Annotated in this window: 51 protein-coding genes and 1 pseudogene (2 of these 52 only partly in view); 20 read left to right on the forward strand and 32 right to left on the reverse strand. The window is 74.2% G+C overall.

The window, feature by feature from the left end:
• Window positions 1–130, reverse strand: the beginning of a protein-coding gene (locus BOQ63_RS08560) for a hypothetical protein (protein WP_141763754.1). It extends 320 nt beyond the left edge of the window; 130 of the gene's 450 nt are visible here — the first part of the coding sequence; its start codon is at window positions 128–130; its stop codon lies beyond the left edge, outside the window.
• Window positions 131–502: 372 nt separating this feature from the next.
• Between BOQ63_RS08560 and BOQ63_RS08565 the strand changes: the two genes are divergently transcribed.
• On the forward strand, window positions 503–2,956 hold the full coding sequence (locus BOQ63_RS08565; RefSeq protein WP_150475754.1) for a cytochrome P450: 2,454 nt from the start codon (window positions 503–505) through the stop codon (window positions 2,954–2,956).
• 27 nt (window positions 2,957–2,983) lie between these two features.
• On the opposite strand, the gene BOQ63_RS08570 is transcribed toward BOQ63_RS08565, so the two are convergent.
• Entirely contained in the window at window positions 2,984–3,142 is a 159-nt protein-coding gene (locus tag BOQ63_RS08570; protein WP_167344927.1) for a DUF6126 family protein, read from the reverse strand.
• 45 nt (window positions 3,143–3,187) lie between these two features.
• Window positions 3,188–3,532 carry an ArsR/SmtB family transcription factor gene (locus BOQ63_RS08575; RefSeq protein ID WP_030284482.1) on the reverse strand — a complete coding sequence of 115 codons (345 nt, stop codon included), beginning with the start codon at window positions 3,530–3,532 and terminating at the stop codon, window positions 3,188–3,190.
• A 337-nt stretch (window positions 3,533–3,869) separates the two neighbouring features.
• Here BOQ63_RS08575 and BOQ63_RS08580 point away from each other — a divergent pair, with 337 nt between their 5' ends.
• Window positions 3,870–4,619 carry a polysaccharide deacetylase family protein gene (locus tag BOQ63_RS08580; protein ID WP_030553084.1) on the forward strand — a complete coding sequence of 250 codons (750 nt, stop codon included), beginning with the start codon at window positions 3,870–3,872 and terminating at the stop codon, window positions 4,617–4,619.
• A gap of 87 nt (window positions 4,620–4,706) precedes the next feature.
• Here BOQ63_RS08580 and BOQ63_RS08585 read toward each other — a convergent pair whose 3' ends face one another.
• Together BOQ63_RS08585 and pdxR (BOQ63_RS08590) are read right to left on the reverse strand one after the other, a co-directional pair.
• Window positions 4,707–5,852, reverse strand: a complete 1,146-nt coding sequence (locus tag BOQ63_RS08585) for a glycoside hydrolase family 3 N-terminal domain-containing protein (RefSeq protein WP_030284478.1) — start codon at window positions 5,850–5,852, stop codon at window positions 4,707–4,709.
• A 366-nt stretch (window positions 5,853–6,218) separates the two neighbouring features.
• Complete coding sequence (pdxR, locus tag BOQ63_RS08590) at window positions 6,219–7,769, reverse strand: MocR-like pyridoxine biosynthesis transcription factor PdxR (RefSeq protein WP_030284476.1); 1,551 nt, start codon at window positions 7,767–7,769, stop codon at window positions 6,219–6,221.
• Between the two features lie 28 nt (window positions 7,770–7,797).
• On the opposite strand from pdxR (BOQ63_RS08590), the gene BOQ63_RS08595 reads away from it, so the two are divergent.
• Window positions 7,798–8,673, forward strand: a complete 876-nt coding sequence (locus tag BOQ63_RS08595; RefSeq protein ID WP_051746888.1) for a methyltransferase domain-containing protein — start codon at window positions 7,798–7,800, stop codon at window positions 8,671–8,673.
• Window positions 8,674–9,067: 394 nt separating this feature from the next.
• On the opposite strand, the gene BOQ63_RS08600 is transcribed toward BOQ63_RS08595, so the two are convergent.
• Window positions 9,068–9,565, reverse strand: a complete 498-nt coding sequence (locus tag BOQ63_RS08600) for a MarR family winged helix-turn-helix transcriptional regulator (protein WP_030284472.1) — start codon at window positions 9,563–9,565, stop codon at window positions 9,068–9,070.
• A 111-nt stretch (window positions 9,566–9,676) separates the two neighbouring features.
• Here BOQ63_RS08600 and BOQ63_RS08605 point away from each other — a divergent pair, with 111 nt between their 5' ends.
• The 3 genes from BOQ63_RS08605 (at window position 9,677) to BOQ63_RS08615 (ending at window position 13,127) form a co-directional block, all read left to right on the forward strand.
• Window positions 9,677–10,657, forward strand: coding sequence for an EamA family transporter (locus tag BOQ63_RS08605; RefSeq protein WP_079183525.1), 981 nt, complete (start codon window positions 9,677–9,679; stop codon window positions 10,655–10,657).
• A gap of 102 nt (window positions 10,658–10,759) precedes the next feature.
• Window positions 10,760–11,398 carry an NAD(P)-dependent oxidoreductase gene (locus tag BOQ63_RS08610; protein WP_072653986.1) on the forward strand — a complete coding sequence of 213 codons (639 nt, stop codon included), beginning with the start codon at window positions 10,760–10,762 and terminating at the stop codon, window positions 11,396–11,398.
• Window positions 11,399–11,588: 190 nt separating this feature from the next.
• Window positions 11,589–13,127, forward strand: coding sequence for an alpha/beta hydrolase (locus BOQ63_RS08615; protein ID WP_223885874.1), 1,539 nt, complete (start codon window positions 11,589–11,591; stop codon window positions 13,125–13,127).
• Between the two features lie 12 nt (window positions 13,128–13,139).
• On the opposite strand, the gene BOQ63_RS08620 is transcribed toward BOQ63_RS08615, so the two are convergent.
• Both BOQ63_RS08620 and BOQ63_RS08625 read right to left on the reverse strand, forming a co-directional pair.
• Window positions 13,140–13,475, reverse strand: a complete 336-nt coding sequence (locus tag BOQ63_RS08620; protein ID WP_030284465.1) for a hypothetical protein — start codon at window positions 13,473–13,475, stop codon at window positions 13,140–13,142.
• Window positions 13,476–13,493: 18 nt separating this feature from the next.
• Window positions 13,494–13,907, reverse strand: a complete 414-nt coding sequence (locus BOQ63_RS08625; RefSeq protein WP_143174680.1) for a hypothetical protein — start codon at window positions 13,905–13,907, stop codon at window positions 13,494–13,496.
• 523 nt (window positions 13,908–14,430) lie between these two features.
• Here BOQ63_RS08625 and BOQ63_RS08630 point away from each other — a divergent pair.
• The gene (locus tag BOQ63_RS08630) at window positions 14,431–15,822 is read left to right on the forward strand and encodes a lytic transglycosylase domain-containing protein (protein ID WP_150475756.1); all 1,392 of its coding nucleotides are present in this window, start codon (window positions 14,431–14,433) and stop codon (window positions 15,820–15,822) included.
• Between the two features lie 84 nt (window positions 15,823–15,906).
• On the opposite strand, the gene BOQ63_RS08635 is transcribed toward BOQ63_RS08630, so the two are convergent.
• Window positions 15,907–16,419 (reverse strand): GbsR/MarR family transcriptional regulator, encoded by a 513-nt coding sequence (locus BOQ63_RS08635; RefSeq protein ID WP_359794070.1) that lies wholly within the window; start codon window positions 16,417–16,419, stop codon window positions 15,907–15,909.
• Between the two features lie 134 nt (window positions 16,420–16,553).
• On the opposite strand from BOQ63_RS08635, the gene BOQ63_RS08640 reads away from it, so the two are divergent.
• The gene (locus BOQ63_RS08640; RefSeq protein ID WP_072653989.1) at window positions 16,554–17,480 is read left to right on the forward strand and encodes an ABC transporter ATP-binding protein; all 927 of its coding nucleotides are present in this window, start codon (window positions 16,554–16,556) and stop codon (window positions 17,478–17,480) included.
• Window positions 17,477–19,132 carry an ABC transporter permease gene (locus tag BOQ63_RS08645; RefSeq protein ID WP_030553101.1) on the forward strand — a complete coding sequence of 552 codons (1,656 nt, stop codon included), beginning with the start codon at window positions 17,477–17,479 and terminating at the stop codon, window positions 19,130–19,132. The genes BOQ63_RS08640 and BOQ63_RS08645 overlap by 4 nt, the downstream gene beginning before the upstream one ends.
• A gap of 53 nt (window positions 19,133–19,185) precedes the next feature.
• On the opposite strand, the gene BOQ63_RS08650 is transcribed toward BOQ63_RS08645, so the two are convergent.
• The 6 genes from BOQ63_RS08650 to BOQ63_RS08675 all read right to left on the reverse strand — a co-directional run bounded on the left by BOQ63_RS08650 (window position 19,186) and on the right by BOQ63_RS08675 (window position 25,274).
• Window positions 19,186–19,773, reverse strand: coding sequence for a TerD family protein (locus BOQ63_RS08650; RefSeq protein WP_030284454.1), 588 nt, complete (start codon window positions 19,771–19,773; stop codon window positions 19,186–19,188).
• Between the two features lie 423 nt (window positions 19,774–20,196).
• A complete protein-coding gene (locus BOQ63_RS08655) occupies window positions 20,197–20,856 on the reverse strand; it encodes a hypothetical protein (RefSeq protein WP_050366349.1) in 660 nt (219 codons plus the stop codon).
• The gene (locus BOQ63_RS08660; protein WP_030553103.1) at window positions 20,853–21,485 is read right to left on the reverse strand and encodes a class I SAM-dependent methyltransferase; all 633 of its coding nucleotides are present in this window, start codon (window positions 21,483–21,485) and stop codon (window positions 20,853–20,855) included. The genes BOQ63_RS08655 and BOQ63_RS08660 overlap by 4 nt, the downstream gene beginning before the upstream one ends.
• 409 nt (window positions 21,486–21,894) lie before the next feature.
• Window positions 21,895–22,665, reverse strand: coding sequence for a bestrophin-like domain (locus BOQ63_RS08665; protein ID WP_030284449.1), 771 nt, complete (start codon window positions 22,663–22,665; stop codon window positions 21,895–21,897).
• A gap of 122 nt (window positions 22,666–22,787) precedes the next feature.
• Entirely contained in the window at window positions 22,788–23,573 is a 786-nt protein-coding gene (locus BOQ63_RS08670) for a hypothetical protein (protein ID WP_191093533.1), read from the reverse strand.
• A gap of 294 nt (window positions 23,574–23,867) precedes the next feature.
• Window positions 23,868–25,274 carry a family 2B encapsulin nanocompartment shell protein gene (locus tag BOQ63_RS08675; protein ID WP_030280453.1) on the reverse strand — a complete coding sequence of 469 codons (1,407 nt, stop codon included), beginning with the start codon at window positions 25,272–25,274 and terminating at the stop codon, window positions 23,868–23,870.
• Between the two features lie 724 nt (window positions 25,275–25,998).
• Between BOQ63_RS08675 and BOQ63_RS08680 the strand changes: the two genes are divergently transcribed.
• Window positions 25,999–27,210 carry a PP2C family protein-serine/threonine phosphatase gene (locus BOQ63_RS08680; protein ID WP_223885875.1) on the forward strand — a complete coding sequence of 404 codons (1,212 nt, stop codon included), beginning with the start codon at window positions 25,999–26,001 and terminating at the stop codon, window positions 27,208–27,210.
• A 39-nt stretch (window positions 27,211–27,249) separates the two neighbouring features.
• On the opposite strand, the gene BOQ63_RS08685 is transcribed toward BOQ63_RS08680, so the two are convergent.
• The 4 genes from BOQ63_RS08685 to BOQ63_RS08700 all read right to left on the reverse strand — a co-directional run bounded on the left by BOQ63_RS08685 (window position 27,250) and on the right by BOQ63_RS08700 (window position 33,956).
• On the reverse strand, window positions 27,250–28,401 hold the full coding sequence (locus BOQ63_RS08685) for a substrate-binding domain-containing protein (protein ID WP_030280458.1): 1,152 nt from the start codon (window positions 28,399–28,401) through the stop codon (window positions 27,250–27,252).
• On the reverse strand, window positions 28,398–29,474 hold the full coding sequence (locus tag BOQ63_RS08690; protein WP_223885876.1) for an ABC transporter permease: 1,077 nt from the start codon (window positions 29,472–29,474) through the stop codon (window positions 28,398–28,400). The genes BOQ63_RS08685 and BOQ63_RS08690 overlap by 4 nt, the downstream gene beginning before the upstream one ends.
• Entirely contained in the window at window positions 29,458–31,020 is a 1,563-nt protein-coding gene (locus tag BOQ63_RS08695) for a sugar ABC transporter ATP-binding protein (protein WP_030280463.1), read from the reverse strand. Before BOQ63_RS08695 ends, BOQ63_RS08690 begins: the two co-directional genes overlap by 17 nt.
• Window positions 31,021–31,100: 80 nt before the next feature.
• Window positions 31,101–33,956 carry a SpoIIE family protein phosphatase gene (locus BOQ63_RS08700; protein ID WP_150475761.1) on the reverse strand — a complete coding sequence of 952 codons (2,856 nt, stop codon included), beginning with the start codon at window positions 33,954–33,956 and terminating at the stop codon, window positions 31,101–31,103.
• A gap of 170 nt (window positions 33,957–34,126) precedes the next feature.
• On the opposite strand from BOQ63_RS08700, the gene BOQ63_RS08705 reads away from it, so the two are divergent.
• Complete coding sequence (locus tag BOQ63_RS08705; RefSeq protein ID WP_030557559.1) at window positions 34,127–35,035, forward strand: cyclase family protein; 909 nt, start codon at window positions 34,127–34,129, stop codon at window positions 35,033–35,035.
• Window positions 35,036–35,089: 54 nt separating this feature from the next.
• On the opposite strand, the gene BOQ63_RS08710 is transcribed toward BOQ63_RS08705, so the two are convergent.
• Window positions 35,090–35,758 carry a hypothetical protein gene (locus BOQ63_RS08710; protein WP_150475762.1) on the reverse strand — a complete coding sequence of 223 codons (669 nt, stop codon included), beginning with the start codon at window positions 35,756–35,758 and terminating at the stop codon, window positions 35,090–35,092.
• Window positions 35,759–36,056: 298 nt separating this feature from the next.
• Here BOQ63_RS08710 and BOQ63_RS08715 point away from each other — a divergent pair, with 298 nt between their 5' ends.
• Window positions 36,057–37,220, forward strand: a complete 1,164-nt coding sequence (locus BOQ63_RS08715) for a PP2C family protein-serine/threonine phosphatase (protein ID WP_046385691.1) — start codon at window positions 36,057–36,059, stop codon at window positions 37,218–37,220.
• A 341-nt stretch (window positions 37,221–37,561) separates the two neighbouring features.
• Here the strand turns inward: BOQ63_RS08715 and pdxR (BOQ63_RS08720) are convergent, their stop codons facing one another.
• The 3 genes from pdxR (BOQ63_RS08720) to BOQ63_RS08730 all read right to left on the reverse strand — a co-directional run bounded on the left by pdxR (BOQ63_RS08720) (window position 37,562) and on the right by BOQ63_RS08730 (window position 40,576).
• Window positions 37,562–39,016: a MocR-like pyridoxine biosynthesis transcription factor PdxR gene (gene pdxR, locus BOQ63_RS08720; RefSeq protein ID WP_150475763.1), complete on the reverse strand. Its 1,455-nt coding sequence runs from the start codon at window positions 39,014–39,016 to the stop codon at window positions 37,562–37,564.
• A gap of 151 nt (window positions 39,017–39,167) precedes the next feature.
• Entirely contained in the window at window positions 39,168–39,731 is a 564-nt protein-coding gene (locus BOQ63_RS08725) for a universal stress protein (protein ID WP_078867137.1), read from the reverse strand.
• A gap of 260 nt (window positions 39,732–39,991) precedes the next feature.
• Complete coding sequence (locus BOQ63_RS08730; protein ID WP_030280479.1) at window positions 39,992–40,576, reverse strand: pyridoxamine 5'-phosphate oxidase family protein; 585 nt, start codon at window positions 40,574–40,576, stop codon at window positions 39,992–39,994.
• 132 nt (window positions 40,577–40,708) lie between these two features.
• Between BOQ63_RS08730 and BOQ63_RS08735 the strand changes: the two genes are divergently transcribed.
• From BOQ63_RS08735 to BOQ63_RS08745, 3 genes are all read left to right on the forward strand, one after another.
• The gene (locus BOQ63_RS08735; RefSeq protein WP_079183529.1) at window positions 40,709–41,629 is read left to right on the forward strand and encodes an AraC family transcriptional regulator; all 921 of its coding nucleotides are present in this window, start codon (window positions 40,709–40,711) and stop codon (window positions 41,627–41,629) included.
• 195 nt (window positions 41,630–41,824) lie between these two features.
• Window positions 41,825–43,771, forward strand: a complete 1,947-nt coding sequence (locus BOQ63_RS08740) for a PLL family lectin (protein WP_030557566.1) — start codon at window positions 41,825–41,827, stop codon at window positions 43,769–43,771.
• 353 nt (window positions 43,772–44,124) lie between these two features.
• Window positions 44,125–45,291: an alanine--tRNA ligase-related protein gene (locus BOQ63_RS08745; protein ID WP_030557568.1), complete on the forward strand. Its 1,167-nt coding sequence runs from the start codon at window positions 44,125–44,127 to the stop codon at window positions 45,289–45,291.
• A gap of 182 nt (window positions 45,292–45,473) precedes the next feature.
• Here BOQ63_RS08745 and BOQ63_RS08750 read toward each other — a convergent pair whose 3' ends face one another.
• Window positions 45,474–45,908: a CBS domain-containing protein gene (locus tag BOQ63_RS08750; RefSeq protein WP_030280487.1), complete on the reverse strand. Its 435-nt coding sequence runs from the start codon at window positions 45,906–45,908 to the stop codon at window positions 45,474–45,476.
• Between the two features lie 135 nt (window positions 45,909–46,043).
• Between BOQ63_RS08750 and BOQ63_RS08755 the strand changes: the two genes are divergently transcribed.
• The 3 genes and pseudogenes from BOQ63_RS08755 to BOQ63_RS08765 all read left to right on the forward strand — a co-directional run bounded on the left by BOQ63_RS08755 (window position 46,044) and on the right by BOQ63_RS08765 (window position 48,461).
• Entirely contained in the window at window positions 46,044–46,544 is a 501-nt protein-coding gene (locus BOQ63_RS08755; protein ID WP_223885877.1) for a helix-turn-helix domain-containing protein, read from the forward strand.
• Window positions 46,545–46,631: 87 nt separating this feature from the next.
• Window positions 46,632–47,510, forward strand: a pseudogene (gene ligD / locus BOQ63_RS08760) (non-homologous end-joining DNA ligase); the annotation flags it as partial.
• 96 nt (window positions 47,511–47,606) lie between these two features.
• Window positions 47,607–48,461 (forward strand): ATP-dependent DNA ligase, encoded by an 855-nt coding sequence (locus tag BOQ63_RS08765; protein WP_167344902.1) that lies wholly within the window; start codon window positions 47,607–47,609, stop codon window positions 48,459–48,461.
• A gap of 71 nt (window positions 48,462–48,532) precedes the next feature.
• Here the strand turns inward: BOQ63_RS08765 and BOQ63_RS08770 are convergent, their stop codons facing one another.
• The 4 genes from BOQ63_RS08770 to BOQ63_RS08785 form a co-directional block, all read right to left on the reverse strand.
• A complete protein-coding gene (locus BOQ63_RS08770) occupies window positions 48,533–49,117 on the reverse strand; it encodes a type 1 glutamine amidotransferase domain-containing protein (protein ID WP_051746671.1) in 585 nt (194 codons plus the stop codon).
• A 3-nt stretch (window positions 49,118–49,120) separates the two neighbouring features.
• Window positions 49,121–49,417 (reverse strand): hypothetical protein, encoded by a 297-nt coding sequence (locus BOQ63_RS08775; RefSeq protein ID WP_046385690.1) that lies wholly within the window; start codon window positions 49,415–49,417, stop codon window positions 49,121–49,123.
• Between the two features lie 51 nt (window positions 49,418–49,468).
• Window positions 49,469–49,879, reverse strand: a complete 411-nt coding sequence (locus BOQ63_RS08780; RefSeq protein WP_191093535.1) for a DUF3040 domain-containing protein — start codon at window positions 49,877–49,879, stop codon at window positions 49,469–49,471.
• 65 nt (window positions 49,880–49,944) lie between these two features.
• Complete coding sequence (locus BOQ63_RS08785) at window positions 49,945–50,388, reverse strand: HAD family hydrolase (protein ID WP_150475765.1); 444 nt, start codon at window positions 50,386–50,388, stop codon at window positions 49,945–49,947.
• A gap of 195 nt (window positions 50,389–50,583) precedes the next feature.
• On the opposite strand from BOQ63_RS08785, the gene BOQ63_RS08790 reads away from it, so the two are divergent.
• Window positions 50,584–51,627 (forward strand): hypothetical protein, encoded by a 1,044-nt coding sequence (locus BOQ63_RS08790; protein WP_030280503.1) that lies wholly within the window; start codon window positions 50,584–50,586, stop codon window positions 51,625–51,627.
• Window positions 51,624–52,013: a VOC family protein gene (locus tag BOQ63_RS08795; protein WP_030280505.1), complete on the forward strand. Its 390-nt coding sequence runs from the start codon at window positions 51,624–51,626 to the stop codon at window positions 52,011–52,013. The genes BOQ63_RS08790 and BOQ63_RS08795 overlap by 4 nt, the downstream gene beginning before the upstream one ends.
• A 156-nt stretch (window positions 52,014–52,169) precedes the next feature.
• Here BOQ63_RS08795 and BOQ63_RS08800 read toward each other — a convergent pair whose 3' ends face one another.
• The 4 genes from BOQ63_RS08800 to BOQ63_RS08815 form a co-directional block, all read right to left on the reverse strand.
• Entirely contained in the window at window positions 52,170–53,618 is a 1,449-nt protein-coding gene (locus tag BOQ63_RS08800; RefSeq protein WP_072653996.1) for an MFS transporter, read from the reverse strand.
• Window positions 53,615–54,250 (reverse strand): TetR/AcrR family transcriptional regulator, encoded by a 636-nt coding sequence (locus tag BOQ63_RS08805; RefSeq protein WP_030280510.1) that lies wholly within the window; start codon window positions 54,248–54,250, stop codon window positions 53,615–53,617. Before BOQ63_RS08805 ends, BOQ63_RS08800 begins: the two co-directional genes overlap by 4 nt.
• 94 nt (window positions 54,251–54,344) lie before the next feature.
• Window positions 54,345–54,941 carry a GNAT family N-acetyltransferase gene (locus BOQ63_RS08810; RefSeq protein WP_046386855.1) on the reverse strand — a complete coding sequence of 199 codons (597 nt, stop codon included), beginning with the start codon at window positions 54,939–54,941 and terminating at the stop codon, window positions 54,345–54,347.
• Window positions 54,942–55,005: 64 nt separating this feature from the next.
• Window positions 55,006–55,965, reverse strand: the 3' portion of a protein-coding gene (locus tag BOQ63_RS08815) for a sialidase family protein (RefSeq protein ID WP_072653998.1). The gene runs 429 nt beyond the window's last position; 960 of the gene's 1,389 nt are visible here — the last part of the coding sequence; its start codon lies off the right edge, out of view; it ends in the stop codon at window positions 55,006–55,008.

The raw sequence follows: 55,965 nt of genomic DNA on the forward strand, positions 1-55,965 counted from the left end.
CGTCGCCGCCCTGGCCGCGTGCGAGGTCCCGCAGCAGCGCCCGTTCGGCGGCGGCGATCCGGACGGTCAGCATGACCTCGTCGTCGCAGTCCATGGTCCCGGTGTGGCCGTAGTGGCACATACGGGTCATCAGGCCCCTCCTTCTCCACCGGCCATGCTGGCGCTCGCACGGCCGTACGGGCGAGGGCCGAAAGACCCTGCCGCCCGGACCGTGCACGAACCACCGCGATGGACGCATCCCCACAGGTCGGGCCGATACGACGGGACGTACCGTCGGACGGGACGATGATCCGCGCGGACCGGACCCGGACGGATCGGCCGTTTGAGTGATCCACACGCGTTCGGCGCAACGCTCACCGGACCGGCGCGTTTCCCATGACGTGCGCCCTCCGCCCCCTGGCGCACGCGGGGCCCACGCTCGCCGGTCCCCGCCTCCCGGCCGGCCGGCCGGTGCCCTCCCCAGGTACCGCCCGCACCGGTCCTCCCACTGAGAGGAAGTGTCATGGTCCTGCCGACCACCGCCCTGCTGGCAGAGACACGGAAACGGATCGTCCCGCCGAGAAGCACGCCGCCCCCCGTCCCCACCGTCCACGCGGCCGTCCCGCCGCTCGCCCCCGGCGCACTGCCGGGCCTCGGCCACGCCGCCGCGCTGTTGCGCGACCCGCTCGGCTTCCTCGGCTCGCTGGCGCGCCTCGGCGGCGTGGTCCGCATCCGGCTCGGCCCGCGCACCGTCTGCGTGGTGACCGACGCGCGGCTCGTCCACACCCTGCTCGTCGCGCTCGCCCACGACTGTCCGCGCGGCGCCGTCCAGGACACCCTGAAGACGGCCTTCGGCGACGGCCTGCTGATGTCCGAGGGCCAGGCGCACCGCGACCGCCGCCGGATCATCCAACCCGCCTTCGGCCCGGACCGGATGGCCGGGTACCTGGCCGTGATGCACCAGGTCACCGAGGAGCGGACCGGACGCTGGCAGCCCGGCCAAGTCCTCGACGTGGCCAAGGAGATGAACCACCTGGCGCTGGAGATCGTCACCCGCTCGCTGTTCGGCGCCCGGCTAAGCGAGGATGCCACCCTGGCCTTCCACCGCGCCCTGCCCGACCTGGTGAAGGGCCAGATCGTCCAGTCCCTCTACCCCCACCCGGCGTTCGCCCGGCTGCCGCTGCCCGTCAACCGGCGCTTCGACGCCGCCGTACGGGTGCTCAACCGGGTGGTCGACCAGGCCGTCAACGGCCGCGCCGCGAAGGCCCGTCCGGAGTGTCACGGAGGCACCCTGCCGGCCCTGCTGCGGGCCGCCCGCGACCAGGGCACCGGCCGTCCGCTCACCGAGGCCGACGTCCGCTCCGAGGCGATCACCATGTTCGGCGCCGGCACCGAGACCGTCTCCACCACCCTCACCTGGCTGCTGGACGAACTCCTGCGCCACCCCGAGGTGGAGGCCCGCCTCCTCGCCGAGCTGGACGAACACCTGCCCGCCGGCACCACCCCCACCCCGGAGGCGCTCAGCCGGCTCACCTACACCCGCAGCGTCACCCAGGAGGTGGTGCGGCTGCACGCGCCCAACGCCTTCCTGATGCGCACCGCCCAGGTGCCGGTGGACCTCGGCCCGTACCGGATCCCGGCCGGCACCGAGCTCCTGTACAGCCTCACCGCGCTGCACCGCGATCCGGTGCGCTACGACGAACCGCTGAGTTTCCGGCCCGAGCGCTGGCAGGACGGCGGCGGCCTCGGCCGACCCTCCTTCCTGCCGTTCGGGGCGGGCAAGCACAAGTGCATCGGGGAGGCCTTCGCCTGGGCCGAGCTGACCGTCGCGGCGGCCGCGATCCTGCGCCGCTGGCGGCCGGTGGCGGTGCCGGGGGCGCGGGCCCGGGAAGTGGTGTGGACGACCGTCCAGGCCCAGGGGCTGCGGGTCCGGCTGGCGCCCCGCACGGAGGCAGCGGGCGCGACGACCGCCGTCCCCACCGGGGAGGGGCCGGTGGACCGGCCCCTCCCCGCAGGCTGCCCGTTCACGGGCAGCGCGGCCACCACCGCCGCGCCGACCCCGCGGCCGCCCGCCGAACTGCGCGCCGCCGCCGACCGGCACGCCGACTGGACGGTCCACCACGGCCTGCTCGCCCCGGCCGAACTGCCCGGCTACCGGGCCTACGCGCTGCACGAGCTGATCGGCCACGCCTTCCCGCGCGCCCGGGGCACCGAACTGGACCTGCTGGTCGACATGCTCGGCTGGTTCACCGTCCTGGACGACCGCTTCGACGGCCCGCCCGGACGCCGCCCCAGCGAGGCCCACGCGCTGGTCGACCCGCTGATCTCCGCCCTCGACGGCGACACCCGCCAGTCCACCCCGGACGATCGGCTGCTCACCGCCTGGCGGGAACTCTGGCACCGCCAGAGCGAGTCGGCCTCCCCCGCCTGGCGCGCCAGGGCGGCCCGCGAATGGCGCGCCTGTCTGGCCACCTTCCCCGCCGAGGCCGAACACCGCGCCCGCGGCACCGTCCCCGCCCTCGGCCTCGGCCTGGCGGACACCATGCGGCTACGCCGCCACGGCAGCTGCCTCTACCCGTTCATGAACATACTGGAACGGGTCCACGGCGCCGACGCCCCCGCCGCCCTGCACGCGGAGCCCGCACTGCACCGCCTGCGCGCCAACACCGCCGACGCCGCGACGCTGATCAACGACCTCTACTCGCTGGAGCGGGAGGAACGGCAGAGCGCGGCCGCCTTCAACACCGTCCTCACCCTCCAACGGATCCGCGGCTGCACCCGCAGCCGGGCCGTCCGCGCGGTCCGCGCCCGGGTCACCCGGCTGCGCCAGGAGAGCGAGGAACTGCGACGCGACCTCGGCCGCCGGCACCCGACGGGGCGCTGGTACCTGGACGGCACCCGCGAACTGGTCGCCGGCGTCCAGGCCTGGACCAGCACCAGCGACCGCTACCTGGTGCCGGGCGACCGGGGGCACTGAGGCCCCGCCCCGGTACCCGCGGTCGTGCTACTTGCGGCCGCCGAGCGCGAAGAGCAGCAGGACGAAGCCCGCGAACAGGTGCGTCGCGAAGACGTAGATCCCCGCGCGGAGCAGCATCGCCTTGCGGCGGCGCCCCTCCTCGCTCGTACCGTCACCCTTCGCCGGGCTGTCGGCGCCGTCGCTCATGGTGCGGCTCTCCTCTGGGTCGGATGCGGGCTTCGGGCCGCGAGCTCAGCGGTGTGATCGGCCGCCGGAAGCGCGCAGCTCGGTGAGCAGCGCGCCCTGGTCGGTGATCAACTCGGTCAGGATCCGGCGCGCAGCGCGCAGCAGCTCGGCGACGTCCGGAGTGCTGAGCGCGTACACCACCGTGTTGCCCTCGCGGGTGGCCGTGACCAGCTGGGTGCGGCGCAGCACCGCGAGCTGCTGGGAGAGGTTGGACGGCTCGACCTCGATCTCCGCCAGCAGCTCGCGCACCGGCCGGGGACCGTCCTGGAGCAGCTCCAGGACGCGGATCCGGACCGGGTGGCCGAGGGTGCGGAAGAACTCCGCCTTGGCCTGGTACAGCGGGACCGGCACAGTCCGTTCCCTCCCTCGAATCCGGCTCGGTGGTCGTCCGGCCGGGCGGGGTCCGTGCCGCGGCCGACAGGCATCATCGCCACGGATGAAGATTTCTTCAAGTCGTCACAGCGGAAGGTGACCACCCCCACACCACCCACCACACCGCCGGCCACTCCGGGACGACGCGGGGTCCGGGCCCGGGACGCTGCCGACTCCCGGGATCGACAGTTCGAGTGACGAGTAGTCAGCCGGGCACCGGCGGTTCCGCCGAGGCCGGGGCCGGACCGGGCAAGCTTTTCCCTGCCCGTTCCGGCCGTGCGGCTCCCCGCCGCCCTCCCAGCAAGGCGTTCCACCCATGCCGTTCCGTTCCGCCCCCGAAGGAGGGCGCCTGCGCGCCACCGCCGCGGCGCTGCTCGCCCTCCTCGCCCTCACCGCCCTCGTGGGCGTCGCGCCGGCGCCCGAACCCCTGCTCGGCTCCGAGATCCGCCGGATCCCGACCGAGGAACACGTCCTCGCCCTCACCTTCAACGCCGCCTGGAACGAGACCGGACTCGACACCGTCCTCGGCGTCCTGCGCGACCGCGCCGCACCGGCCGTCTTCTTCCCCACCGGCGACTTCGCCGACCACCACCCCCGCGCCCTGCGGGCCATCGCCGCAGCGGGCCACGGCCTCGGCAACCACTCGTACAGCCACCCCGACTTCACCGCCCTCTCCCCCGACCGGGCCCGGAGCGAGGTGCGCCGCGCCGACACCGCGATCCGCGCCGCCTCCGACGCCGAACCGCTGCCGTTCTTCCGCTTCCCCTACAGCGCGACCAGCCCGCAGGCCGTCGCCACCGTCAACGGCCTCGGCTACGCCGACCTCGAGTACACCGCCGACACCAAGGGCTACCTCGGCCCCGTCCACGGCATGACCGCCGACCGCGCCGTCGAACGGGCCCTCGCCGCCCTCACCCCGGGCGCCGTCCTCCAGCTCCACGTCGGCGCCAGCGAGGAGAGCGGCCCCGACACCTGCCTCGACGCCGAGGCACTCCCGCGCATCATCGACGGCGCCCGCGCCCGCGGCTACCGGATCATCGACCTGCGCACCCTGCTGAACCGCTGACCGGATCGCGGTCGAGCGTGACAGCCGGGGCAGCGGGCGACACCCGAAAAACCGCACCCGCGATGGGCCGCCCGGACCCGGTCCCGCTCAGCCCAGACCGGCCCGCAGGGCGTCCACCCGGGCCACGGCCTGGGTGAAGGCCTCGCGGTCGAGGGCGCCGGAGTCGAGGGCGGCGGCCAGGGCGGTCGCGGCGTCCTCGCCCTGCTGGGGGTCGCGGGCGGAGCAGAGGATGAGGTCCATGCCGGCCGCCGCGGCGGCGACGGCGCGGGGGCCGGTGGGGCCGTACGGGGTGAGGGCGTCGGCTTCCAGGGCGTCGGTGATGGTGACGCCCCGGAAGCCGAGGCGGTCGCGGAGTTCGCCCTGGATCACGGTGGGCGAGAACCCGGCCGGGCGGTCGGGGTCCAGCGCCGGGTAGACGGCCCAGGAGGCCATCACCAGGCGCACGCCGGCGGCGATGGCGGCCCGGTACGGGGCTTCGCCGCGGGTGCGCAGCTGGTCGAGCGGGACGGGGAGGGTGACGGGACGGGCGTCGGTGTTCTCGTCGCGGGCGGCGGCGCCGAGGCCGGGGAAGTGCTTGGCGGTGGCCGCCACGCCCTGGCTCTGCTGGGCGGCGAGGAAGGCGCTGCCCAGTTCACCCACCCGGGTGGGGTCCTGGCCGTAGGAGCGCTCGAAGTGGTCGATGAAGTTGTCCGGGGTGTCGTAGACGTCGAGCACCGGGGCGAGGTTGACGTTCAGCCCCGCACCGGCGAGGGTCCCGGCGGCGCCGGTGCCGGACTGCACGGCGGCGGTGACCGGGTCCGGGGCCGTGCCGGTGCGGCGGGCGGAGAGTTCGGGCGCGCCGGGCAGTCGGCGGACCTTGCCGCCCTCCTGGTCGGTCATCAGCAGCAGCGGTCGCGGGTGCGGGGCCTCGGCGGCCGCCCGCTTCAACCGGGATATCGCCTCGGCGAGTTGCTCCGGACTGGTGACGTTCTCGCCGAACAGGATCACCCCGGCGGCCCGGCCCTCCCGGATCGCGTCCAGCGTCTCGGGCGGCGGGGTCGGGCCCGGGTAGGAGAGCACGATCCGACGCCCCGCGAGCTCGCGGGAGTCCTGGGGCCGGGCGGTCATCGGTGCGGTCCTCTCGGCGTCGGCGCCGCTGCCGCGGGTCGCCGACCCGGCCGGGACCGGCCCCAGCGCGGCCCCCACCACCAGCAGCACCGAGGCCAGCTGGGCAACATGCCGGAACGGGGCCATCACGCCTCCAGGATCAGCAACGGCATACGGTCGGTCAGCGTACCCAGGAACCGACCGTCCGGCAGCCCGGCGGAAAGCCGTGGGGTTTCTCCGGCCTGCGGCGCCGGGGTGGCCGGGCGGGGTGAACCTGGGCGAGCCCGGGTGCACCGGCGGCTGCTGCGGCTACCTGTCCGCCGTCGTGCAGCGGATCGAGGACACCGTCCCCCGGTCGGACCGGCAGCTGCCCGTCGACGCCGCCCGACCGCCGGAGTACACCTTGGAGGCCGACCGGTTACGACGCCGAACTGGCCCGGATGGAGGCCGACCCGTGGTGGCGACCGGAGGCCCGAGCGCCGAACCCCTCACCGCCGCGCAGGCGGCCCGCACTTACCGCGCGGCCGGACGACGCCCCGCGCGCCGCACCAACTCCCCCAGGACGGCGACCCCTTCGGCGATCTCGCCCGGCGAGCGGGCCGCGTAGCCGAGCACCAGACCGGGCGGGTAGGGGAGGCGGGCGTGCCAGGAGAGTGGCTGGGTCTTGACCCCGCGGGCGAGCGCGGCAGTGGCCAACTCGGTGTCGCTACAGCCGAGTTCCTCGGGGAGGGTGAGCATCAGGTGCAGTCCGGCGGCCGCGCCGTGCACCGTGGCGGTGGGCAGGTGGGTGCGGACGGCGGCGATCACGGCGTCCCGGCGGCGGCGGTGGCGGCGGCGCAACAGCCTCAGGTGGCGCTCCAGTTCACCGGATTCCATCAGCCGGGCCAGCACCAGTTGGGGCAGTACCGGGTTGCCGAGGTCGGCGAAGCGCTTGGCGTCCAGCACGGCGTCGTGCAGTCGCGGGGGCACCAGCAGCCATCCGGTGCGCAGGGCGGGGGCCAGCAGCTTGGAAATGCTGCCCGCGTAACAGACCCGGTCGGGCAGTTCGGCCCGCAGGGCGGGCAGGGGCGGGCGGTCGTAGCGGTGTTCGGCGTCGTAGTCGTCCTCGATGACCAGCCCTCCTTCGGCCGCCCAGCCCAGCAGTTCGCGCCGCCGTTCACCACTGAGGACGACGCCGGTCGGGTACTGGTGGGCGGGGGTGAGCAGGACTGCGGGGGCGCCGGTGGCACGCAGGGCGTCGACCCGGATGCCCTCGGCGTCGACCGGGACGGGCGGGGTGGCGGCGAGCCAGTGGGCGAGGTGCTGGCGGGCGCCGAGCGATCCCGGGTCCTCGACGGCGACCTCGGTGATGCCCGCCCGTTCCAGGGCGCGGCCGAGCAGCGCGAGTGCCTGGGCCGTTCCGGCGACGACGAGCACCTCGTCGGGGTCGGCGCGGACGCCCCGGTTGCGAGCGAGCCAGTGGGCGACGGCCTGCCGCAGGGCGGGGGCGCCGCGGACGTCCCCGTAGCCGAGGTCGTGGGCGGCGAGGCCGTCGAGGACGGCTCGTTCGGCGCGCAGCCAGGCGGCGCGGGGGAAGGCGGCGAGGTCGGGCAGGCCGGGGGTGAGGTCGATCCGGGCGGGTGTGCCGCGCAGGTGGTCGAACACTTCGGGGCCCGGGTCGGCACGGAACAGGACGGGCGCCGGACGGGGCGACGGGACGTCCTGCGGGGCGGCGAGCGGGCCGTCCTGCGGCGCGGCAGGCGGCTGGGCGGGTGTCAGGGCGACGACGGTGCCACCCCTGCCCCGCCCGGCGAGCTGGCCCGACTCGGCGAGGCGCCGGTAGGCGTCGGTCACCACGCCTCGGGAGACGCCGAGTTCGGCCGCCAGCACCCGACTGGCGGGCAGCCGGCTGCCCGCCGGGAGGCGCCCGTCGGCGACGGCCTCGCGCAACCGGCGGGCCAGCCAGTCGGTGAGGCCGCCGGGCGGGGCGTCGGCGGCATCGAGCTGGAGGAAGTCGGCGCCGGTCTCCCCGGACCCGCCGACGTGTTTGGACCTGTCGACACCACTCTCTTTGGACCTGTTCACCGGTCCATAGTGGCGCGAGGGTTGGGCCATGACCACCGAAACCCTGACCACCGGAACCGTTGCTGCCGAAGCCACCGCTGCCGAAGCCGACTCCCACCCCGCCCCCTACGTCCACGGCTACTCGGACACCGAGGCGCAGCGTCTCGGCGACCAGGCCGACACCCTCGCCGAACTGCTGCACGCGGGCACGGTCTACCCGGCGGGCAGCCGGGTGCTGGAGGCGGGCTGCGGGGTGGGCGCTCAGACCGCGCACCTCCTGGCCGCCAGCCCCGGCGTGCTGCTGACGGCCGCGGACGTCTCGGCGGAGTCGCTGGCCCAGGCGCGGGCCAGGATCGCCGGTGTCGCGCCGAGCGCCCGGGTCGTCTGGCACCACGGAGACCTGCACCGACTGCCCTTCCCGGACGGCACGTTCGACCACGTCTTCCTGTGCTTCGTGCTGGAGCACCTGCCCGACCCGGCGGCCGGGCTGGCCGCGCTGCGGCGGGTGCTGCGGCCGGGCGGGACGATCACCGTGATCGAGGGCGACCACGGCTCGGCCTTCTTCCACCCGGAGACTCCGGCGGCCCGCCGCACCATCGACCACCTGGTACGGCTCCAGGCCGGGGCGGGCGGCGACGCCCTGCTGGGCCGTCGGCTGTACCCGCTGCTGACGGCGGCCGGCTTCGCGGACGTGACGGTCCGCCCCCGTACGGTCTACGCGGACGGCGGCCGCCCGGCCCTGGTGGACGGCTTCACCCTGCGCACGTTCGTCGCGATGGTCGAGGCCGTCCGGGCGGAAGCCCTGGCCGCCGGCCTCACCACCCCTGAGGCCTTCGATCGCGGCATCGCCGAACTGCGCGGGGCGGCCGGGCCGGGCGGGACGTTCCACTACACCTTCTTCAAGGCGGTGGCGGTCAACCCGTAGGGCGTCCGAGGCTTCCCGCTACCACCAGCCGCCGCAGCCGCTGGAGTCGCAGGCCCGCAGGTGGACGTCGTGGGCACCGTTTGTGGTGGTACAGCTTCCCGAACGTCATGTTCTTCTGCTCCAGGCCTCCGGACTCCCGGGTGATCCGCATCTGCACCCGGACGCCGTCGACCTTCTTCCCCTCGCATGGACGTGGCGCCCCGCGGCGAGGTTCTCGTCCACCGTACGGCGGGCCCGGGCGGGGAGTGCGTACCAGATCGGGTCGTCCACGGCCGCCATCCAAGGGGACGGCGGCCGGCCCGGCAAACGGTTGACCGGCCGGCCCGAGGGGTGGCTGACCAGGCGGCCCGGCGCGTGGTTGACCAGGCCGAGCCCGCGAGTGGTTGACCAGGCGTCAGCCGGAGCCCTCGCCGAGGTCCTCGAGCAGGGCGCGCATCGCCTCGATGAGCGCGGCCTTCTGCGCCTCGTCGAGGCCGGCCAGCAGGCGGTGCTCGTTGGCGACGTGGGCCGGCAGGGCGCGGTCGATCAGGGCGTGGCCCTCGGGGGTGAGTTCGACGTCGCGGCTGCGGCGGTCCTGGTCGCTGCGGGTGCGGGTGACCAGGCCGCGGGCCTCCAGGCGGTCCAGGCGCTGGGTGATCGCGCCTGAGGTGACCATCGCGGACTCCATCAGGCCGGTGGGGGTGAGGCGGTACGGCGGCCCGCTGCGCTTGAGCGTGGCCAGGACGTCGAAGGAGGGGGCGTCCAGGCCGTGCTCGGCGAAGGTGCGGTTGAGCTCGGCGTCCACCAGGCGGAAGAGGCGCTTGAGCCGACCGAACACCTCCATCGGGGAGACGTCCAGGTCGGGGCGCTCGGCGCCCCATTGCGCGACGACGCGGTCGAGATGATCTGCCACGGGTTCAGGGTAGGCGATGACGGCGAGTTTCCTTAGCGATGAGGTAACTGTGAGCCACGTCACCGACGAAATCCCCTCGAGGATGCCTTAGCGCTGAGATACATTGGCTTAGTGCTAAGTAATCGCCTCGCCGTCGTGCTGGTGACGGCCCTCGCCCCCGCCGTCTGGGGGACGACCTACCTCGTCACCACCGAGATGCTCCCGCCCGACCGTCCGCTCCTCGCCGCCGTCATCCGCTGCCTGCCCGCCGGGCTGCTGCTGATCGCCCTCACCCGCACCCTGCCCAGGGGCGGCTGGTGGTGGCGAGCGCCCGTCCTCGGCGCGCTCAACATCGGTGGCTTCCAGGCCCTGCTGTTCATCGCCGCCTACCGCCTGCCCGGCGGGATCGCGGCCACCGTCGGTGCCGTCCAGCCGCTGGTCACCGCCGGCCTCTCCGCCGCCCTGCTCGGCGACCGGCTCACCCTGCGCACCGTGCTGTCCGGCATCGCGGGCGTGGCGGGCGTCAGCCTGCTGGTGCTGCGCGCCAACGCCCAGCTGGACGCGATCGGGGTGGTCGCCGCGCTCGGCGGCGCCGTGGTGATGGCCTTCGGCGTGGTGCTCTCCAAGCGCTGGGTCTCCCCCGCGCCGCTGCTCGCCACCACCGGGTGGCAGCTCACCGCCGGCGGCCTGCTGCTGGTGCCGGTCACCCTGCTGAGCGAGGGCGCCCCGCCCACCCACTACACCGTCGACAACGTGCTCGGCTACGCCTACCTCTGCCTGATCGGCGCGGCGCTCACCTACGCGATCTGGTTCCGTGGCCTGCGCGCCCTGCCGCCGACCTCGCTGTCCTTCCTCTCCCTGCTCAGCCCGGTGGTCGCCACCCTGGTCGGCTGGCTGGCGCTCGGACAGGACCTCAGCCCGCTGCAGGCGCTCGGCGCGGCGGTCGTGCTCGCTTCGCTCGTCGTCGCCCAGACCCAGCGGCCCCGGCCCCGGCCCCGCACCACCGACACCGGCGCCGCCCCCGCCACTGGCCCCGCCCCCTCAGCGGTCCGGGCGGACCGGACGGCGCCGGTCCCGGGCGTCGGGCCGAGCCCGCTGCGCGAGAACGCCTGACACCGCGCCACCGGCCGCACCCAACCGCTCTCACCGCTCCACCGCGCCGGTGCTCCACCGCGCCACCGCAGGTCCGTTCGAAAGATCCAAGGAGAAACCTTCATGCGTATCACCGCGTTCGGCGCCACCGGCAACGTCGGCCGTCGGGTCGTGACCGAGGCGCTCGCCCGTGGCCACCAGGTCACCGCCGTCGTCCGCAACCCGGCCAAGCCGCACGGCCTGCCGTCCACCGTCACCGTCGAGATCGGCGACGCGAGCAACCCCGAGGACGTCGCGCGGATCTCCGCCGGGCAGGACCTGGTGATCACCGCCACCCGACCGGCGCCCGGCCGCGAGCACGAACTGACCGCCGCCACCCGGGGCCTGCTGGCCGGACTGGCCGGCACCGGCGTGCGCCTGCTCGCCGTCGGCGGCGCGGGCAGCCTCGTCGTCCCGGGCACCGACGGGACGATCCTGGTGGACTCGCCCGGCTTCCCCGACGAGATCCGGCCGATCGCCCTGGCCTGCGGCGAGCAGCTGGACCTCTACCGGGCGGACGAGAAGGTCGACTGGACGTACCTGAGCCCGGCCGCGATGCTCGAACCCGGCGAGCGCACCGGCCGCTTCCGGATCGGCCGGGACGAGCTGCTGGTCGACGCCGAGGGCAACTCGGCGATCTCGATGGAGGACCTCGCCGTCGTGCTGCTCGACGAGGCCGAGCAGCCCGCCCACCGGCGCGCCCGCTTCACCGCCGGCTACTGACCGGCCGCTGACCGCCATCGCGGCCGGCAGCGGCGCACTGACGGCTTCGGACGGCCCCTGAGTAGCTCCTGAACAGCTCCTGACGGCCGTGGTGCTGGATACCCCCGCCCTGGGGTGTATCCAGCACCACCTCGAATACGGTGTCCTGCCTCATCGTGCGTCAGGTCCGCCGTCGGCAAGGATCGTTCCCGTGAAGACCACCGCATCCCGCACCCGTCGCGCGGCCGCCGTCATCGCCACCGCGGTCCTCGCCGGCCTCGCCCTGCCCGCCACGGCGAACGCCGACCCCGGCCGCGACCCCGGCGACACCGACCGCGTGCCCGCCCGTTACGCCGGCCAGCAGTTCCACTGGCAGCCCTGTGACGGGCAGCCGGAACTCGACTGCGCCACCATGGCCGTCCCGCGCGACTGGCACCACCCCGACGCCGGGCCGGACCTCTCCATCGCCGTCTCCCGGCACCGCACCACCGACCGGGCGCACCGGACGGGGACACTGATGGAGGCCGCGGGCGGCCCGGGCGGTCAGGGCCTGCTGCGCCCGATGGACCTCGCCCAGGGCGCCCCCACGGTGGCCGCCGCGTACGACATCGTCAGCTTCGACCAGCGCGGCGTCGGCCGCAGCACCCACGCCCAGTGCCAGACCCCGGAGCAGTTCCAGCAGTTCCTGGCCGGGGACTGGCGCGACCGGTCCCCGGAGGCGATCGACCGGGTCGTCGCCAACTCCCGAGCACTGGTGGCCGGTTGCGTGGAGCACAGCGGCGATCTGCTGCCCTACCTGACCACCGAGCAGACCGTCCACGACATGGACCTCTTCCGCTCCCTGCTCGGCGAGAAGAAGATCAGCTACTACGGCGCCTCCTACGCCACCATGATCGGCGCCTACTACGGCACGCTCTTCCCGCACCGGGTCGAGCGGATGGTGCTGGACAGCAACATCGGCTTCGAGGGCACCTGGGAGCAGTACGAGCTGGGCCAGCCGATGAGCTTCCAGCGCCGCTTCGAGCAGGACTTCCTGCCCTGGATGGCCGCCCGGGACGCCACCTACCACTGGGGCACGACGCCGGAGGAGGTCGAGGCGCACTGGGAGCAGCGGCGCGCTGCCCTGCACGACCGGCCCATCACCGAGGGCTCGTTGACCCTCGGTCCGAACCAGCTGGACAACGGCACCATCAGCGCGATCTACAGCGACAAGGCCTTCCCCCTCCTCGCCCGGGCGCTGACCGCCCTGGACGACTGGCAGGGCGCCGACCCGGCGGCCAAGCAGACCGCCCGCCAGCTGTTCGGCCAGTACCTCAGCCCGGGCTTCCTCGCCGAGTACTTCTCGGTGACGTGCGGGGACACCAAGTGGACCAAGGACATGGACACCTGGATCGAGCGCGGCGCGAAGAACACCGCCCGCTACCCGCTGGTCGGCGCCCGCACTCTCGCCTTCAGCTCGGTCTGCGCGCTCTGGCCGACGGACCCGGCACCCAAGGTCAAGGTCACCGGCGCCCACCTGCCGCCGGTGCTGATGCTCAACTCGCTGCACGACCCGGCGACGTACTACGAGGCGGCGCTCGGCGCGCACCGCGCGCTGCGGGGTTCGAAGCTGGTCACCGTCACCAGCAACGGCAACCACGGGCAGTACCCAGGCTCCGACCCGTGCGTCACCGGCACCGTCGAGCGCTACCTGCTGGATGGCCGGATACCCGAGCACGACCTGACCTGCCCGGCCCCGTCGGCCGGTTGAGCCGCACCACCGTCAACCACGCCGCTGCGCACCGAACTTGGCGCGCAGCCAGGCGGCGGCAACGGCCAGCCCGGCGAAGCCGCCCACTGCCAGCTTGACACCGGCCTTGGCGACGATCCAGCCGACTCCGGGAACGGCCCAGCCCAGCCAGTGGAGCATGGCCAGCAGCACCGCGCAGCCGCAGAGGACGGACAGCACGGTGGCGCCTACGGCCGCGGCGCGGGACAGCTCGCGCGGTCCGCCGCCGTCACCGACACCGTCGGCTACCGAAGTGGTCTCCCCCGTCTGCTCGTTGGGCGCCCCGTCCGTCGCTCCGCCGGCCGTCTCGTTCGTACCCCGATCACCCATGGGGCGATGATACGGCTTTCAGTGGCAGGAGTGGTGGGTGTCTCCGAGGTGCTCGCCGGTCTCGTCGTCGGGGAAGCTGACGGCCATGGTGACGCGGTACTCGAAGACGTCGTGGCGGTGCCCGGGCACCCGCGCCCAGGCGAGCGAGTGCACCTCGGCCTCGGGGGCCTGCCGGCACCAGGCGGCCGCCTCCTCCAGCGCGCGGGCGGCCGAACGCCCGGTGCACACCACGGCGGTGTACGCGGCGACCGCGACGTCGCCGCCGGTGGTGCGGCCGCCGCGCGACACCGCCCGGACGGCGGCGGCGGCCTGGGTCAGGTCACGGGCCAGGTCGCCCACCATCCGAGGGGGCGCCGGCAGGACCACCGCCCCCTCGGCGACGGGCTCCGGCAGGTTCGCGCTCACGGCTTCGGCCTCCATCCACATGGTCACGCGGCACAGCATGCCGGACCGGATTTCCTGGCATGCCCACTTTCACCTGAACGTCATCCGTCCAGGGCCGAGTTGGGGGCGCTCCCTGGCGCCGGCCTGCCCGTCCTGCTAGGGAGGGCCGGTGCGGTGCGGGGTATCCGGGCAGGTCAGGGAGGTCGCCCACGGGCGGCGCCGGGGAGCCCGGAACGACGCCCACGTACCACCCCCGCGCCTCGAGCCGCCGGTCCGACCGCCGGGGCGCCCGGACTCCTGATGGGGGTTCGCGGTCGACTCCCTTGTGCAACAGGAGAGATGAGAAGGTCGTGAGATCCCCGGCGCGGGTCCGGAGCCGCAGGACCGGGGCTGAGGTGCTGCGTCAACCCTCGTGGGGGCCACCGGTCGCCGTCCGTCCATCCTGTCCCTGTCAGATCGTCGTGATACTAATCGTCTCCGGGCGGCGGGCGCCGCCGCGTGGTGGGCGGGCATGATGACGACGGTTCAACCGTTCCGGGGAGGTCCGGACGGCGACGGGGAGGGGCAGCAGATGGCGGCGAGGTTCGGCAGTGCCAAGGGCGGGCGCAAGGTTCGGCTCGGCAAGCGGGTCACGGGGACGGCGGCGGCGTTCGCCGCGCTCGCCGCGCTGACCGGCTCTCAGGTGTCGGGCCTCGGCCTCGCGCAGACCGCGGCCGCCGACGCCGGCCCGGCGCAGGACGGCACCGCGGCCGACGGCGGCAGCGCCGTTCAGCTGCCGCAGCCGCCCGGTGCCCTGCCCGGCCAGCCCGCGGCCGGCCCGTTCACCGCCACCGGCGCGGCGCTGCCCGCCACGGTCTTCGCCGCCTACCGCCAGGCCGAGGCCTCGCTGGCCCAGCGCGCGCCGGGCTGCCACCTGCCCTGGCAGCTGCTGGCGGCGATCGGCCAGGTCGAGTCCGGCCAGGCCAACGGCGGCCAGGTGGACGCCGCCGGACGGACGCTCACCCCGATCCTCGGCCCGGTGCTGGACGGCAACGGCTTCGCCGCGATACCCGACACCGACGGCGGCCGCTACGACGGCGACTCGCGCTGGGACCGCGCGGTCGGTCCGATGCAGTTCATCCCGTCGACCTGGGCCTCCTGGGGCGTGGACGCCACCGGCAAGGGCACCGCTGACCCGAACAACATCTTCGACGCGGCCGAGACCGCCGGCCGCTACCTGTGCGCGGGCGGGCGGGACCTCTCCGACCCGTCACAGCTGGACCGGGCGGTCCTCAGCTACAACGACTCCACCGAGTACCTCCGCACCGTCCGCAACTGGATGGCACACTTCGGCAGCGGCCAGGTGACCACCGTCCCGGACCTTCCCGGCGTCCCGAGCGTGCCGGGCACCCCGCCTTCGCCGTTCCTCCTGCCGTCCGGCACGACGGCGGGCACGTCGGGCGGCACCTCGACGGGCAACGAGGGCACGGGCACCGGCCCGACGCCGTCCCCCCAGCCGACCGTGCCGCCGGTAACGCCGACCCAGTCCCCGACTCCGACGACGACCCCGTCCGCGACGACGACGCCGTCCGCGCAGCCGACCACCACGCCGACGCCCAGCGGTTCGCCCTCGGCCTCAGCGAGCCCGACGGCCACCCCGAGCGGCAGCCCGTCCCCGACGGCCACCCCGAGCGGCACGCCGTCCGGCACACCGTCCGGTACGCCGTCCTGCCCGAGCCCGACGGCGACGGCGACGCCCACCGGCACCGCCACCCCGAGCGGCACGCCGTCCCCGACCGCCACCCCGAGCGCCACGCCGAGCGGCACCTCGTCCGCGACGCCGACCGCCCCCGGCTGCCCGACGCCCAGGCCGAGCGGCTCCCCGAGCGGCTCGCCGAGCGCCACCCCGTCCGCCGGATCGAGCGCCACGCCGAGTTCCTCGCTGTCGCCCTCGCCCTCGCCCTCGGCGACCGTGAAGAAGTAACCACCCCGCGCCGTACCGCCGGCGGCGGCAGGAGGGACCTCGGTCCGTCCTGCCGCCGTCGCGCTTCCCGGCGAGAGCCGGGCGCTACGCCTGCTGCCGCCGCGCCTCTGGCTGCCCCCCAGCCTCCTCCTGCCCCCCAGCCTCCTCGCGCCCTCGCATCGCCCGGTGCTCGCGCCAGCGGCCGAGCATCCCGTGCAGCTCGTCGATCATGAACTCGAAGAAGGCCGCGCTCTCCTCCAGCCGCTTCCCCGCCGCCGTGCCCGCCCCGACGGTCGCCTCCCCCTCCTTCAGCACCCGGATCCAGCGCAGCAGAAGTTCGTCGCGCCGGGTCAGCGACTCGAACCAGACGTCGTTGAGCACCCGGTAGCGGTCGCGCCGGGATCCGGGCTCGCGCTCCTTGGCGACCAGCCCGACCTGGATGAGGTAGCGCATCCCGCCTGAGACGGCCGCCGGGCTGATCTGCAGCCGTTCGGAGAGCTCGGCGGAGGTCAGCACGCCGCTCTCCTCGGCCATCAGGCAGGAGAAGATCCGGGACGGCATCCGGCCCATGCCCGCGACCACCAGCTCGGCCGCGAAGCGCTCCACGAAGTCCGCCACGGCCCGAGGGTCCTGCCCCTGCTCCGGCTCCCGTTCCACCGCTCTCCCCTTTCCAGAGATCATCCGTCCCTCCGGTCGAACCATAACGCTTCCCAATATTCACGTTTTTCTGAAACTACGGTAGCTTGAGAAGCATGACCAAGGCCATCATCCTGTCCGGTCTGCGCAAGACCTTCGGCCGGACCACCGCACTGGACGGCCTCGACCTGACCGTCGAGACCGGCGAGGCCCACGGCTTCCTGGGCCCCAACGGCGCCGGGAAGTCCACCACCATCCGCGTCCTGCTCGGCCTCCTGCGCGCGGACGGCGGAAGCGCCCGGCTGCTGGGGAAGGACCCGTGGAGCGACGCCGTCGAGCTGCACCGCCGCCTCGCCTACGTCCCCGGCGACGTCGAGCTGTGGCCCAACCTCACCGGCGGCGAGGCCATCGACCTGCTCTCCCGGCTGCGTGGCCGGCTCGACCGGCACCGCCGGGACGAACTGCTCGAACGCTTCGACCTCGACCCGACCAAGAAGGGCCGCAGCTACTCCAAGGGCAACCGGCAGAAGGTCGCCATCGTCGCCGCGCTCGCCTCCGACGCCGAGCTCCTGCTGCTGGACGAGCCGACCTCCGGCCTCGACCCGCTGATGGAGGTGGTCTTCCAGGACGTCGTCCGGCAGGCCAAGGAGCAGGGCCGCACCGTCCTGCTCTCCAGCCACATCCTGGACGAGGTGGAGAAGCTGGGCGACCGGGTCAGCATCATCCGGCAGGGCCGGGTGGTGCAGAGCGGCACCCTGGGCGAGCTGCGCCACCTCACCCGCACCACCGTCGAGGCGGAGACCAGCCGCCCGGTCACCGGACTGGACGCGCTGTCGGGCGTGCACGCCCTGCGCACCGACGGCCTGCGCGTGCGCTTCGCCGTGGACGGCGCCCGACTGGACGCCGCCGTGCGCACCCTCAGCGAGGCCGGGCTGCGCAGCCTGGTCAGCCACCCGCCCACGCTGGAGGAACTGATGCTGCGCCACTACGGCGACGAGCTGGCCACCAACGGGCACCGGAGCGAGGACGAGGCCGTCCGATGACCGCCACCGCCGCCACCCGCACCACCCCGCGCCGCGACACCGGCCGCGCCGGGGACCGCACCACCCTGACCGGCGCCGCCGTCCTGGTCCGCTTCGCGCTTCGCCGCGACCGGGCGCGGCTGACCGCCTGGGTGCTCGGCCTGGCGCTGGTCACCCTGGCCACCGCCAACAGCGTCCGCACCGTCTACCCGACCGCCGCCGACCGGGCCTCGATCGCGCACGGCTCGGCCAACCCGGCCCTGCTCGCCATGACCGGCCCGGCCCACTACCTGGCCGACTACAGCTGGGGCGCCATGCTCGGCCACCGGCTGCTCGGTCTGCTGGTCGTCATGGCAGGCCTGATGAGCGTGCTGACCGTCACCCGGCACACCCGCGCCGAGGAGGAGGGCGGGCGCGCCGAACTGGTCCGCTCGGCCGCCGTCGGCCGGCACGCCCAGCTCGCCGCCGCGCTGGCCACCGCCGCCGTCGCCGACCTCGCGCTCGGCCTGCTGCTCGCCCTCGGCCTGCCCGGCCTCGGCGTCCCCGGCCTGACCGGTGGCGGCGCGCTGCTGTACGGGGCCGCCACCGCTGCCGGCGGACTGCTGTTCGGCGCGGTGGCCGCCGTTACCGTGCAGATCACCGCCTACACCCGGACGGCCTCCGGGCTGGCCCTGGGCGTGCTCGGCGCCGCCTACGCGCTGCGCGCCGCCGGGGATGCCGGGGAGAGCGGCCTGTCCTGGGCCTCCCCGATCGGCTGGCTGCAGCGCAGCTACCCCTTCGTCGACGACCGCTGGTGGCCACTGCTGCCCGCACTGGCGCTGGCCGCCGCCACCGCCGCGGCCGGGTTCGCGCTGAGCACCCGCCGCGACTTCGGCGCCGGGCTGCGCGCCGCCCGCCCCGGTCCGGCCACCGGCAGCCCGGCCCTGGGCACCCCGCTCGGCCTGGCACTGCGCCTGCACCGCGGCCTGATCGGCGGCTTCGCGGTCGCCCTGCTGCTGCTCGGCGCGATGTACGGGTCGCTGCTCGGCCAGGCCGACTCGATGCTCAAGGACGTCGACCAGATCAGGCAGGCGCTGGCCCGGCTCGGCGGCCACACCCTCGCCGACTCCTTCGCCGCGCTGACCCTGCTGGTGGTCGCGGTGGTCGGCGGTGTGTACGCGGTGCTGGCGACGCTGCGCCCGCGCGCCGAGGAGAGCGCCGGGCGGGCCGTGCCGGTGCTGGCCGCCGGGGTGTCGCGGTCCGGCTGGCTGGGCGGTCACCTGGCGGCGGCGCTGCTGGGCTCCACCGCCGTGATGCTGGCGGCGGGCGTGGGCTTCGGCCTGGCCGGGGCGCTGTCCACCGGCGACGGGGGCGTGTTCCTGCGGCTGACCGGCGCGGCGCTGGCATTCGCGCCCGCCCTCTGGGTGACGGTGGGTTTCGCCGCGGCCGTCTACGGCTGGCTGCCCCGGGCGATGCCGCTGGTCTGGGTCGTCCCCGCGTACGCCTTCGTGATCGGCTACCTGGGCCCGCTGCTCAAGTTCCCCGCGGGCCTGGACCGGCTCTCCCCGTTCGGCCAGGTGCCACGGCTCCCCGCGGCCCGGATGGACTGGACCCCGCTGGCGGTGCTCACCCTCCTCGCGGCCGCACTGATCGTGCTGGCCCTGGCCGGGTTCCGGCGCCGGGACGTCGAGTAGCGTCGCGACGCCCGAACCGCGGCGCCCGAACCGCGGCGGGCGGAGGCGCCGGGTCAGAGGTGCTTGAGCAGCTCCGGCATCAGGTCCTTGAAGGTCCGCCCGCCGGCCGGCCGGCCGATCGCGACCATCTGCCAACCGGCCGGCGTGCGCTGCACCTTGGCCATGATCTGGGCGGTGTACGGGCCGCCGTCGGTGAGGGTGTAGCGGGCCAGCTCGATGCCGGTGGTCTCGTCCACCAGCCGGCAGAAGGCGGCCTCGACCTCCTGGAAGGTCTGCCCGGTGAAGGAGTTGACCGTGAACAGGATCTGGTCGACCTCGGCGCCCACCCTGGTCAGGTCGACGGTGATGGACTCGTCGTCGGTCGCGTCGCCCGCGCCGCCCACCAGGTTGTCCCCGCTGTGCCGGACCGAGCCGTCGTTGCTGGTGAGGTGCTGGAAGTAGACCACGTCCACCGACCTCCCGCCCGAGAACAGCACCGCGGAGGCGTCCAGGTCGATCTCCCGGCCGGCGGACAGCAGCTTGGCCAGGAAGCCCTTGCGCTGAACGGCCTTCCAGCCCAGGCCCATCCGGACCAGGCTCAGCTGCCCACCGCCCGGCTTCTCCAGGCTGATCTTCTGCCCCTTGGCCAGTGAAACGGTCATCGTGCCCTCCTCGTTCCTACCGCCGTCCGTGCTGCGAACCTATCGCACGCAGGGAAACCTGTGATCATCGGACAGCGGCTCGGAGCACCCTTACCCAGCAGTCCCCCGGGTCGCACTTCCTACGGTGCTCCGCACACCGGGGGATTCACCGGTCGGACGTCACCAACTTCGCGACACCCCGGCGGACTTCCGCACCACGCCCGCCAACTGCGTGCTCTCCTACGCCCTGCCGGCCGGGGCAGGCGTCACCGCCGTCAGCGTCGCCGGCCCGGACGGCACCGACCCGGCTCCCCGGCCCGTCCCGTACACCGTCACCGGCGGGACGGTCAGCGTGCCGCTGGACCGTCGGCCAGTACTCGGTGGTGACGATCACCGAGGGGCAGCCGCCGGCCCACCACTCGGCCGACCGCGCCCACAGGTGGGTCAGGCGTCGCCTTCCAGGAGGTGCTGGTGCACCTCCTGGAAGGTCCAGGCTCCGCCGGCCGGCCGGGAGAACACCCAGGCCAGGTCGAACCGGTCCGGCCAACTGGCCGGGACCCCGCTGCCGGAGGCGCCGAGCGCCTCGACGATCCGCGGGATCCGGGAGTGCTCCCAGCAGATCAGCACCGGTTGCGCCCCGGCGAGCGCGGCACCGGCCAGCTCGGACTCCTGGGACTCGGCGTAGGTGGTGTCCACGGTGAGCCCGAGCTCGGCCCCCAGCGGCGTGACGGTCTGGCGCATCCGGTGCGCCCCGGCCATCGGGCCCTGGTCGGTGGCCGCGTAGATCCGGACCGGGGTGCGCAGTCCGGCCGCGGGCGGGGCGAACAGGGTGGGCAGCGTCTTGGCCCGGTCCCAGCCGCGCTGGGTGAGGGACTTGTCGTCGTGCTTGCCGTTCTCGTCCAGGCCGGGGTGGCTGCCGTCGGGCTTCTCACCGTGCCGGATGATCATCACGAAGGCCGCCGTGCCCGGGTCACTCGCCCTGGCCACCGGGCCGTTCTTGTCGGCCTTGCCCTTCTTCCCGCCCGAGGAGCAGGCGGCCAGCACCAGCGGGGCAACGGCCGCCAGGCCGGTGAGCAGCGTGCGGCGGGAGGGTCGGGTCGTCACTCGGCGCCCCGCTCCAGCCGCACGAGCGCGTCGATCGCGACGCTCGTCAGGCCGCCCCCGTGGCCGGGCTCGCCGACCGTACGGTGGACGCGCTCGGCCCGGACGGTGTGCAGGCCGTACTCGGCGAGGTCGGCCAGGACGTCCTCGGGGGTGAAGAGCACGGCCGGGTCCTGGGGGCCGCCGACGCCCTCGGTGAGGTTGGTCAGGTCGTGCCCGACGACCAGCAGGGTGCCGCCGGGGGCGAGCGCCTCGGCCGCGCGGTGCAGCGCCGCCCGCCGGTCCGCGGCGGGGAGCTGGAGGTAGGCGATCAGGACGAGGTCGTAGCCGCCGGCCGGGCCCTCCTGGGTACGGGCGTCGCCGTGCCGCCAGGTGAGCCGGTCGGCGACCTCGTCGGGCAGTTCGGCGGTGAGCCGTTCGGCCCGTTCCAGGGCGACGGCCGAGAAGTCGAGGCCGGTGACCTCCCAGCCCTGGGTGGCCAGCCAGATGGCGTTGCGGCCCTCTCCGGTGGCCAGGTCGAGGGCGCGACCGGGGGTGCTGCCGGTCAGTTCGCGGACCACCCACTGGTTGGGCGCGGTGCCCCACACCAGTTCGCTCGCGGCATAGCGGTCGTCCCAACCCTGACTGTCCATGCGCTCCTCCGTTCGGCGGGCCGGTTCCGTCCCGGTCAACCTACCGGTCCGCCGCCCTCCGCCGCCCGGGGCGGTCCAGCGGGCGGACACCCCTGACGGCGAATATCGGTCCAGTCCGATCTGTTCATCAACCAGGCCGCCGCGCAGATCCGTTGGGACGCGGTGACGCAGAGCAGCTGGGTCTACGACGGCACCAACTTCTGGACCGGTGACACCCCGCAGGCCGTCCGGGCACGCGGGCCCACGCCAAGGGCAAGGGCCTGGGCGGACTGTTCACCTTCTCCCTGGAGAACGACGACGCCTCCGGGACCATGCTCAACTCGATGGACGCCGGCCTCCGCCGGCGTGACATCGGAGACGAGCACCGGTGGTCCCGGCGGGACCACCGGTGCTCGTCTCAGGCCCCGGCTCAGCCCTTGAGGTCGAGCGAGGGGAAGAGGTCCACGAAGGGCTGGGTGGTGACCGAGACGCTCCGGGCGAACGGGTCGTCGAAGTCCCAGATCATGAACAAGAGGAAGGCGATCAGCACGCTGAAGCAGGCCGCCAGGATCAACTCCCTCGGCGTACGCCTGATCTGCAGCGCGAACAGCATCCCGATGGTCACCACGGCGCCGCCGATCAGACCGAACCAGACCACGCCCGGCATGGTCGGGCCGGCGCTCTGACCGCGCTGGTTGCGGGCGTCGGAGGCCTGACCGATCCGGTCCATGATCGGCTGGTAGGTCTGGGACTCCAGGTCCGAGGCCGGCGCCCGGCTGGCCACCTCGTTCTGGACCTTGTCCAGCAACTGGGTGCCCTTGTCGGTGATCGCGCCGTTCTCGGACATGTAGTCCCACTCGACGTTCACCACGTACGTGACGTAGGCGTCGATGTCGGACCGGACCTGGTCGCGGAACTCGGCCGGGTAGACCACCGCCCGGTCGCTCACCTCCCGCAGCGACTGTGCCTCACGGAACAGGTCGTCCTGGGCGGCGCCGCGCGCCTCCCAGACACCCGCGATGGCGAGACCGAGGACGATCGCGTAGACCACGCCGATCATCATCGTGATGTACTCGATGACGTCGGGCGTCTCGTCGACGTTCTCCTCGACGCCCGCGGTGCGGCGCCTCAGCACCACCACCGCCAACACAACGGCACAGGCCGCCGCCATGGCGACGACCAGCGCCACCCACTCGGACATGGGAACTCCCTTCTCTGGCTTGGCTTGTGACGTGAACGGGGAAGCAGGGGGCTCAACGGGAACCTCGAGCCCTGAACGTGTCGGGGGCCGCGGTCTCCGGGCGGCCGGGACGGAGGCGCTCGTCAGGACCCTGAACGGCCGCGGCCTCCGCCGCGCCCCGGGCGCAGCGCAGCCGCCGCCAGGATGCCGGGCACGAAGATCAGCAGCATCGTGGTGGTCGTCGAGGCACCGTGGTTGTGCTGCGCGACCGGCAGCGGCTTGCTGTCCCACACCTTGAACGCCGGGTGCGCCGAGGGCGTCGGCCACAGCGGGCTCGGGCGGACCGGGCTCGGTAGCGCTGGGCTGGGGTCCGCCGGAGCGGGCGCCGCCGGGAGCGGCACCACGGCGGGCGGAACCACCTGCGGGGCGGGCACTGCCGGCTCGGGGGCCGCGGGAGCGGGGGCGGCGGGAACCGGCGGGGGCGGGGCCGGCGGCCCGGGCGAGGGCGGCGGGGTGGGTACCGGGGTCGGCCTCGGCGGTGTCGCACTCGGGGACGGCGCGGGGGTGGGGGTGGGAGTCCTCGTCGGAGTCGGGGTGGGGGTCGGGGTCGGCGTGGGGGTGTGCGTGGGTACGGGCGTCGGCGTGGGGCTCGGGCAGGGGTGCGGGTGGTGGTGGTGCGGGGGCCGGTGGCCGTGGTGGCGGCCGACGTCGGGGGCGACGGTGACGTCGACCCGGACGTCGACGTCCACCCCGACGTCGACGCTGCCGCCCGGCCCGACCGAAGTCGAGACGCCGGTCCCGATGCAGACGCAGGTGTCCACGGCCGAACCGTGCGGGCTCCCGCCGGGGCGCTCGGCGCCGGCGGCGGTGGCGCCGCCGACCAGCGCGCACATCGCCACCACGCCGACCGCCGCGCCGATCAGTCGCACTCGCCGCCCGGGAGCGGCTGACCCGCCGTGCCGTGGTATCCGTCGGAACTGCCGGCGCTGCGGCATGGGCTCCACACACCTCTCGGTTCGCCTGGGGGAGGACGGGACGGACTCGGGCCGATCAGCCTGCGCAAACGGGCAGCAGTGGCCGGATGCCGATCGGAACCGATCGGGTACGACCATGCGCATTCGAACGCGAGGCGGACGGCCCGCATCCGGGGCGGGCCGTCCGTCATCAGGTGAAACGATCTTCGAGTGGGCCGGTTACGGCCCGCGCTCGCTGTTCTCCGGCAGTCAGTGGCGGCGGTGCGCGATCTCGACGTTCTCCAGCACACCGACCGCGTCCGGCACCAGGATCGCGCACGAGTAGTAGGCGCTGACCAGGTAGGAGATGATCGCCTTCTCGTCGATCCCCATGAACCGGACCGAGAGCGAGGGCTGGTACTCGTCCGGCAGGCCGGTCTGGTGCAGGCCGATGACGCCCTGGTTGTCCTCGCCGGTACGGATCACCAGGATCGAGCTGGTGTTCTCCTTGGTGATCGGGATCTTGCTGCACGGCAGGATCGGCACCCCGCGCCACGCCGGCACCTGCTGCCCGCCGAGGTCGACGTGGTGCGGGTAGATGCCCCGGGCGTTGAACTCCCGGCCGATCGCGGCGATGGTCCGCGGGTGGGCCAGCAGGTAGTCGGGGTCGCGGCGGCGGTTGAGCAGCTCGTCCAGGTCGTCCGGGGTGGGCGGGCCGGACTGGGTCTGGATCCGCTGGTCGAAGTCGGCGTTGTTGAGCAGGCCGAACTCCGGGTTGTTGATCATCTCGTGCTCCTGGCGCTCGCGCAGGGCCTCGATGGTCAGCCGGAGCTGGTGCTCGATCTGGTTCATCGGCTCGTTGTACAGGTCCGCGACCCGGGTGTGGACCTTGAGGATGGTCTGCGCGACGCTCAGCTCGTACTCGCGCGGCTTGAGCTCGTAGTCCACGAAGGCGCCGGGGAGTTCGTACTCGCCGTGGTGGCCGGCCGACATGGCGATCTCGGCCTCGCCGCGCTCGTTCTGGGCCTGCAGCGGCAGGGCAAGGAACGACGCCAGGTGCTCCTGGAGGCTCGGCGCGTTGTCCCGGATGCGGGCGAAGTCGTCGCGGCTCAGGGTGAGCGCCACACCGGCGGTGGCGGTCTTCGCGGTGTACTCCCAGACGGCGTCCGGGTTCAGCAGCGAGTCGTCGCCGAAACGGTCGCCGTCACCGGCCACGCCGACCACGGTCTCGTCGCCGTACTTGCCGGTGCCGAACTTGTTGATCTTGCCGTGCGCGATCAGGAAGATCCGGTCGGCCGCCTCGCCCTGGGTGGTGAGCACCTCGCCGGGGCCGAAGTCACGCTGCTGGCAGCGGTCGGCGAGGGCGGTCAGCACCTCGTCGTCCTCGTAGCCGCGCAGCAGGGCGAGTTCGCCCAGCTCCGCCGGGATCACGCGGACCTGGGAGCCGGTCTTGATGAACTCCACCACACCGTTGCCGACGGTGTAGGTGAGCCGACGGTTCACCCGGTACGCGCCACCGTGGGCCTCGACCCAAGGGAGCACCTTGAGCAGCCAGCGGGAGGTGATCTCCTGCATCTGCGGGGCGGACTTGGTCGTGGTGGCAAGATTGCGGGCAGCTGCCGTCGCAAGGCTCTGCTGCCGGTCCTGCTGTGTCTCCGGGCTCGTGTCCACGGGCATCGGCAGGGGTCTCCATTCGTGTGGTGGGATCACGCGGTCAGGGCCGTACCGCTCCGCCCTGGGCGCGAGCCGCAACGGATCATCAGATCCACTGACCGGTACGGAAGTTGGCGAGTGTGGGGGGCCTGACCGCCATCGCCCGGCGGTCCATCCGGAACCCTAGATCACCAGAACACGACCGGGCCCGTACGGCGGCCGACTACCCCCCGATAGGGTGAATCTCCCGCTTTCGGCCCCCGCCTGCTCCCGAGCGCCCCACCCACCACCGGAACATCCGGGAGCTCGGCCGGAATCCGGCGGGGCAGGGCCGTCACCGGGATCCTGGCCAGCCGGTCGGAGGTGCCCCGTTGTGCGGTCGCGTGCTCGACCCCGTCCGCAGGCGGCAGTGGCTGGTGTGCCGTGATGATTGGTGTATGTGTGCACAGGCGGATCACGAACCGGACGACACCCGCCACCGGGCGTTCGGGGTCGCACCGCCGCACGTCGCGGCGCCCTCCGCGGCTGTCGGACTCCTGCCGCCGGTCGGGCGGGCGCTCACCGGCACGCTGCCGGACCCCCCGCGCGTGGGGCCGCGGCGGTCCGCTTCGCCCGCCCGGGCCCGGCCCGTTCGCCGCTGCCTCTCGTTCGACCGGGCGCACCGCCACCGGAGCACGCGATGAGGCTCCCGCGCCGAGGCGGGACCGGCCGACGGCGCCGGACGGAGCCGGGCGGGTCGGAGCCGCAGGTGCCCGCCCAGCCTGCCTGGATACGCTGGCTGCCGGTCATCTACGTCGCGACCGTCCTGGCGCTGGAGCCGATCACTCCCGTGCAGTGGCCGGTGAGCTTCGTGCTCATCGCACTGCCCGTCGTCGCCGCCTACGCCCACGGTCCCGCCTTCGTCGCCGCTGTCACGGTCTTCGCCATCGTCTTCGAGGGCGTCCTGGCGGGCACTCCCTGCTGTGCGGGCCGCGACGTGGGCTATCTGTGGGAGCGCCACTACGTGGCCACCTACTTCTCCACGGCACTGGTCGGGATGCTGGGCGCCCTTCTGGCCGCCCACCGAACGCGCCGGGAACGCACCCTGGCCACCGTACGCTCGGTGGCCGAGACGGCGCAGCGCGTGCTGCTGCGTCCGGTCCCCCACCTCCTGGGCCGCATCGGCATCGAGACCCTGTACCTGTCGGCAGCCGCGGAGGCCCGGATCGGCGGCGACCTCTTCGAGGCGATGAGCACCGCGCACGGTGTACGCCTGTTGATCGGGGACGTCCGGGGCAAGGGCCTGCTCGCGGTGGAGACGGCCGCGGCAATGCTGGCCGCCTTCCGCGAGGCCGCCCACGACGAGCCCGACCTGCCCGCGATGGCGCGCAGGTTGGAGCGGAGCATGAGCCGCCGAGCCGCCCAGCTCCCCGGCGGCGAGGAACGCTTCATCACCGCTGTGCTCGCCGAGATTCCCGACGACGAGCCGGTGGTCCGCATCGTCAACTGCGGTCACCCCCCGCCGCTGCTCATCGACCGGGGCCGGATCAGCGAACTCGCCCCGTGCGATCCGTCACCGCCTTTCAACCTCGGTGTGCTGCTCGGCGGCGACTACCCCGTCGACGTGGAGCCCTTCCGTCCGGGCGACCAACTGCTGCTGTACACCGACGGCGTGACCGAGACCCGCGACCGCACCGGAGCCTTCTACCCGCTCACCCAGCGCGTCCGCGAATGGACCGGCCTTCCGCCGCGCGAGCTCCTGAACCACCTGCACCGGGACCTGGTCGCGTACAGCGGTGCCGCCCTCGACGACGACATCGCCGTGCTCGTCGCGCACCGGCTCCCGGACGGGGAGGAGCCGGGCCCGCACACCGATCGCGCCCGGGAAGAGTCGAAGGGCGGCGCTCGACGGCAGCGCCGACGGCTCGGGGCGGCGCTGGGCCGCCACCCCGCAGCAGCCCGTCGCCGACGACCGCACTGACGCGACCTGATCACATGGACTGCGTCAGCACCGGCCTCGCTACCTGCCCCAGATCGTCCGGTACGCCTGGCGGTAGCCCCCCGGGTCCCAGAAGGTCGCACCGCCGCTGTTGGCGGCCGTGGAGATGTGGACCGGGGCGACGTAGCCGCTGGCGGGCTGGTGGGAGAAGGCGCGGTTGAACTCGTCGACGATCTGCCAGCCCTGCTCGCTGAGGGGCTCGGGAACGGTGGCGGCCTGGAACTGCCTGCTGTCGATGCGCTGGAAGGCCGAGGGGTCGCCGTCGCCCGCGCCGATGTTGTACGGGGCGGCGTTGCCCGGCCTGCCGGCCGCGCGCAGGGCGGGTGCGGCGTCGGCGAAGTACAGGTCGTTGATGGCGACCGAGTGCGTCCACTGGCCCTGGAAGCGGGCGAGGAGGGCGGAGACCGCCTGGGGGGTGCGGCTGGTCGCGTCCGGGATGGGGATGTTCTCGGAGGCCAGCAGCCTCACGCCGGGGCAGGTGGCGAGTTCGTCCTTGATCAGTTCGGACTTGTTCCTGGCGAACGGGACGGAGTCGTCGGTGAAGACGACGACTCCGGCCCTGCCGTCGGACTCCGCGATGACCCAGTCCGCGCTGAGCCGTGCGACGTCCCCGACGCTGGTGGTGATGTTGCTGAAGAGCGGGGGGCTCGTGCTCGGCCCCGGGGCCGCGACCGCGTGCCAGCCGATGAGCGGGATGTGTGCCGTGTCCGCCTGCGCGACCTGCTGTGCGGTCAGACCGGGGTCGAAGCCGCCGATGACGATGCCCGAGGGTTCGAGGTTGACCGCCTGGGCGAGCGCCGCCTGGATGCCGGCGGGCGTGCCCTGCCCGTCGATCACCCGGACGCTCCAGCCGATGACCGTCGCGGCTTCGATGACGCCCTTGGCGACCCCCACGACGCCGGGGTTGGTCATGGTCTGGGCAACGTAGACGATGGTCCTACCGGGAACCGCCCTGGGGCCGCTGGTGGGGCCGTCCCAGGGGACGTCGACCTGCTCGGCCTGCTGGACGCCCGCCTTCGCCCTGGCGAGGGTGGCCGGCGGGCAGCCGGCCCTCGACGGCCCTGCCACGGGGGCCCCGGCCCTGGTCGACAGGCCTCGCTGGCAACCGTCCAGGGCGGTACCCGCCGTTGCCAGCACGACTGCTGCCAGCACAGCCGCGGCACCGCGCTTCACGGCGTGTCCCGGGAGGCTGTCACGTCCGTCGAGGGCGGCGTGACCGGACCGCGGGTCTCGGCGCCGGCGGCCCGCAGCCGGCGGCGTGCGGAGTAGCCGGCCAGGCCGACGGCGAGGAGCAGCGTCGCCCCGTTGAACAGCGGCACGGCCCAGAAGTCGGCGCCGAGTTGTCCGATACCGGCCAGACCGATGGCGAGGACGGCGACGGCGACCACGGTGCCCAAGGCGTTGGCGCGACCGGGTCTGATCGCGGTGGAGCCGAGCAGTGCGCCGACGAACGCGGGCAACAGGTATTCCAGGCCGACGCTCGGGTTGCCGATCTGCTGCTGCGCGGCGAGCAGGACACCCGCGAAACCGACGACCAGGCCCGATCCGGCGAAGGCGTAGACGCTGTAGCGGCGGGTGGGGATACCGACGAGTTCGGCGGCGCGCGGGTTGGAGCCGATGACGTACAGGTACCGGCCGAGCGGCAGCCGCTCCTGCAGCAGCCACAGGACGGCCGCGAGCGCGAGCACGTAGGAGGCGGACACCGGCAGTCCGAGGAACGTGGAGTCGTAGAGGTCGGTGAAGGCGGCCGGCAGACCGCCCGGACCGGGGAGGACCCGGGCGCCGCCGGTGATCCAGCCGGTGAAGGCGTACAGGATGCTGCCGGTGCCGAGCGTGGCGATGAAGGAGTCGATCCGCCCGAACTCGACGATCACACCGTTGAGGGCCCCGAAGGCTGCTCCGCCCAGGATCACGGCCAGGCAGGCGAGCGGCCACGGCCAGTCGCCGTCGACGACGAGCCGCAGCACCGCGATGTGCGCGAGACCGAGGGCGTAGCCGATGGACAGGTCGAAGTTGCCGCTGGCGATGGGGATCGTCGCGCCGAGCGCGAGGATGGCGGGGATCGACTGGTTGGACAGGATCGAGGAGACGTTGTCGAGGGTGGGGAAGGTGTCCGGCCGCGCGACGGAGAAGATCAGGAACAGCAGAACGGCGAGGGCCGGCAGGCCGTAGCCGCCGATCAGGTGTCCGCGCCGGCGGTGCCGCGGGGTCGGCGGGAGCGGGGCTCGGTCATCGGCCTGTCGCACGCCGGTCGCCGTCACCACCGGTGACGGGAGGCATGGCCGAGGCGGCGGAGGTGAGCTCGGTGACGGTGAGGGCCGCGCCGGTCAGCTCGGCGGCCACGGTCCCGCGGACGAACACCAGGGCGCGGTGGCACACGGTGGCGACCTCCTCGAAGTCGGTGGAGATGAGCAGGACCGCGAGGCCGTCGGCCAGCGCCTGGTCAAGCAGCCGGTAGAGCTCGGCCTTGGCGCCGACGTCGACGCTGGCGGTCGGCTCCTCGAGGATCAGCAGCCGCCGGTGTGCCCGGAGCCACCGGCCGACCATGATCTTCTGCTGGTTGCCGCCGGACAGCGTGGCGATCGGTGCCTCGCTGTCGCGGGGGTGCACCGAGAACCGCTCGATCAGGGCGGCGGCCTGGGCCCGCTCGCGCCGGGGGCTGATCCAGTGCAGCGCCGACCGGCTGCCCGCCCGGGGGTTGGCCAGGAAGTTCTCACGCACCGTCAGTTCGGCCGCGCAGCCCTCCTCCTGACGGTTGCCGGTGACCAGTCCGACGCCGGAGTCGACGGCATCGGCCACCGTGTGCGGGGCGTACGGTCGGCCGTCGAGGAGGGCCCGCCCGCCGAGGATCGGACGGGATCCGGCGAGGGCGCGGCCCAGGTCGTGGTGGCCGGCGCCGGTGAGGCCCACCATGCCGAGGATTTCGCCGGCGCGCAGCTTCAGGCTGACCGGCCCGGTGTCCGTGGTCCGCACCGCGTCGAGGCTCAGCACCACCGGGCCCTCGGCAGGCGCGACCGGGGCGGCCCGGCGGCTGACCGGTTCGCGGCCCACGATGTCGTGGACCAGGCGCCGGCGGCTGTGGCCGGCGAGCGGGCCGGAGCTGATCAGACGGCCGTCGCGCAGGACGGCGAAGGCGTCGGCGACCTGGTAGACCTCGTCGAGCCGGTGGGTGACGTAGACGATGCCGTGCCCCCGGTCGCGCAGGGCGCGCAGTACGGCGAAGAGCCGGGCGCAGTCCGCGGCGGGGAGGCCGGCGGTCGGCTCGTCCAGGACGATGAGCTCCGCCCGCGTCGCCAGCGCGCGGGCGATGGCGACCAGCGATCGCTCGGCGGGGGCGAGGTCGGCGATCCGCGCGTCGGCGTCGAGGTGCCCGGCGATCAGGGCGAGGGCGTCGGCGCAGCGCTCCCTGGTCCGCCGCCAGGAGACCAGCCCGTGACGGCGCGGGTAGCCGGCCACCAGGGCGATGTTCTCGGCGACCGTCATCCACTCGACGAGACCGAGGTCCTGGTGGATGAAGGCCATGCGCCGAGCGGCGGCCTCGGTGCCGAGCGGGTGCCCGGCCACCGTCACCTCGCCCTGGTCCGCGTGGTGGATCCCGGCGAGTGTCCGGATGAGGGTGGACTTGCCGGCGCCGTTCGGACCGAGCAGGGCCAGGACGCTGCCGCGACGGATGTCGAGGTCGATCCCGGCCAGCGCGGGAGTGCCGCCGAACCGTTTGCCGAGACCGCGGATCCGGACGAGTGGGTCACGGCGCGGGGGTGGGCCCGCCGGGAGATCGGAGGTGTCGCGCATGGACCACCGTTCCTACCAGCTCGGCCCGGCCGCCGTGTCGGCGACACACCACGGCGGCCCGCTGAACTCCGGAGGGCGGGTCATCCGATGTCGGGAATGTCGGCGAACTGGTTCTCGAAGAAGCGGCCATCGAGGAGGTCGGGGACGCCGTCGGACGCCTCCAGGGCGCATTCGGCCCAGATGATCTTGCCCCTGGGCGTGTAGCGGGTGCCCCAGGCCTGGGCGAGCTGGGCGACGAGGAACAGGCCGCGGCCGCCCTCGTCGGTGGTGGCCGCGTGGCGCAGGTGGGGGGCGGTGCTGCTGCCGTCGGAGACCTCGCAGATCAGGGTGCGGTCGTGGATCAGACGGACCTGGATGGGCTCGGTGCCGTAGCGGATGGCGTTGGTGACCAGCTCGCTGAGCAGCAGCTCGGTGACGAAGGCGACCCCGTCCAGCCCCCAGTCGCTCAGGCGGCGGGCGGCGGCGGCGCGGATGTCGCCGACGCGGGCCGGGTCGGCGGGAAGGTCCCAGGTGGCGATCCGGCCGGGGTCGAGGGCGCGGGTGCGGGCGACGAGCAGCGTGACGTCGTCGGCCGGGTGCTCGGGCACCACGGCCTCCGCGACCGTGCGGCAGATGTCCTCGGGCGAGCGGTTCGGGTGGGCCAGGGCGGTGCGCAGGCGGTCGAGGGCCGCGTCGGGGTCGCGGCGGTGGTCTTCGAGGAGTCCGTCGGAGTAGAGGATCAACCGACTGCCTTCGGGGAGGTGCAGCTCGGCGGTTTCGAACGGCAGGCCGACCAGGCCGAGCGGGGGCCCGGCGGGGAGGTCGGGGACGGTGACCGTGCCGTCCGGGTGGATCACCGCGGGTGGCGGGTGACCGGCGCGGGCCAGCGTGCAGCGCTGCGAGGTCGGGTCGTAGACGGCGTACAGGCAGGAGGCGCCGATGATGCCGTCATGGCCGGCGGCCGGCTCCGTGCCGTCCTCGTCCCGGTCCAGGCGGCCCACGAGGTTGTCCAGGTGGGTGAGGAGCTCGTCGGGGGCGAGGTCAAGTTCGGCGAAGTTGTGCACGGCGGTACGCAGACGGCCCATGGTGGCGGCGGCGTGCAGTCCGTGGCCGACGACATCGCCGACGACCAGGGCGACCCGGGCACCGGAGAGGGGGATGACGTCGAACCAGTCCCCGCGCGCCCCGGACTCGGAGGGCAGGTAGCGGTGGGCGACGTCGATGGCGCTCTGCTCGGGCAGGCTGCGTGGGAGCAGGCTGTGCTGCAGGGCCAGGACCATGGCGTGTTCGCGGGTGTAGCGGCGGGCGTTGTCGATGCAGATGGCGGCGCGGGTGGCGAGCTCCTGGGCCAGCGACCGGTCGTCGTCCCCGTAGGGGGCGGGGTTCCGGGCGCGGTAGAAGCCGGCGATGCCGAGCACGACGCCGCGGGCCAGCAGCGGGACGGTGATGAGGGAGTGGACGTCGTGCGCGAAGAGGCGCTCCGCCGCCTCGCGGTCCTGCGAGATCCAGCCGGCGGCCCTGCGCAGATCGGGTTCCAGCACCGCCTGTCCGCTGGCCAGGCAGCGGCGGTGGGGCGTGGCGGGGCTGAGGTCGACCCGCTCGCCGACCGGGTAGAAGGGGCAGTCGGTGCGGATGCCGTGGACCACCGTGCGGTGCAGCTCGCTGACGGGGTCGGTGGGCTCCTCGCCGCGCAGGACGGTCTCGGGCAGGTCGATGGTGACGTAGTCGGCCAGCCGCGGGACGGCCATCTCTGCGAGTTCCCGGGCGGTCCGGGTCACGTCCAGGGTGGTGCCGATGCGGGTGCTGGCCTCGGACAGCAGCTCCAGGCGGCGGCGGGCCGCGACGGCGTACCGCCCCACGCCCGGCTCGCCCAGCAACAGCAGCCTGGTGGCCTCACCGGGACCGGAGGCGCACGGCGTCCGGTCCCCGCGATCCGGTGCGCCACTTTCCGGGGGCCGGAGCGGCGGGACGCCGGCGGTCATGGCGGGCTCCGGAACGCCGACCGGCCGACCGGCCTGGCCGGGGGCGGCAGGCCGGGGCGGCGAGTCGCCGTGCAGGACCGCCTCGATGACGAAGCCCTCCACCCCGGACGGGCTGGCCACCGGGCGGCTCAGCAGGGTGACCAGCCGGCCCCGGGAAAGGGTCACCTCGACCGCGGCGCGGCGGGCCGAGGAGATCAGCTCGGTGGCCATCTGTTCGAGCAGTATCCGGTCGTGCCGGTCCAGCCCGCTTCGTGGCAGCTCGGCCAGGCCGACCGGGCGCCCGTCCCCGGCCGCCTGGTCGCTCCGGGAGCGGCGCCTGGAATCGAGGTACGCGCGCAGCAGGGTGCGCTCCCGAGCCGAACTCTGCGCCAGCAGGCGCCGCTCGATGGCGGTGGCGGCCCTGCGGATCACGTCCACCATCTGCGGGTCCGCGTAGGCGGGCGGATAGCCGAAGCAGAGGATGCCCTCGATCCGCCCGCTGAGGGGGTCACGGACGGGAATCGCCGTACAGGCGTTCGACTGGCCGCGCTCGGCGAAGTGCTCGGCTCCGGAGACCTGGGTGAGCCGCCGCTCCGTGAGCGCCAGCCCGATGCCGTTGGTCCCGCCGTACTGCTCGGCGAACACGAAACCCGGCGTGCTCTGGCTGGCGGGCAGCTGCCGGACCATGGACGCATCGCCGAAACGGCGCTGCAGCACCGCCCCGTCCGCGTCGGTCAGGGCCACGTTCATCCGGCTGCCGGCGAACCTGGATGCCAGCCGGTCCAGCACGGGCCTGGCCGCGCGAACCAGCCGGCCGTCCAGATCGATGTCCGGCCGGTACGGTAGCTCGGACCCGCCCGGGGAGATCCCCATCGACTGGCAGCGTTGCCAGGAGTTCAGGATCAGACTCCGCACGCCACCCTCGACCGGTTCACCGAGCATGAACCGCTCACGGGCCCGTACCGGGCCGATCCCCGCCGCATCCGAAGCTGTCATGGCCGCCACAGCGCTCACATCTCCACGGATCTGCCCCCTTCGATGCAATATTAGGACTTTGCCCGCTTTGCGGTGCCCGACGGCGGATCGCGCGCGCTCCCCGAGCACGGTGGCGGTACCGCGACCATCACCGCATCATCGGCAGAGCGGGGGTCGGGTTGAGGAGTGCCATGACCAGTGCCAACGGGCCGGCGATGACCCGCGACGAGTTCGACGCGCTCTTCCGGCAGCTGCGCCGCGCGTACCTCCCCGGGCCGGTCGAAGCGGGGCGACGGGTGGCGGCCGCCGGCCTCGTGCGCACGGGTGAGGTCGTCGCCATGGGGCGGCCGTGGGACAGCGTGCCGGGGCCCGACAACCCCAGGCCGGCACTGCACCAGATGACCGAACTGGCGGACGTCACGGCCCCCGAGCCGACCGTGCACCGGGACTTCATCGGCTCCGACTACCACGGCAAGGCGCAGACGCACCTGGACGCGCTCTGCCACATCGCGTACGGCGGACTGCTCTTCGCGGGAGTGCGGGCGCGGGAGGTGTTCTCCTCGCAGGGTGCCGCCTACGGCGCGGTGACCGACCTGCTGCCCGGGCTGGTGGGGCGAGGAGTCCTGCTGGACGTGCCACGCCTGCGCGGCACGGACTGGCTGGAGCCGGGAGAGGCGATCGGCGGCTCGGAGCTGCTGGTCTGCGCCGAGGAACAGGGCAGCCCGCTGCACCCCCAGGACATCCTCCTGGTCCGCACGGGCCACCTCGCCCGACGGCGGCGGCTGGGCGCGTGGGACCCGGACGACCTCAGCGCGGGACTGCATCCCGGCGCGATGCGCACGCTGAGCGAGTCACGCGCCTCGGCACTGGGCAGCGACGGCGACAACGACGTGCGCCCGAGCCCCGTCGACGGCGTCCGCTCGCCGGTCCACGTGCTGGCCATCACCGCCCTGGGCCTCTCGCTGATCGACAACCTGGACCTGGAGCCGCTGGCCGAGGCGTGCGCGCGCACCTCACGATGGGAGTTCCTCCTCGTCGTCGCGCCCCTGAACATCCCTCGCGGCACCGGCTCCCCGGTCAACCCGCTCGCGGTCCTCTGAGCGCTCGCCGTCCTCTCGGCGGGACCGGGAGCCGGCCGTGCTCCGGGCGCGCCGTCACCACTCGTCGTAGTCGCCGATCACCCGGAAGCTGCCAACGGCGCCGTCGCCACCGAACAGGTTCCCGTGACCGGTACGGGTCACCACGCCGTTGGTGGCGCCGTAGGGACCCACGGTGGTGACCGGAGAGCCGTTGTCACAGGAGAAGCCCCGGTAGACCTCGACGACCTTCCGGCTGTCGTTGAAGACACTGAAGCTGGTGGAGCCCGGTCCGCTGGCAGCGGTGACGCATCCCTCAGCGTCGGCCGAGTACGTGCGTTCGTTGAAGTAGATCCTTCCCGCTTCCTCGTGACCGGGGCCGTGACCGCGTCCGCCGTCACGGCGGTCGCCGCCCTCGCGCTTCTCGCCGCCTTCGCCGCCACCCTTCTCAGCGCCGCCCTTCTCACCGCCGCCGTTCTCGCCGCCGCCGTTCTCACCGCCGCCGTTCTCGCCGCCGCCGTTCTCACCGCCGCCCGAAACAGCGGTGGCCGGGGCGGCTTGCCGGGCGGGTTGGGCCGCCGGATGGACGGACGGGAGCGCCAGGGCGGCTCGTTCGGCGGACCGGGCCGCCTGCTGGACGGACGGGGAGACCGAGGAGGATCCGGCGGGGATGTGGGTGATACCGGTGGTTGCAAGAGCCGCCGCGCCTATTCCGGCAGCGGCCACAGCCAATGTGCGCATGTGCATGTCAGCGTCTTCCTGTCTCATGGACGTCGGCCGGGTGACCGACCCGCGACGAACGTAACGAGAGCCCTCATGGACCGTCATTTCGGACATGTCCAAGGTGTGACACCATGAGTCCAGGCAAGTGAAAATGCGGCAGGTGCCGCATACCGGTCAAACATCCGCGCCTCACCGGGCCCCCTCCGGGTGAGATCCGTACCGCGCGGGCGGCGGCATCGGCGCGGCTACGGTCGGTGGGTCAGTCACCACGCACCGCCCGGACGAACCTGCGCTCGCCGACCCCCAGGAGCACAGTGGGGACATGGAAGTCCGAGCACGCGCGGCCCACCACCAGCAGCGCGGACAACGGAGCTGGGCACTGCTGCTGATCCCCCTCGCCCTCATCGCGGCGATCACCGTGGTCGATCTCCACTCGCCCACCAGCATCCACCTCGGCCCGCTCCTGGTGATCGCCCCTGCCCTCACCCCCTCGTTCGCCGGCCTGCGCCCGACCGCCCTCGTGGGAGCCCTGGCCGTCGCCGCCCAGGTCCTCATCGCCTTCCTCCACGGCGGCATCACCACCACCAACCACATCGCGCAGATCGTCGCGCTGACCGTCCTGTGCGTCCTGATCGTCGTTTTCACCGGCGTCCGCGATCACCGGGCCCGACAGCTCGCCCGCGCCCAGTCGGTCGCCGAAGCCGCACAGCGCGCCCTGCTGCGCCCGCTGCCCGAACAGATCGGCCCGCTGCAGATCGCCACGATGTACCTCGCCGCCGAGAAGGAGACACAGATCGGCGGCGACCTCTACACCGCGACCCGCACCGCGGGCGGAACCCGCATGGTCATCGGGGACGTCCGGGGCAAGGGCCTGGCAGCCGTCGGCGAGTCGGCCCTGCTGGTCAGCGCCTTCCGCCTCATCGCCGCACAACACGACACCCTGGCGGACCTGGCGTCCACGCTCGACCACAACGTCGGGCGCTACCTCACCGACTTCGCCCAGGAGAGCGGCGACATCGTCGAGCACTTCATCACCGCGATCCTCCTCGACCTGCCCGACGACGAGCCCGTCGCCCGCATGACCAACTGCGGACACCCGCCGCCCCTCCTGCTGCGCGACGGCCGCGTGCTGACCTTCGACTCCATGCCGGCCGCTCCACCCCTCGGCGTGAACGACCTCGGCGACGGCAGCTACCCGAGCGACGACCTTCCGTTCGAAAAAGGCGACACGCTGCTGCTCTACACCGACGGGGTCACCGAAGCACGCGACGACAGCGGCGAGTTCTACCCGCTCGCCGATCGCGCCGCCCACTGGACCAAGTCCTCCCCCGAGACCCTCGTCAACCACATCCGCCGCGACCTCCTCGCCCACGTGGGCCACCGTCTCAACGACGACGCCGCCGTCATCGCCATCCGGCGCGCCGAACCCACCGCCGCCCACGCCTCCGAGCCCGCCGAGCCCGGTCGAAACCCGCCCCCTCCGTGAGAGTGATCCGACACCGAATCGACAGGGCAGTGCGGGCGGCCGTGCGCGGCCGGGATCCGGCGATCTCGTGCCCGGATACCGGCGCCGCCGGCAGCACGTCTGCTACCGCCAACAGCTGCGCAGGTCCTTCAACCCGTTCTGGACGTTGGAGCGAGTCGCCTCGGTGGTGCTCCCTGGCGAGTCGCGCTCCCACGCAGAAGTGGGGGCCGAAGCCGGAGCTGACGTGATCGTTCGGCGTCCGGGCGGCGTCGAGGCGGTCCGCGTCATGGAAGACGGACTGTGGCCTGTCCTTCGCCGCCCGCGCTCCCCGATCCGCCCTCGGGCTCCGGGCTCCGGGCGGCTCAGGCCGGCGGCGGGAGGATGTCGCAGAGCGCCTGGAGGGCCGCCGGGTAGGCGTGGTCGGGCGGAGTGGTGTAGCCGACCACCAGACCGTCGGCGGCCGGCATCGCCGCCGCCGTGACCGCCGGGTGCCGGTAGTCGGCCAGCCCCTCGACGGCCAGGCCCCGGTAGGCGGCGGCCTTGAGGATCGAACGCTCGGTGCCGGGGGCGAGCCGCAGGACGGCGTGCAGGCCGGCCGCGATGCCGGACACCTCGACGTGCGGGGCGTTCGCGGCCAGCGCGGCCACCAGCTGGTCCCGGCGGTCCCGGTAGCGGCGCCGCATCCGGCGCACGTGCCGGTCGTAGCCGCCGGAGTCGATGAACTCGGCGAGGGTCAGCTGGTCCAGGGCGCTGGCCCAGGCCTCGCGTTCGCCCTTGGCCGCCAACGCCCGGTCGACGAGGTGGTCCGGCAGGACCATCCAGCCGAGGCGCAGCGCCGGGCTCAGGCTCTTGCTGGTACTGCCGAGGTAGAGGACCCGGTCGGGGTCGAGCCCCTGGACGGCGCCGACCGGCTGGCGGTCGTAGCGGAACTCCCCGTCGTAGTCGTCCTCCAGGACGAGTCCGCCGCGTCCGCGCGCCCAGTCGATCACGGCGGCACGGCGCCCGGCGTGCAGCGGGCCGCCGGTCGGGAACTGGTGGGCGGGAGTGAGCAGGACCGTCCGGACGTCCGGATGCCGCGCCAACTCGTCGACGCGGGCGCCCTGTTCGTCGATCGGCAGCGGTACGGCGGGCACCCCGGCGGCGGCCAGCAGCCCGCGGTGGAAGCCCAGCCCGTACGCCTCGACGGCCAGCGGCCCCTGCTCGGCGGGCGGCAGGACGGGCGCAGCGCCGTCGAAGAGCAGCCGCAGCGCGTGGGCGAAGCCGGAGCAGACCACGATCCGGTCAGGGTCGGTGCGCACCCCGCGGGCGCGGGCGAGGTAGTCGGCGAGGACGGTGCGCAGTTCGCGACGGCCCTGCGGGTCGCCGGGCCCGAAGGCCTCGTTGGGTGCGGCGGTGAGGGCCCGGCGGGCGGCGGCCAGCCAGGCGGTGCGGGGGAAGGCGGCGGCGTCGGGCCGGCCCTGGCGCAGGTCGTGCACGGGCCCGGAGCGGCGGATGGGGCGGCGGACCCGGTCGGACCGGACGGGTGCGGCGCGTTCGGCGACGGTGGTTCCGGAGCCCTGGCGGGCGGTCAGCCAGCCCTCGGCGACGAGCTCGGCGTAGGCCTCGGCGGCGGTGTTGCGGGCCAGGCCGAGGTCGGCGGCGAGCGCCCGGTAGGGCGGCAGCCGGGTGCCGGGGGCGAGTCGCCCGGTGCGGATCGCCTCGCGCAGGGCGGCCATCAGCGCGGAGCGGCGGCCGCCGGTGGCGGGCAGGTCGAGGTGGAGGTCGTTGCCGGTCGGGCGGCCCGGCTCGGTGGGGTGCGCGCCCGGCGTTTCCGTCATGGCCCCGCACCCTACCCGCCGCTTACCGGCCACCGTCCGGCGGGCGGTGACCGGTCGGGCCCGCACCGGATCCGTGGGCGGGCCGGTGCCGGTTCGACTACGGACGCGACTACGGGCTACGGGCTACGGGCTACGGGCTACGGGCTACGGGCTACGGAACGACGGTGACCGGCCAGCGGCCCGCCTTGACCAGCCGGACCGCGACCGATCCGATCACCTTGTGCCCGGCCTGTTCGGAGACTCCGACCACCACCGCGTCGGCGCGCAGCTCGTCGGCGAGCTTGGCGAGGCCCGTATAGGGGTCGCCTCGCATGGTGAGGAAGCGCCACTGCACCCGCCAGACCTCGCGCACCCGCTGCTCGGCCTCGCGCAGCGCGGCCAGCAGCTCGTCGGCGATCTCCTGGGTGGTCTCCTCAACGGCGGCGCCGGCCAGGGCGGTCGCGGCGCCGAGTATCGGCTGGACGTAGGCCACGGCCAGGAGGGCGCCCTGCCTGCGGGCCAGTCCGGCGGCGTAGGCGATGGCGCGCCAGGAGGAGTCGGAGCCGTCCAGGCCCGCCAGGATCACCTTCGGCCCGTCGGTCCCCAGCTCGAAGCCGCCCGGCGCGACGGCCGGCTCGTGGCCCACGTGTTCCTCGTTGCCCGCCTGCGCCTCGCCGTCCGGTCGGCTCGCGCCGTCGACGGCCCCTGCGTCCGCCGCATCGCTCTCGTTGCTCATGGGCTGAAGGCTATGCCTGCCACCCGAAGTGGGACGCGGCGAGCACTCCGGGTGAGGGCTGTGGTGCGGGCCCCCGGGCGGGTCCGCGGAACGCCCGGTCCGGCACCGGGGCCGGGGTGGGCCGTCACGCGCTGTCGACGATGTGCGCGGCTTCACACGGCTTCCGGAGTGGCGGGGCTCCTGCGTGGCCACCGGCCACTGGGCCTTCGACTCCGGCAACGGCTTCCACGGCGGCCTGCGCCTGCAGCGCCCGGGTAGCGTCAGGCCGGCCGGGCCGGGACCGGCAGCGGGAGGGCGGGCAGTCCGTCGATGCTGGTGCGGACCAGCGGTTTGCCCTCGCAGTAGGCGCTGAACTGCTCCTCGCCCTTGCGGTCGAAGTACTGGGCGTGCAGGTCGCGGTCGCCGCGGTAGTCCATGAACGGCACGGCGTAGCCGCAGGAGTCGCTGACCCGCTCGGCGCGGACCACGACGATCGCGCGCAGGCCGGCGCCGTCCGCGCCGGGCTCGAAGCGGCCGAGCAGTTCGGCGAAGCGCGGGTCGTCGCGGAAGACGGGCTCGCCGCGGCCGTGCACCCGGACCACGGTGGGCGGGCCGTCGAAGGCGCACCACATCAGCGTGATCCGGCCGTTCTCCCGCAGGTGGGCGACGGTCTCGGCCTGCGAGCCGCCGAAGTCCAGATAGGCGAGGGTGAGTTCGTCGATGATGGCGAGGGTGCCGGAGCGGCCCTTGGGCGAGAGGTTGACGTGTCCGTCGCCCGCCAGCGGCGCGGTGGCGACGAAGTAGACGGGCTGTCGTTCGATGAACTGCCGCAGTCGGCCGTCGATGCTTTCGTACTGCTTTCCCATGTCCGCAAGTGTGCCCGCATCTCGCCACCCGAGAAAGGAAAATCCACGTAATGAGATGGTCGGCGCACTGACCGATCCGCCTAGGATGATCCGTGCAGCTGCCCACCCGCCGGTCCGACCAAGGGAGTTGAGTTGGTCCACGACACCCTCCCGACCACCGGTCAGGTGATGGCGGTGGTCGGTCTGCCCGCCGCACCGCTGCGCCGCTTCGTCCTCGACTACCGCGGCTACCGGATGAGTTTGGACCGCCCGCGCCGACGGCTGGAGGTGCCGACGGACGTGGTGACGGTGGCGCTCGCCTTCGAGGGCACGATGCGGCTCGCCGACGCCGTGTCGCCCGCCCCTGCGGTCTCCTTCGGCTCGATCGCCGCCGGGCTGCGCCGCACCGCGACGATCGCCGAACACGCCGGTGCGCTGCACGGATTGGCGGTCTCGCTCACCCCGCAGGGCGCCTTCCGGGCGTTCGGTCCGGTGGCCGGGGAACTCGGCGGGCAGTGGGCCGAGGCCGGGGAGGTGCTGGGCCCCCGGCTGGACCGGCTGGCCGCCCGGCTGGCCGACGCCCCGACCTGGCGGGCCCGGTTCGCCCTGCTCGACGGCTACTTCACCGCGCTGCTCGCCGACGGACCGGTCTGGGAGCCGGACGTCGTCTGGGCCTGGCACCAACTGCGCCGCTCCCGGGGGCTGGTGCCGGTCCGCGCCCTGGTGGAGGGCACCGGCTGGAGCCGCCGCCGTCTGGAGCAGCGCTTCCGGGAACAGCTCGGGCTGGCGCCCAAGCAGGCCGCCGGCATCCTGCGGCTGCAACGCACGCTCCGGCTGCTGACCGCCCCGGACGGGCGCTCCGCCCGCGCCGCCGACCTGGCGGCGCTCTGCGGCTACTACGACCAGTCCCACCTCGACCGGACCTTCCGCGGCATGGTCGGCTGCTCGCCCCGGGAGTTCCTGGCCTCCCGCCGGGCCGCCGCCGCCACTGCCACCGCCGCCACCGGGCTCGAACCCGTCGACCGGATCGTCGGCCGGATCACCAGCGCCGTACTCGACGCCGACCGGAGCTGAGCCGAGCCGCGCCGCGCCGAACCCCCGCGCTGAGCCCTGCCGACCCGAAAAGCAGCCGGACGGATTCGATCCCACATCAACTGACGCTTTCCGACACGTCCTTGCTGGATGCCGCCAACGGCATTCTCCCGTTCCGCATTCCGTTAGCCTCCCCCTTGGCGTGATCACCTGCCGATCTCTCTCTGGGGAATCCACATGGCAATCGGACGACGGCAACTCCTCACCTCCGTCGCACTCTCCGCCCTCGCCGCGCCCGTCCTGGCCCAGGGGACCGCGACCCGCGCCGCTGCGGCCGCCCCCGCACCCGCGGCCCCGACCGCGATCACCGGCTCCGGAGCGCTGGTCATGCAGGTCGTCGCGCACGAGGACGACGACATCCTGTTCATGAACCCGGACCTGTCCAACACCCTCGCCGCCGGCACGCCGTCCGTCACGGTGTTCGTCACCGCGGGCAACGCGACCGGCGACCCGTGCGCCACGGCCTGCTGGGACACCGGCGGCGAGCCGCTGCGCACCTGGAACCGGCAGATGGGCGCCGTCAACGCGTACTCCCGGATGACCGGGGCCGGCGACACCGAGCCGACGACCGACGAGGTCGGGCACTGGACGGCCGAGGCGTGGACGGTCGCGGGCAAGCAGGTCGAGCGGTACGTGCTCAAGGACCGGCCGGTGCACCTGATCTTCCTCAACCTGCACGACGCCAGGCTCGGCGGCGTCCTGGCCGGCGACACCGACACCACGGTCGTCCCGGTCGGCAGCCCGCTCTCCGGCCCCTCGACCTACACGGCCGCGGACGTCGTGGAGGTGCTGCGGCAGCTGATGGTGACGTACCGGCCGACTGTGCTCCGGGCACAGGACGAACTCCCGGACAGCCGCTACTCCGGCGACCATTCGGACCACGTCGCCGCCGCGAGATTCGCCGGCCAGGCGGCCCTGCTGTACGGCGGCCCGGTGATCCAGGTGAACTACCGGGACTACAACACCAGCGACTCACCGGTGAACCTCGACCCGGCGACGGTCGGCACCAAGGGCGTGTTCGTCTCCGAGTACGCGAGCCACGACCATTCGGGGAACTACTCCGATTCCTGGATCTCCCGGATGTACTACCGCTGGTCCCGGGGCACCTCCTGGGCGGGCCTGAACCAGGACGGCCGACCGCAGGTGTTCGTCGTCCGGGCCGGTGCCCTCCACACCTACTGGCGCCAGGCCGACGGCAGTTGGGGCGGCCCGGTACGGATGGCCGACCCGGGCGGGCGGCTGGCCCCGGGCATCGCCGTCGGCAGCAACGCCGACGGCCGGCTGGAGGTCTTCGCCCGCCGACTGACCGACCACCACATCGTCTCACTGCCGCAGGGCACGCCCAACGGCTGGTGGTGGAACGGATGGGCCGACCACGGCAACCCCAACGCCGGGACGGGCAACGAGGACCAGGTCGGCGTGCCCGTGGTCGCCAACTCCCAGGACGGGCGGCTGGAGCTGTTCGTCAGGAACGGCGGGGGCGGCCTCAGCAGCATCCGGCAGACCACTCCGGGCGGGGTGTGGACGGACACCTGGACGGACCTGGGCGGCACGGACCTCCAGGACCCCGTCACCGCGATCCGCAACGGCGTCGGGGCGATCGAGGTGTTCGCCGGCACCCGCACCGGCGTCCTCGGCTGGTGGCAGGACGCCCCGAACGGCGCCGTCAGCGGCCCGGGCCCGATCCCCGGTGCCCGGCCGGCGAGCCCGCCCAAGGCCGCACTGGACCAGGACGGCCGGATCGAACTCGCCTACCGAGAGGCCGGCACCGGCGCGATGCTGGTGAGTTACCAGATCCGGCCCGGCGGTTCGTGGAGCCGGTCCCCGGCGCCCCTCGGCGGACACGGGGGCGTGGGCGAGCCGGCGGCGACCACCCACGACGGACGGGTCGTCCTGTTCGAGCGCAACCGTGGCGGCGGGGTCAGCACCACCGCCCAGACCGCCCCGAACTCCGGCTACGGCCCCTGGCAGGACCTCGGCGGCACCGTCCTCGACCACCCGGCCGCGCTCGTCGACGGCGCCGGCGTCCTCCACGTGTTCGCCATCGGCACGGACGGCCGTGTCTCCTACCGCACCGGCACCCCCGCCACCGGCTACGGCGCCTGGCAGGGCCTGCCGCTGTGACCGCCTGCCCCCCGGGAGCGGGAAGTCGGACCCGCCGACCTCCCACTCCGGCGCGGAAGCCCACGCGCGCGGGGACACGCGGAACACCGCACGCGCGGGGGCACACGGAAAACCGCGTGCCCCCGCGCGCCGACCGCGTTACCCTCGGCTCCATGAACGTCACCGGCCACCTCACCGCCGCCGCGCGAGCGACCAGCTCGCCGGTTGCCGCCGCCTGACGTACCCCTTCCCCCCGGCGACCGGAAACGGTCCCGCCGGTGGTGGCCTCGAGGCGTTCTGCTCCTCGGTTCCGACGATCGCGTGGACTCGTTGTCCGGTGCCTCCCGCAACGGCACACGCGAAGGAGCCACCCCATGAACACCGAGCAGCTCGTCCGCACCTTCACCGAGTACTTCGAGGACCGCGGCCACCGCCGGATCACCGGCTCGACCCTGCTCCCCCCGTCCGGCGACCCGGTGCTGTTCACCACCTCCGGCATGCACCCCCTCACGCCCTACCTGGAGGGACGCCCGCACCCGCTCGGCAGGCGCCTGGTCAACGTCCAGCGCTGCCTGCGCACCACCGACCTCGACGAGATCGGCGACCGCACCCACCTCACCGTCTTCGAGATGCTCGGCACCTGGTCCCTCGGAGACTACGAGGGCCCGCAGAGCCTCGACTGGGGCTACGGGCTGCTCACCGACGGCCTCGGCATCGATCCCGGTCGGCTCCACGTCACCGTCTTCGGCGGCGACGACCAGGTCGGCCCGGACACCGACTCACTGGAGCTGTGGCACGGTCGCGGCGTGCCGGTCGAGCTCACCGTCGAGGACAACTGGTGGTCCAACGGCCCGACCGGCCCCTGCGGCCCCGACTCGGAGATCTTCCTGTGGACCGGCGACACCCCGCCGCAGTCCACCCCCACCCGGGACGACCGCTGGGTCGAGGTGTGGAACCACGTGATGATGCGTCACCGGCGCCTGGACGACGGCACCCTCGTCCCGCTCCCCCAACGCAACATCGACACCGGACTCGGCCTGGAGCGCCTCTCCTCGCTGCTCCGGGGCCGCTCCTCCGTCTTCGAGTGCGACGTCTTCGACCCCTGGCGCCGCCTCGTACCGCCCCTCTGGCAGCTGGACGAGCCGTCCCTGCGCCTGGTCTGCGACCACCTGCGCTCGGCCGTCGTCGTCATCGGCGACGGCGTCCGCCCCTCCAACACTGGCCGCGGCCACGTCCTGCGCCGCCTGCTCCGCCGGGTGCTCACCGTGCTGCGCCGGGACGAGCCGCGGCGCGGACTCGGCGACCTGCCGGAGGAGTTGATCCGGCACACCCTGGACCACTTCCGTCAGGACGTCCGCCCCGAGCCGGTCCGCCGAGTGCTCCTCGAGGAGGAACACCGCTTCACCCGCCTCCTCGACCGCGGCCGCCGGATCCTCTCCCGCCCCCGCTTCCGCGGCCCCCTCACCGAGGACGACCTCCACTACCTCCACGACACCCACGGCCTCCCCCGCGACCTGGTCCTCGACCTCCGCCAGCAGTAGGGTCCGCCGGGCGTTGCGCATTTGTACAAGACGCGCGAGGGCCCCGTCCGCCATCATCGGGAGGCCCGGCCGGTACGGGGGGACCGGCCGGTCACCGGGGGCGGACGGGGCTGCGCTCGGGGGCCGTTCACGGGCCGCTCAGGGGCCGGTTCACAGGCCGCTCAGGAGCGGGCGAGCGGGTGTCACTGCTTCATGTAGACGCTGTCCATGAACTTGATGATCTGCTCGTCCGTCAGCCGGTGGCCTTCGCGGTGGCCCATCGCCAGGTCGGCCTCGCTGATCATGCCGACCAGCCGCTCGCCGTCGATCACCGGGATACGCCGGATCTGGTGCTGTTCCATCTTCTTCAGCACGGTTTCCATGCTGTCCTCGGCGCGCACGCAGTGCAGGTGCCCGGCGAGGTCCATGGCGGTCATCTCGGCCGGGTTCTTGCCCTCGGCGACACAGCGCAGCACGATGTCGCGGTCGGTGATGATGCCGTGGAGCTTCTGGTCGTCGCCGCAGATCGGCAGCGCGCCGACGTGCATGTCGCGCATCATCCTCGCGGCTTCGTCCAGCGTCTGGTGGGCGCCGATGCACTGGGCGCCGGTGTGCATGATGTCTCGGGCAGTGGTCACGGGGACTCCTTCGTCGCTGTTACCCCCCGACGGTGCTCCCCCGCGGCGGTCCACAGCGCCGCTCGCGGGGTGACCGTGCCATCACGGTAGGCGACCCCGGGTCCGTCCGCGACCGCGAGCGCCGATACCGGTCGGGTGACGACGCGAGCCACCGAGGCGGTCGACGAGGCCGTCCGCGGGCGGGCGCTGCTGCGCAGCGGCGGGGCGCTGCCGGTGGCGGAGCTGGCCCGGGAGACGGGTCGGAGCGCCCGGCACCTCCAGGACCGGTTCCGCCGGGAGACCGGCCTCACCCCCAAGACGGCCGCCCGGGTGATCCGCTTCGACCGGGCCCGACACCTGCTCACGGCCGGTCCGCCGCCCCGGCCGGCGGAACCAGCGCCCCGCCGCGGCTACTTCGACCAGGCGCAGACGGCGCCGGGCGGGTGGCCGGCCCTGCCGGGCAGCTTCAGCGCGTACGTGGTGACCGCCGACCCGGACGGCGTTCACGCCCGGGCCGTCGCCGCCGGGGCCCGGGTCACCGCCGGGCTGCACGGGACCGACCACGGCTCGCGTGACTTCGCCGCCGCCGACCCGGAGGGCGACCACTGGTACTTCGGGACGTACCCGGGCGCCCCACGGCCCGTCCCGGGCTGCTGACACCCGGGCGGTGGTCGCGGGCGGCGACGGCCGTGCCGGGGCAGACTGACTGCGGGGGCCACCCGCGGGAGTCTTCGGAGACGGCCCATGCCGCAGATGACGGTGGACGGACGCACCCTCGCCCTGTCCCACCTCGACAAGGTGTACTACCCGCGCGTCGGCACCCTGAAGGGCGACGTGCTGCGCTACTACGCCGCCGTGCACACCGTCCTGCTCCCCCATCTGCGCGACCGCCCGGTGTCCTTCCTACGCTGCCCGGACGGTGTGGAGGCGGAGGTGTTCGTCGCCAAGAACCCGCCGCCGGGCACCCCGGAGTGGGTGCGCACGGTGGACGTGCCCAGCACCGGCGGCGAGCTGCGCCAGGTGGTGCTGGAGGACGGCGCGGCGCTGCTGGCGGTCGCCAACCTGGGCTGCCTGGAACTGCACGTCCCGCAGTGGCACGCCGCCGCGCCGGCCCTGGCGGACCGGCTGGTCCTGGACCTTGATCCGGGCGAGGGCGCGAACGTCCTCACCTGCCGGGCGGTCGCGCTGCTGCTGCGCGAGCGGCTGGCCGCGGACGGGCTGTCGGCCTGGGTGAAGACCTCCGGCTCCAAGGGCCTGCACCTGCTGGTGCCGATCGAGCCGACGCCCAGTGCCACGGTCTCCGGGTACGCGAAGGCGCTGGCCGCCGCGCTGGAGGTCGAGCACCCGGACCTGGTGGTCCACACCATGGCCAAGGCCCGCCGCCGGGGCCGGGTGCTGGTCGACTGGTCGCAGAACAACGCCAAGAAGACCACCGCCGCTCCGTACACCCTGCGCGCCCGGCCACTGCCGACGGTCTCCACCCCGCTGTCCTGGGGCGAGCTCGAACGGGCGAGCGGGGAGACCGAGCTGGTCTTCACACTCGCCGAGCTGCCGGGACGGCTGGCGGCGCACGGCGACCTGTTCGCGCCGCTGCTGGACCCCGAGCAGGCCCGGCCGCTGCCCGCCGCACCCACGGCCCGGGAGGCGCCCGCCGCACCCACCACCCGGGCCCCGGCCCCGGAGCAGCCCCGGCAGGTGCTGCAGCCGCCCGTCGAGGTGATGCGCCCCGCCGCCGTCACCGCCGTGCCGCCCGCCGACGGGCTGGGCGGGGGCGGCGTGCAGTACGAGCTGAAGCTGGACGGCTTCCGCTGCGTCGCCTTCGCCCGCGGTGACCGTCCGGCGTTCCTGCAGTCCCGCAGCGGCCGCGACCTCGCCCCCGAGTTCCCGCCGATCGCCGCCGCCGTCGCCCGGCTGCCGGAGGGGCTGGTGCTGGACGCCGAGCTGGTCGCCTGGCGGGCCGGGCGGTTCGCCTTCGAGGAGCTGCTGCACACCCGCCAGGCCCGGGCCGCTGCAGCGGACGTGGTGCTCGGGCTGATCGCCTTCGACCTGCTCGCCCTGCCCGGCCGCGACGTCCGGCGCCTGCCGCTCACCGACCGGCGCCGCCTGCTACTGGCCGCCCTGGCCGACGTCCCGCCGCCGATCCAGCCGGTGATGGCCACCACGGACCGGACGGAGGCGCTGGAGTGGGTGGAGCAGCTGGCCGACACCGGCGTGGAGGGCCTGGTCTGCAAGGCCGCGGCCTCCCCCTACCGGGCGCGCGGCGCGGGCCGCGCCTGGGTCAAGTACCGGCGCAGCGACACCCTGGACGCCACCGTCCGCGCCCTCACCGGTCCGGCCTCCCGGCCGTACGCGCTGGTGCTCCAACTCGACGACGGCCGGGTGTTCCTCACCACCCCCAGGCTCACCCCCGTCCAGGCCCGCGAGGTCGCCCAGGTCGCCGGGCCGTTGCTCGGGCCGCCCGCAACCGACCCCGACCACGGCCGGGTGCACCCGCTCACCGGCCCGCTGCGCGCCGAACTCACCCTCACCGGGCGCCCGCCCACTGCCACCTTCGTCCGGTTGCGCGGGGACTGACCCACGGAGTCCACCGGAGCGGGTTCAGCTCGTCCGGGGTCAGGCCTGAGGGCACACCATGCGTGCGCGCCTCACGTGCGCCGCTTCGCCACCGCGTGGACGAACTCGGTGACCAGCGCGTCCTCGAACACCGGCAGGTCCGCCGGCTTGCGGCTGGTCACCAGCGGGCCCGGCCCGTCCCGGCAGACGTGCACCTCCTCGTCCACCCACCGGGCACCCGCGTTGACCAGGTCCGTCCGCAGGCTCGGCCAGGAGGTGAGGGTGCGGCCGCGGACGGCGTCGGCCTCGATCAGCGTCCACGCGGCGTGGCAGATCGCCGCCACCGGGCGGCCGGAGGCGCAGCACGCGTGCACGAAGGAGACCGCCGCCCGGTCCAGCCGCAGCTGGTCCGGGTTGGCGACGCCGCCGGGCAGCACCAGCCCGTCGTAGTCGGCCGGGTCCGCCTCCGCGACCGGGCCGTCCACCGCGAAGGTGTCGCCGGGCTCGTGGTGCCGGACGGCCCGGACCCGGCCGGGGGCGGTGGAGAGCAGGCGCGGGACGCCGCCGGACTCGGCGACCGCCTGCCAGGGCGAGGTGAGTTCCTGCTGCTCGACGCCGTACGGGGCGACCAGGAACGCGATCGTCCGGCCGGTCAGGGTGGTCAGCGGCCAGCCCATGGCTCAGTGCGGGCGGCGGGTGGTGAGGTCCTCGGCGGGCGGCGGGGCGGTGCCGACCCGGGCGCGGGGGCAGTCGAGGTGGACGGTGCGGTCCAGGTGGTCGACCCTGGCGACCAGGCCGACCGGAACGAGCACCCGGGCGCCCGGCACCCAGGGCTCGGCGTCGACCATCAGGTGGTCTCCGCCGTCCTGCTCGACCCGGCCGAGCGGGCCGTCGGTGGCGTGCACCTCGTACCCGACCAGGGCGAGGTCGGCGGCGGGGTGGGAGCCCGGGCGGTACTCCCACAGGTCGGTACTCATGGGCACCTCGCGGTGGTTCGGTCCCCCGTCACGTCGCGCCTGCAATTCATGTCACGCCTCCGGCCGGTCCCAGGGGCGGCGCTCGGGCCGGTCCCAGGGGCGCCGCTCGCGCCGCTCCTCCCGCGCCGGACCGGCGGGCTCGGCCCGGCCGGCCCCCCGGCGCCGCCGCAGCAGCTCGGTGGCGGCCACCGAGGCGGCCCAGACCACCCCGAGGGCGACGAGCACGGCGGTGGTCGGGGTGCGCATCCCGATGCCGAGACAGATCGACGTCATCACGAGCACGGTCAGCAGCACCCCGGCCGAGATCCGGCGCCCGGCGGCGTGCAGCGCGCGGAGGGCCCGGTTCGGCGGCTTCGCCCCCATCGTGCTCAACTTCCGGTCGAGACGCGTGTCCTGGCGCAGGTCGGACTCGATCTCCTCCAGGAGCCGCCGCTCCCATCCGCTCAACGCGGGTCCGTCCATCTCGGTCACCTCCGACATTCCGGTGACGTGCTCGCATCCGGGCGGTTGCCCGGTACGGGGCGGCGTCAACCGCTCCGGGGAGCGCCTGTTCCGGCGTCCACGCGCCCGAAGGCCCGGGGACGGGCGAGCAGGCTGTCGTCCAGGACACCCAGCAGGGCGGTGGCGTCGCGGTGGACCTCGACCGCGCCGGCCGCCCGCAGCTCGGGACCGGCGTCCCCGCCGGTCTCCAGGGCGACGCAGGGCACCCCGAGCCGCCGCGCCGCCAGCACCTCCCGCACGCTCCCGGCGACGGCGACGGCGTGCTGGGGCTCGCCGTCCACCAGCTCCAGGGCGGCCCGTACGGGCTCGCCGCCGGGGTCGGCAACGGTCAGGACGGGTACCCCGGGCGGTCGGGGGCCCGTCAGCACGACCGTCCAGCCGCGTGCGGCGCACTCGCGCAGCAACTCGGCGCCGCCGGGCAGCCGGGGCCGCCAGTCGGTACCGAAGAGAGCCGCCGAGATCACCGTCATGGTCACCGCTCCCGCTGCCGTGCTTCCGCGCATCCGCCGCAGGCCACGCACCGTGCGCGCCCTTCCAGGTTAGGACGGCGCGGCGCGGCGCGCTGCCTGCCGGGGCACGGGCGCCCGCGCCGGCGAAAACCGCTTGGCGGGCGCTGCGCGGGCCGCCATACTCCGGACGTTCGCGGGCGAGCGGGAGGGGAACGCGTGGCGGTGTTCGGGTGCGCGGGGTGCGGTGCGGAGCTGACCGCGCCGGTGACGGAGGTGGCGCTGCCGCCGCACGCGCACCGCGAGGGCGGGGACCGGTACCTGCCGCCGCTGCTGGAGCCGGGGACCTTCGCCCTCGACCCGGAGCCCTCCGAGCGACCCTGGCGCCCCTGGTCCTCTATCAGCCCGGCGGAGGCCGCCGCCCTGGGTGTGTACGCGCCGGTCGACGGGCTGTGGTCCGGCGACGGCGGCGCCGCCCTGCTGGCCCCGGGCGACACCCGCGGCACCGCGCTGATCCCGGAGCGGTGCGACGGCTGCTGCGCCTGTGCCGGAGGTCCCAACCTGGCCTGCGAGCGATGCGGGCGGACGGTGGGCGCCCGGATCGACGACTGCTACCGCTGGCAGGCGGTCTGGCTGTACCCCGGGGCCGTACGACGGCTCCCGGTCCAGGGACTGGCCCGGCCGGCCGGGGACGGCTGGACGGCTGCCCCCACGCCGCCCGTCGAGCCCCTCGGTTGGTGGAGCGACCGGTGGAGCGCCGCGGTCGGGGCCGCGCTGGCCGAGGTCCTGGCGGCCTCCGGCGGCGCGCCGGTGGCGGTGGCGCCGGGCCTGCTCGCCGAGACCTTCGGCCGCACCCTGCAGCGGCTGCTCCCGGCCGGCGCCCCGGTCCGCACCCTGGGCCCGGCCGGGCCCGGGCTCACCCCCGCCCCGATGCCGGACATCGCCCTCGTCCCCCGCCACCCGTGGACCGGCGCCGCCTGGCGGCCGCCCTCCGGCGGCACGGTGCCCGTCCCGCTGGACGCCGGGGTGTGGACGTACCTCGCCTTCCCGCCCGTCCGCCCCACCACCCGGCTGCCCGCCGGGGAGGAACGCGACGACCCGCTGCCGCTGCGCCCGAACCGGCTGTTCGAGCCCGACCGGCGCCTGCTACGCCACCGCCTCGCCCGGCTGCCCGCCGTCCGGCAGCCCTGGCTGCGCGCGATCTACGATCGGCTCGGCGACCGCCGCCACCACTCCCGGACCGCAACGGAGGGCACCCCATGAGGATCAACCTGACCACCGTGTTCGTCGACGACCAGGACAAGGCGCTGCGCTTCTACACCGAGGTGCTGGGCTTCGTGAAGAAGGAGGAGGTCCCGCTCGGCGAGCACCGCTGGCTCACGGTGGTCTCCCCCGAACAGCCCGACGGCACCGAACTGCTGCTGGAGCCCGACAACCACCGCGCCGTCAAGCCCTACAAGGCGGCCCTGGTCGAGGACGGCATCCCCGCCGCCCAGTTCGCGGTGGACAACGTGCACGCCGAGTACGACCGTCTGCACCGGCTCGGCGTGCGCTTCACCCAGGAGCCGACGGCGCTCGGCCCGGTCACCGTCACCGTGCTGGACGACACCTGCGGCAACCTCATCCAGCTCGCCCAGTTCCACCGCTAGCCCGGCAGCACGAACCAAGCGGACAAACGAACCAGCCGGGCCGCCCGCCGGCTGCGAGCTGCGGCAACTCCTCGGCTGCGGAGCACAGTTCGTGCTGCGCCGCGGGTACCCAGCTCTGTTCCGACGGCCGCCGCGAGCATGGGCCCGGCACCCGGCTCAGACCCGCCCCCGCTGCTCGGACGGTCGCGAACCACGCGCCGCCACCCGACTGTTGGACGTGGCGACGGCGAGGTCGCGGACCAGGAGCAGTGCGCCGGCGGCCAGTAGGGCGGCGGGGATGCCGGTCCAGGCGACGGTGGGGCCGATGGCCGTGTCGGAGCGGGCGAGCAGGCTCTGGGCGCAGGCGAGGCTGAAGGCGCCGCCGAGCTGCTTGGCGAGGGCGGAGCCCGCCGTGGCGGTGCCCATGTCGGCGGGCGGTACGCAGCTCTGGGTGGCCATGGTCAGGCCGCCCATCGCCGGGCCGGTGCCCAGCCCGATGAGCAGCAGGAGAACGGACGTCAGGGGAACGGGAGTTGACGGTCCGAGGGTGAGCAGCCCGGCCGTGCCGACGGTGAGCAGCGCGGCACCGGTCAGCAGGACGGAGCGGACCTGCCGTCCGCGCGTGACGGCGGCCGCGGTGAGCCGGTTGCCGACCGTCATGCCGATCAGCAGCGGCAGGAGCAGCAGGCCGGAGGCGGTGGCGGAGTAGCCGCGCCGGTGCTGGAAGTACAGCGGCAGGAGGATCCCCACCGGCATGGCTGCGACCTGGAAGAGGAATCCGGCGGCCAGCAGCGCCGAGTAGGTGCGGTTGCGGAACAGCCGCAGTGGGAGCACGGGTACGGCGGCCCGCCGTTCGACCGGGATCAGGACTGCGAGCAGGGCGAGTCCGCCGAGCAGGCAGCCGCCGACCGCCGGGTCGCTCCACCGCCCGGCGGAGGCGTTGCCCTTGAGGCCGAGGCCGATCAGGACCAGGCCGAGTCCGCTGGTGAGCAGCAGGACCCCGGCCGTGTCGAGCCGGCCGGTCGGCGCGGTGGCGGGGCGGCATTGCGGGAGCACCAGGGCGATCAGCAGCCAGGCCGCCAGGCCGAGCGGGAGGTTGAGCCGGAACGCCCAGCGCCATCCGGCGTGGTCGGCGAGGAGGCCGCCGAGGATCGGGCCGCCGATCATGCCGAGGACCGTCATGGCGGCCAGGACGGTCTGCATCCGGATCAGGCCCTGCGGACGGGACGGCGGGTGGAGGTCGCGGATCAGGGCCATGCCGAGGGTGAGCAGGGCGCCTGCACCCAGGCCCTGCACCGCGCGGGAGGCCACCAGTACCGGCATGGTGGTGGCCAGGGCGCAGGCGGTCGAGCCGGCCAGGAAGACGGCGAGCCCGCCGAGGAGTAACCGCCGTCGCCCGTAGAGGTCGGAGAAGCGACCGTAGACCGGCACGCTGACGGACGAGGTCAGCAGGTAGGCGGTGACCAGCCAGACGTACCAGGTGCCGCCGCCCCCGACCTGCTGGGCGATCCGGGGCAGTGCGGTGCCGACCACCGTGCCGTCGAGCACGGCGAGGAAGGCGCAACCGAGCAGCGCCGCGGTGGCCAGGGTCCGGTGGCGGGACCGGAGGTCCTGGTAGGGGTTCACGCCTCCCCCGTGGTGGCGATCGCGCCGTGCAGGAAGAGGTCGACGAGTTCCCCGGTGGACAGCGGGTCGGGCATGCCCGCGCGGCCGGTGGACATCAGCAGCAGCTGGAAGGTGCCGGCGAGCCGTTCGGGGGCCAGCCGGAGGCGGTCGCGATCGGGTTCGAACAGGGCGGCGAGCGCCGCGCGGGGTGCGGCCAGGCCGGCTTCGCGGTCGGCCGACCGGCGCGCTTCGGCGGGTGCGGGGCGCTCGGCGCGTTCCGGGCGCCCGGCTCCGGCGAGGGCTCCGATGACGGCGCCGACCCGGGCCAGGTGGCCGCTCAGCACGTCGGCCGCCTCGGTGAGCCGGTCAGCGAGCGGCTGGTCGAGTTCGATCGCGGCCAGGTGGGCGACGGCGTCGTCGGGGCGGAGGGCCTCGGCCAGGCAGGCGGCGAGCAGGGCGTCCTTGTCGGCGAAGACGCGGAAGATCGTGCCCTCGCCGATGCCGGCCGCGCGGGCGATCTTCGCGGTGGTCACCGCGGCGCCGTACTCGACGACCAGCGGGAGCGCGGCCGCGACGATCATGGCGCGGCGCTGCTCGGGGTCCATGGCCGGCGCACGGCGCCGGGCGGGCTGGGTGGAGGGGTTCTCTGCCATGCCTCCAAGTTACGGAGTGAGTACTCACTCCGTCAATGGGACACGAGGAAGCGCGCACGGCCCGGGGGCGTGCGCGCTCCCGCGACCCGGCGCGCTACGCGGGGTCGGACGCCAGCCGCGCGTGCAGGTGCTCGTCGTTGTACGGGCCGTCGCCGTAGCGGAAGGAGGCCCGCAGGGTGCCCTCGTACGGGAAGCCGGCCCGGATGGCGACCCGGCAGGAGGCCTCGTTGCCGACGGCGTGGTAGAGCTCGATGCGGCGGACTCCGGCGGTGCGGACGCCCCAGGCGGTGACGGCGGTGGTGGCCCGGGTGGCGAGGCCGCGGCCGCGGGCGGCGGTGAGCAGCCAGTAGCCAACCATGGCGACGCCCTCGTCCCGGTCGGACCAGCGCAGGGCGACGTTGCCGCACAGGGCGCCGTCGGCAGCGTCGGTGATGGCGAACGAGGCCGTGCTGCCCTCGGCCCAGCGGGCATCGGCGCGGTCGAGGTAGGCCTCGGCGCCCGCGAGGTCGGTGGCGTCGCGCAGCGGATTCCAGCGGGCGACCTCCGGGTCGGCCGCGGCCGCCGTCACGGCGGCGAGGGTCCCGCCGGGCAGGTCGAGGCCGCGGCCCCATGGCCGGAGCAGGACGTCGCCCAGGTCGAGGACGTCGGGACGGAGGAGACGCTGGTCGGTCGCCGGGTCACTGGTGGTCACCCCGCCTTCCTACCCCCGTCTCCCCCGCGGCCGCCAGCGATTAATCCGGTACGGGGCGCGGCCCCTACGGCAGCGCGACGCCGACCGTCGCGGCCCAGATGCTGTCGTTCGAGGCCGTGGGCGCGACCGCGCTGCCCCAGGCCAGCACCAGCCGGTCGGGCGCCGGAGCGGAGAACCCGAAGGTGTCCCCGGGCCACACCGTGCTCGTACCGAAGTTCTGGGAGACCCGGACCGGGGCGGACAGCCAGCCCCGCGTGGTCGAGAAGGTCCGGAGGTACTGCGCGTAGCCGCGCGGGTCGCTGCTCGACAGCCAGCCGACATAGGCCGTCCCGGGCGGTCCGGCCACGACCTGCATGACGTGCGGGACGTTCAGCGTGTCGGAGGGCACCTGCACCGGGGTGGACCAGGTCGCCCCGTGGTCCTGGGAGTACGACAGCCACCCGGTGTCGCTGTTCGAGCCCTGGGTGTCCCAGGTCGCGTACAGCGTCCCGTCCGGGCCGAGCGCCTCGCTCCCGTCGATCCACCACTCGCTGTTGTTCATCGACCCGGCGCCGCCGCCGACCCGCACCGGCGGTGACCAGGTCGCGCCGCCGTCGGTGGAGCGGGTCGCGTAGGTGTGGGCGACGGTCAGGTTGTCGGTCGGGACGTCGGTGACGACGTAGCCCTGGTAGAGCACGTCGATCGAGCCGTCCGCCTCGACCGTGACGGGCGCGCTGTCGGCCCCGCTGTTCGGGTAGCCGGGGCTGATGTGCGACATCGCGCTCCAGGTCCGGCCGCCGTCGGTGGACTTCTGCAGCACCGCGTTGACGTCGCCGGTGGCGAAGGAGCAACTGCCGGACGCCGCGCAGACGAAGGTCACCGCCGCCGCGCTCGGCCCGTAGTCCCAGGTCAGGTAGAGCGTCCCGTCCGGGCCGGCGGTGACGAAGTCCCGGTCGCCCCAGTTGTTCGCGTCCGGCGGGGTGATCTGGCCGGCGGTCTTGAAGCTGGCGCCGCGGTCGGTGCTGACGTCCACGACGGGGAAGGT

Origin of the sequence: Streptomyces viridifaciens (assembly GCF_001888885.2) — a bacterium.
Classification (GTDB): domain Bacteria; phylum Actinomycetota; class Actinomycetes; order Streptomycetales; family Streptomycetaceae; genus Kitasatospora; species Kitasatospora aureofaciens.

Excerpts from the sequence above, each read along its gene's own strand:
- BOQ63_RS08565 (WP_150475754.1), top strand. The coding sequence starts at position 503 with ATGGTCCTGCCGACCACCGCCCTGCTGGCAGAGACACGGAAACGGATC.
- BOQ63_RS08570 (WP_167344927.1), bottom strand. The coding sequence starts at position 3,142 with ATGAGCGACGGCGCCGACAGCCCGGCGAAGGGTGACGGTACGAGCGAG.
- BOQ63_RS08580 (WP_030553084.1), top strand. The coding sequence starts at position 3,870 with ATGCCGTTCCGTTCCGCCCCCGAAGGAGGGCGCCTGCGCGCCACCGCC.
- BOQ63_RS08585 (WP_030284478.1), bottom strand. The coding sequence starts at position 5,852 with ATGGCCCCGTTCCGGCATGTTGCCCAGCTGGCCTCGGTGCTGCTGGTG.
- BOQ63_RS08595 (WP_051746888.1), top strand. The coding sequence starts at position 7,798 with ATGACCACCGAAACCCTGACCACCGGAACCGTTGCTGCCGAAGCCACC.
- BOQ63_RS08610 (WP_072653986.1), top strand. The coding sequence starts at position 10,760 with ATGCGTATCACCGCGTTCGGCGCCACCGGCAACGTCGGCCGTCGGGTC.
- BOQ63_RS08620 (WP_030284465.1), bottom strand. The coding sequence starts at position 13,475 with ATGGGTGATCGGGGTACGAACGAGACGGCCGGCGGAGCGACGGACGGG.
- BOQ63_RS08630 (WP_150475756.1), top strand. The coding sequence starts at position 14,431 with ATGGCGGCGAGGTTCGGCAGTGCCAAGGGCGGGCGCAAGGTTCGGCTC.
- BOQ63_RS08640 (WP_072653989.1), top strand. The coding sequence starts at position 16,554 with ATGACCAAGGCCATCATCCTGTCCGGTCTGCGCAAGACCTTCGGCCGG.
- BOQ63_RS08645 (WP_030553101.1), top strand. The coding sequence starts at position 17,477 with ATGACCGCCACCGCCGCCACCCGCACCACCCCGCGCCGCGACACCGGC.
- BOQ63_RS08650 (WP_030284454.1), bottom strand. The coding sequence starts at position 19,773 with ATGACCGTTTCACTGGCCAAGGGGCAGAAGATCAGCCTGGAGAAGCCG.
- BOQ63_RS08660 (WP_030553103.1), bottom strand. The coding sequence starts at position 21,485 with ATGGACAGTCAGGGTTGGGACGACCGCTATGCCGCGAGCGAACTGGTG.
- BOQ63_RS08665 (WP_030284449.1), bottom strand. The coding sequence starts at position 22,665 with ATGTCCGAGTGGGTGGCGCTGGTCGTCGCCATGGCGGCGGCCTGTGCC.
- BOQ63_RS08675 (WP_030280453.1), bottom strand. The coding sequence starts at position 25,274 with ATGCCCGTGGACACGAGCCCGGAGACACAGCAGGACCGGCAGCAGAGC.
- BOQ63_RS08695 (WP_030280463.1), bottom strand. The coding sequence starts at position 31,020 with ATGCGCGACACCTCCGATCTCCCGGCGGGCCCACCCCCGCGCCGTGAC.
- BOQ63_RS08700 (WP_150475761.1), bottom strand. The coding sequence starts at position 33,956 with ATGACAGCTTCGGATGCGGCGGGGATCGGCCCGGTACGGGCCCGTGAG.
- BOQ63_RS08705 (WP_030557559.1), top strand. The coding sequence starts at position 34,127 with ATGACCAGTGCCAACGGGCCGGCGATGACCCGCGACGAGTTCGACGCG.
- BOQ63_RS08710 (WP_150475762.1), bottom strand. The coding sequence starts at position 35,758 with ATGCACATGCGCACATTGGCTGTGGCCGCTGCCGGAATAGGCGCGGCG.
- BOQ63_RS08715 (WP_046385691.1), top strand. The coding sequence starts at position 36,057 with ATGGAAGTCCGAGCACGCGCGGCCCACCACCAGCAGCGCGGACAACGG.
- pdxR (WP_150475763.1), bottom strand. The coding sequence starts at position 39,016 with ATGACGGAAACGCCGGGCGCGCACCCCACCGAGCCGGGCCGCCCGACC.
- BOQ63_RS08725 (WP_078867137.1), bottom strand. The coding sequence starts at position 39,731 with ATGAGCAACGAGAGCGATGCGGCGGACGCAGGGGCCGTCGACGGCGCG.
- BOQ63_RS08730 (WP_030280479.1), bottom strand. The coding sequence starts at position 40,576 with ATGGGAAAGCAGTACGAAAGCATCGACGGCCGACTGCGGCAGTTCATC.
- BOQ63_RS08740 (WP_030557566.1), top strand. The coding sequence starts at position 41,825 with ATGGCAATCGGACGACGGCAACTCCTCACCTCCGTCGCACTCTCCGCC.
- BOQ63_RS08745 (WP_030557568.1), top strand. The coding sequence starts at position 44,125 with ATGAACACCGAGCAGCTCGTCCGCACCTTCACCGAGTACTTCGAGGAC.
- BOQ63_RS08765 (WP_167344902.1), top strand. The coding sequence starts at position 47,607 with ATGCGCCCCGCCGCCGTCACCGCCGTGCCGCCCGCCGACGGGCTGGGC.
- BOQ63_RS08770 (WP_051746671.1), bottom strand. The coding sequence starts at position 49,117 with ATGGGCTGGCCGCTGACCACCCTGACCGGCCGGACGATCGCGTTCCTG.
- BOQ63_RS08775 (WP_046385690.1), bottom strand. The coding sequence starts at position 49,417 with ATGAGTACCGACCTGTGGGAGTACCGCCCGGGCTCCCACCCCGCCGCC.
- BOQ63_RS08780 (WP_191093535.1), bottom strand. The coding sequence starts at position 49,879 with ATGGACGGACCCGCGTTGAGCGGATGGGAGCGGCGGCTCCTGGAGGAG.
- BOQ63_RS08785 (WP_150475765.1), bottom strand. The coding sequence starts at position 50,388 with ATGACGGTGATCTCGGCGGCTCTCTTCGGTACCGACTGGCGGCCCCGG.
- BOQ63_RS08795 (WP_030280505.1), top strand. The coding sequence starts at position 51,624 with ATGAGGATCAACCTGACCACCGTGTTCGTCGACGACCAGGACAAGGCG.
- BOQ63_RS08805 (WP_030280510.1), bottom strand. The coding sequence starts at position 54,250 with ATGGCAGAGAACCCCTCCACCCAGCCCGCCCGGCGCCGTGCGCCGGCC.